This is a genomic window from Noviherbaspirillum cavernae (assembly GCF_003590875.1).
Classification (GTDB): Bacteria; Pseudomonadota; Gammaproteobacteria; order Burkholderiales; family Burkholderiaceae_D; genus Noviherbaspirillum; species Noviherbaspirillum cavernae.
On sequence record NZ_QYUN01000002.1, the window covers coordinates 3,778,647 to 3,836,317 of the forward strand.

The 57,671-nt window shown below is 61.3% G+C and carries 53 protein-coding genes (1 of these 53 only partly in view); 16 read left to right on the plus strand and 37 right to left on the minus strand.

The features are described 5' to 3' along the window. Positions 1-65: 65 nt before the first annotated feature. The 15 genes from atpD to D3870_RS17905 all read right to left on the minus strand — a co-directional run bounded on the left by atpD (position 66) and on the right by D3870_RS17905 (position 13,055). On the minus strand, positions 66-1,466 hold the full coding sequence (gene atpD / locus D3870_RS17835) for a F0F1 ATP synthase subunit beta (RefSeq protein ID WP_119741236.1): 1,401 nt from the start codon (positions 1,464-1,466) through the stop codon (positions 66-68). A 51-nt stretch (positions 1,467-1,517) separates the two neighbouring features. After that, positions 1,518-2,387: a F0F1 ATP synthase subunit gamma gene (gene atpG / locus D3870_RS17840; RefSeq protein ID WP_119741237.1), complete on the minus strand. Its 870-nt coding sequence runs from the start codon at positions 2,385-2,387 to the stop codon at positions 1,518-1,520. 26 nt (positions 2,388-2,413) lie between these two features. Further along, positions 2,414-3,949, minus strand: a complete 1,536-nt coding sequence (atpA, locus tag D3870_RS17845) for a F0F1 ATP synthase subunit alpha (RefSeq protein WP_119741239.1) — start codon at positions 3,947-3,949, stop codon at positions 2,414-2,416. A gap of 51 nt (positions 3,950-4,000) precedes the next feature. Beyond that, the gene (locus D3870_RS17850; RefSeq protein WP_119741241.1) at positions 4,001-4,534 is read right to left on the minus strand and encodes a F0F1 ATP synthase subunit delta; all 534 of its coding nucleotides are present in this window, start codon (positions 4,532-4,534) and stop codon (positions 4,001-4,003) included. A 2-nt stretch (positions 4,535-4,536) separates the two neighbouring features. Beyond that, a complete protein-coding gene (locus tag D3870_RS17855) occupies positions 4,537-5,007 on the minus strand; it encodes a F0F1 ATP synthase subunit B (RefSeq protein ID WP_119741243.1) in 471 nt (156 codons plus the stop codon). 73 nt (positions 5,008-5,080) lie between these two features. After that, positions 5,081-5,326, minus strand: coding sequence for a F0F1 ATP synthase subunit C (gene atpE / locus D3870_RS17860; protein WP_006461334.1), 246 nt, complete (start codon positions 5,324-5,326; stop codon positions 5,081-5,083). An 80-nt stretch (positions 5,327-5,406) separates the two neighbouring features. Then, the gene (gene atpB, locus D3870_RS17865; RefSeq protein ID WP_119741245.1) at positions 5,407-6,234 is read right to left on the minus strand and encodes a F0F1 ATP synthase subunit A; all 828 of its coding nucleotides are present in this window, start codon (positions 6,232-6,234) and stop codon (positions 5,407-5,409) included. A gap of 1 nt (position 6,235) precedes the next feature. After that, positions 6,236-6,574 carry an ATP synthase subunit I gene (locus D3870_RS17870; protein WP_119741247.1) on the minus strand — a complete coding sequence of 113 codons (339 nt, stop codon included), beginning with the start codon at positions 6,572-6,574 and terminating at the stop codon, positions 6,236-6,238. A 167-nt stretch (positions 6,575-6,741) separates the two neighbouring features. After that, positions 6,742-7,290: an RBBP9/YdeN family alpha/beta hydrolase gene (locus D3870_RS17875; protein WP_119741249.1), complete on the minus strand. Its 549-nt coding sequence runs from the start codon at positions 7,288-7,290 to the stop codon at positions 6,742-6,744. Positions 7,291-7,324: 34 nt separating this feature from the next. Then, entirely contained in the window at positions 7,325-8,212 is an 888-nt protein-coding gene (locus D3870_RS17880) for a ParB/RepB/Spo0J family partition protein (protein WP_119741251.1), read from the minus strand. A gap of 5 nt (positions 8,213-8,217) precedes the next feature. Continuing rightward, on the minus strand, positions 8,218-8,988 hold the full coding sequence (locus tag D3870_RS17885; protein WP_119741253.1) for a ParA family protein: 771 nt from the start codon (positions 8,986-8,988) through the stop codon (positions 8,218-8,220). 8 nt (positions 8,989-8,996) lie between these two features. Further along, entirely contained in the window at positions 8,997-9,629 is a 633-nt protein-coding gene (gene leuE, locus D3870_RS17890; protein ID WP_119741255.1) for a leucine efflux protein LeuE, read from the minus strand. A 3-nt stretch (positions 9,630-9,632) separates the two neighbouring features. After that, on the minus strand, positions 9,633-10,283 hold the full coding sequence (rsmG, locus tag D3870_RS17895; protein ID WP_119742317.1) for a 16S rRNA (guanine(527)-N(7))-methyltransferase RsmG: 651 nt from the start codon (positions 10,281-10,283) through the stop codon (positions 9,633-9,635). A 13-nt stretch (positions 10,284-10,296) separates the two neighbouring features. Then, positions 10,297-12,222 (minus strand): tRNA uridine-5-carboxymethylaminomethyl(34) synthesis enzyme MnmG, encoded by a 1,926-nt coding sequence (mnmG, locus tag D3870_RS17900; RefSeq protein WP_119741257.1) that lies wholly within the window; start codon positions 12,220-12,222, stop codon positions 10,297-10,299. Positions 12,223-12,353: 131 nt separating this feature from the next. Next, positions 12,354-13,055 carry a hypothetical protein gene (locus D3870_RS17905; RefSeq protein WP_119741259.1) on the minus strand — a complete coding sequence of 234 codons (702 nt, stop codon included), beginning with the start codon at positions 13,053-13,055 and terminating at the stop codon, positions 12,354-12,356. A 266-nt stretch (positions 13,056-13,321) separates the two neighbouring features. Between D3870_RS17905 and D3870_RS17910 the strand changes: the two genes are divergently transcribed. Continuing rightward, positions 13,322-14,494: an iron-containing alcohol dehydrogenase gene (locus D3870_RS17910; protein WP_119741261.1), complete on the plus strand. Its 1,173-nt coding sequence runs from the start codon at positions 13,322-13,324 to the stop codon at positions 14,492-14,494. Between the two features lie 59 nt (positions 14,495-14,553). Here the strand turns inward: D3870_RS17910 and D3870_RS17915 are convergent, their stop codons facing one another. The 7 genes from D3870_RS17915 to D3870_RS17945 form a co-directional block, all read right to left on the minus strand. Further along, entirely contained in the window at positions 14,554-15,537 is a 984-nt protein-coding gene (locus tag D3870_RS17915) for a branched-chain amino acid ABC transporter permease (RefSeq protein ID WP_119741263.1), read from the minus strand. Positions 15,538-15,565: 28 nt separating this feature from the next. Then, positions 15,566-16,450 carry a branched-chain amino acid ABC transporter permease gene (locus D3870_RS17920; RefSeq protein WP_119741265.1) on the minus strand — a complete coding sequence of 295 codons (885 nt, stop codon included), beginning with the start codon at positions 16,448-16,450 and terminating at the stop codon, positions 15,566-15,568. Positions 16,451-16,711: 261 nt separating this feature from the next. Beyond that, positions 16,712-17,920, minus strand: coding sequence for an ABC transporter substrate-binding protein (locus tag D3870_RS17925; protein ID WP_119742319.1), 1,209 nt, complete (start codon positions 17,918-17,920; stop codon positions 16,712-16,714). A gap of 65 nt (positions 17,921-17,985) precedes the next feature. Continuing rightward, complete coding sequence (locus D3870_RS17930; RefSeq protein WP_119741267.1) at positions 17,986-18,693, minus strand: ABC transporter ATP-binding protein; 708 nt, start codon at positions 18,691-18,693, stop codon at positions 17,986-17,988. Continuing rightward, complete coding sequence (locus D3870_RS17935) at positions 18,693-19,463, minus strand: ABC transporter ATP-binding protein (protein ID WP_119741269.1); 771 nt, start codon at positions 19,461-19,463, stop codon at positions 18,693-18,695. Before D3870_RS17935 ends, D3870_RS17930 begins: the two co-directional genes overlap by 1 nt. Before the next feature lie 173 nt (positions 19,464-19,636). Continuing rightward, the gene (locus D3870_RS17940) at positions 19,637-21,304 is read right to left on the minus strand and encodes a GMC family oxidoreductase (protein WP_119741271.1); all 1,668 of its coding nucleotides are present in this window, start codon (positions 21,302-21,304) and stop codon (positions 19,637-19,639) included. Positions 21,305-21,433: 129 nt separating this feature from the next. Then, positions 21,434-22,954: a CoA-acylating methylmalonate-semialdehyde dehydrogenase gene (locus D3870_RS17945; RefSeq protein ID WP_119741273.1), complete on the minus strand. Its 1,521-nt coding sequence runs from the start codon at positions 22,952-22,954 to the stop codon at positions 21,434-21,436. A 142-nt stretch (positions 22,955-23,096) separates the two neighbouring features. On the opposite strand from D3870_RS17945, the gene D3870_RS17950 reads away from it, so the two are divergent. Both D3870_RS17950 and D3870_RS17955 read left to right on the plus strand, forming a co-directional pair. Further along, on the plus strand, positions 23,097-23,972 hold the full coding sequence (locus tag D3870_RS17950) for a LysR family transcriptional regulator (protein WP_119741275.1): 876 nt from the start codon (positions 23,097-23,099) through the stop codon (positions 23,970-23,972). A 653-nt stretch (positions 23,973-24,625) separates the two neighbouring features. Next, positions 24,626-25,393 (plus strand): 5'-methylthioadenosine/adenosylhomocysteine nucleosidase, encoded by a 768-nt coding sequence (locus tag D3870_RS17955; RefSeq protein ID WP_119741277.1) that lies wholly within the window; start codon positions 24,626-24,628, stop codon positions 25,391-25,393. Positions 25,394-25,404: 11 nt separating this feature from the next. Here D3870_RS17955 and D3870_RS17960 read toward each other — a convergent pair whose 3' ends face one another. From D3870_RS17960 to D3870_RS17970, 3 genes are all read right to left on the minus strand, one after another. Beyond that, positions 25,405-25,611, minus strand: a complete 207-nt coding sequence (locus D3870_RS17960) for a hypothetical protein (protein WP_147375824.1) — start codon at positions 25,609-25,611, stop codon at positions 25,405-25,407. A 281-nt stretch (positions 25,612-25,892) separates the two neighbouring features. Next, on the minus strand, positions 25,893-26,735 hold the full coding sequence (locus tag D3870_RS17965; RefSeq protein WP_119741281.1) for a hypothetical protein: 843 nt from the start codon (positions 26,733-26,735) through the stop codon (positions 25,893-25,895). A 137-nt stretch (positions 26,736-26,872) separates the two neighbouring features. Further along, entirely contained in the window at positions 26,873-28,738 is a 1,866-nt protein-coding gene (locus D3870_RS17970; protein ID WP_242490023.1) for a T6SS phospholipase effector Tle1-like catalytic domain-containing protein, read from the minus strand. Here D3870_RS17970 and D3870_RS22865 point away from each other — a divergent pair. Continuing rightward, a complete protein-coding gene (locus D3870_RS22865) occupies positions 28,712-28,912 on the plus strand; it encodes a hypothetical protein (protein WP_242490098.1) in 201 nt (66 codons plus the stop codon). The genes D3870_RS17970 and D3870_RS22865 overlap by 27 nt on opposite strands. A gap of 62 nt (positions 28,913-28,974) precedes the next feature. On the opposite strand, the gene D3870_RS17975 is transcribed toward D3870_RS22865, so the two are convergent. From D3870_RS17975 to putA, 6 genes are all read right to left on the minus strand, one after another. After that, complete coding sequence (locus D3870_RS17975) at positions 28,975-29,634, minus strand: DUF3304 domain-containing protein (protein ID WP_119741285.1); 660 nt, start codon at positions 29,632-29,634, stop codon at positions 28,975-28,977. Between the two features lie 5 nt (positions 29,635-29,639). Further along, positions 29,640-30,053 (minus strand): DUF2235 domain-containing protein, encoded by a 414-nt coding sequence (locus D3870_RS17980; protein ID WP_119741287.1) that lies wholly within the window; start codon positions 30,051-30,053, stop codon positions 29,640-29,642. After that, positions 30,050-30,772: a DUF3304 domain-containing protein gene (locus D3870_RS17985; RefSeq protein ID WP_119741289.1), complete on the minus strand. Its 723-nt coding sequence runs from the start codon at positions 30,770-30,772 to the stop codon at positions 30,050-30,052. The genes D3870_RS17980 and D3870_RS17985 overlap by 4 nt, the downstream gene beginning before the upstream one ends. Continuing rightward, a complete protein-coding gene (locus tag D3870_RS17990) occupies positions 30,754-31,623 on the minus strand; it encodes a DUF4123 domain-containing protein (protein ID WP_119741291.1) in 870 nt (289 codons plus the stop codon). Before D3870_RS17990 ends, D3870_RS17985 begins: the two co-directional genes overlap by 19 nt. A gap of 21 nt (positions 31,624-31,644) precedes the next feature. Continuing rightward, positions 31,645-34,545 (minus strand): type VI secretion system Vgr family protein, encoded by a 2,901-nt coding sequence (locus tag D3870_RS17995; protein ID WP_119741293.1) that lies wholly within the window; start codon positions 34,543-34,545, stop codon positions 31,645-31,647. A 174-nt stretch (positions 34,546-34,719) separates the two neighbouring features. Then, the gene (gene putA / locus D3870_RS18000) at positions 34,720-38,406 is read right to left on the minus strand and encodes a trifunctional transcriptional regulator/proline dehydrogenase/L-glutamate gamma-semialdehyde dehydrogenase (RefSeq protein ID WP_119742321.1); all 3,687 of its coding nucleotides are present in this window, start codon (positions 38,404-38,406) and stop codon (positions 34,720-34,722) included. Positions 38,407-38,550: 144 nt separating this feature from the next. Here putA and D3870_RS18005 point away from each other — a divergent pair, with 144 nt between their 5' ends. Beyond that, positions 38,551-39,009 carry an Lrp/AsnC ligand binding domain-containing protein gene (locus D3870_RS18005; protein WP_119741295.1) on the plus strand — a complete coding sequence of 153 codons (459 nt, stop codon included), beginning with the start codon at positions 38,551-38,553 and terminating at the stop codon, positions 39,007-39,009. A gap of 45 nt (positions 39,010-39,054) precedes the next feature. On the opposite strand, the gene D3870_RS18010 is transcribed toward D3870_RS18005, so the two are convergent. Both D3870_RS18010 and D3870_RS18015 read right to left on the minus strand, forming a co-directional pair. Beyond that, a complete protein-coding gene (locus D3870_RS18010) occupies positions 39,055-41,052 on the minus strand; it encodes a hypothetical protein (RefSeq protein WP_147375825.1) in 1,998 nt (665 codons plus the stop codon). A gap of 178 nt (positions 41,053-41,230) precedes the next feature. Next, positions 41,231-42,172, minus strand: a complete 942-nt coding sequence (locus D3870_RS18015) for a LysR family transcriptional regulator (protein WP_119741299.1) — start codon at positions 42,170-42,172, stop codon at positions 41,231-41,233. 160 nt (positions 42,173-42,332) lie between these two features. On the opposite strand from D3870_RS18015, the gene gtdA reads away from it, so the two are divergent. From gtdA to D3870_RS18050, 7 genes are all read left to right on the plus strand, one after another. Further along, positions 42,333-43,382: a gentisate 1,2-dioxygenase gene (gtdA, locus tag D3870_RS18020; RefSeq protein WP_119742323.1), complete on the plus strand. Its 1,050-nt coding sequence runs from the start codon at positions 42,333-42,335 to the stop codon at positions 43,380-43,382. 204 nt (positions 43,383-43,586) lie between these two features. After that, positions 43,587-44,291 carry a fumarylacetoacetate hydrolase family protein gene (locus tag D3870_RS18025; protein ID WP_119741301.1) on the plus strand — a complete coding sequence of 235 codons (705 nt, stop codon included), beginning with the start codon at positions 43,587-43,589 and terminating at the stop codon, positions 44,289-44,291. A 22-nt stretch (positions 44,292-44,313) separates the two neighbouring features. Beyond that, entirely contained in the window at positions 44,314-44,961 is a 648-nt protein-coding gene (gene maiA, locus D3870_RS18030; protein ID WP_119741303.1) for a maleylacetoacetate isomerase, read from the plus strand. A gap of 66 nt (positions 44,962-45,027) precedes the next feature. Then, a complete protein-coding gene (locus D3870_RS18035; RefSeq protein WP_119741305.1) occupies positions 45,028-46,197 on the plus strand; it encodes an ABC transporter substrate-binding protein in 1,170 nt (389 codons plus the stop codon). A gap of 49 nt (positions 46,198-46,246) precedes the next feature. Then, complete coding sequence (locus D3870_RS18040) at positions 46,247-47,449, plus strand: 3-hydroxybenzoate 6-monooxygenase (RefSeq protein ID WP_199710696.1); 1,203 nt, start codon at positions 46,247-46,249, stop codon at positions 47,447-47,449. A gap of 589 nt (positions 47,450-48,038) precedes the next feature. Next, complete coding sequence (locus D3870_RS18045; protein WP_119741307.1) at positions 48,039-48,239, plus strand: hypothetical protein; 201 nt, start codon at positions 48,039-48,041, stop codon at positions 48,237-48,239. A 401-nt stretch (positions 48,240-48,640) separates the two neighbouring features. After that, a complete protein-coding gene (locus D3870_RS18050) occupies positions 48,641-49,195 on the plus strand; it encodes a sugar O-acetyltransferase (RefSeq protein ID WP_119741309.1) in 555 nt (184 codons plus the stop codon). A 117-nt stretch (positions 49,196-49,312) separates the two neighbouring features. Here D3870_RS18050 and D3870_RS18055 read toward each other — a convergent pair whose 3' ends face one another. Further along, the gene (locus D3870_RS18055) at positions 49,313-50,269 is read right to left on the minus strand and encodes a LysR family transcriptional regulator (protein WP_119742327.1); all 957 of its coding nucleotides are present in this window, start codon (positions 50,267-50,269) and stop codon (positions 49,313-49,315) included. A 167-nt stretch (positions 50,270-50,436) separates the two neighbouring features. On the opposite strand from D3870_RS18055, the gene D3870_RS18060 reads away from it, so the two are divergent. Next, positions 50,437-50,757, plus strand: a complete 321-nt coding sequence (locus tag D3870_RS18060) for a hypothetical protein (RefSeq protein WP_119741311.1) — start codon at positions 50,437-50,439, stop codon at positions 50,755-50,757. Between the two features lie 23 nt (positions 50,758-50,780). Further along, positions 50,781-51,209, plus strand: coding sequence for a DUF2798 domain-containing protein (locus D3870_RS18065; RefSeq protein WP_119741313.1), 429 nt, complete (start codon positions 50,781-50,783; stop codon positions 51,207-51,209). A gap of 137 nt (positions 51,210-51,346) precedes the next feature. Here D3870_RS18065 and D3870_RS18070 read toward each other — a convergent pair whose 3' ends face one another. Continuing rightward, positions 51,347-51,907, minus strand: coding sequence for a GNAT family N-acetyltransferase (locus tag D3870_RS18070; protein ID WP_119742329.1), 561 nt, complete (start codon positions 51,905-51,907; stop codon positions 51,347-51,349). Between the two features lie 12 nt (positions 51,908-51,919). Further along, positions 51,920-52,351: a hypothetical protein gene (locus D3870_RS18075; protein WP_119741315.1), complete on the minus strand. Its 432-nt coding sequence runs from the start codon at positions 52,349-52,351 to the stop codon at positions 51,920-51,922. 255 nt (positions 52,352-52,606) lie between these two features. Here D3870_RS18075 and D3870_RS18080 point away from each other — a divergent pair, with 255 nt between their 5' ends. Beyond that, positions 52,607-55,117, plus strand: coding sequence for a penicillin-binding protein 1A (locus tag D3870_RS18080; protein WP_242490024.1), 2,511 nt, complete (start codon positions 52,607-52,609; stop codon positions 55,115-55,117). Positions 55,118-55,854: 737 nt separating this feature from the next. Continuing rightward, the gene (locus D3870_RS18085; protein ID WP_158590501.1) at positions 55,855-57,477 is read left to right on the plus strand and encodes an amidoligase family protein; all 1,623 of its coding nucleotides are present in this window, start codon (positions 55,855-55,857) and stop codon (positions 57,475-57,477) included. Between the two features lie 132 nt (positions 57,478-57,609). Here D3870_RS18085 and D3870_RS18090 read toward each other — a convergent pair whose 3' ends face one another. Next, on the minus strand, positions 57,610-57,671 hold the 3' end of the coding sequence (locus tag D3870_RS18090; protein ID WP_119741321.1) for a formylglycine-generating enzyme family protein. Its footprint extends 949 nt past the window's final position; 62 of the gene's 1,011 nt are visible here — the last part of the coding sequence; its start codon lies off the right edge, out of view; the stop codon is at positions 57,610-57,612.

The window sequence follows — 57,671 nt, forward strand, 5'->3', positions numbered from 1 at the left end:
CCTGTCCGGCGCGCCGCTCCCGCCAAGCGTTGACTGCGGGGACGACTCGCCTTGGATTAGCTGAATTAGCCGATTTTTTTGGCTTTTTCGATTGCTTCCTCGATCGTGCCAACCATGTAGAACGCTTGTTCCGGCAGGTGATCAAGTTCGCCGGAAGCGATCATCTTGAAGCCCTTGATCGTGTCCTTCAGCGAAACGTATTTGCCCGGCGAGCCGGTAAACACTTCAGCAACGTGGAACGGCTGCGACAGGAAACGCTGCATTTTACGTGCGCGCGCCACCACCAGCTTGTCTTCCGGTGCCAGTTCGTCCATGCCCAGAATCGCGATGATGTCGCGCAATTCCTTGTAGCGCTGCAACGTACCCTGAACAGCGCGTGCAGTTTCATAGTGATCCTGACCGACGACATTCGGATCGAGCTGACGCGAGGTCGAATCCAGCGGGTCCACCGCAGGATAGATACCGAGCGAAGCGATGTCACGCGACAACACAACGGTGGAGTCCAAGTGCGCAAACGTGGTTGCCGGCGACGGGTCGGTCAAGTCATCCGCAGGGACGTAGACGGCCTGGATCGAGGTGATCGAACCGGTCTTGGTCGAGGTAATACGCTCTTGCAGACGGCCCATTTCCTCGGCCAGCGTCGGCTGATAACCCACCGCGGAAGGCATGCGGCCCAGCAGCGCGGACACTTCGGTACCGGCCAGCGTGTAACGGTAGATATTGTCGACGAAGAACAGAACGTCTTTACCTTCATCACGGAAGGATTCCGCAATGGTCAGACCGGTCAGCGCCACGCGCAGACGGTTGCCCGGCGGCTCGTTCATCTGGCCGTACACCATCGCGACCTTGGAGTTCGCCAGGTTGTCGAGATCGACGACCTTGGAATCGGCCATTTCGTGATAGAAGTCGTTACCCTCACGAGTACGCTCACCCACGCCGGCGAACACGGACAGACCGGAGTGCGCCTTCGCGATGTTGTTGATGAGTTCCATCATGTTCACGGTCTTGCCCACACCTGCGCCGCCGAACAGACCAACCTTGCCGCCCTTCGCGAACGGGCAAACCAGGTCGATAACCTTGATACCTGTTTCAAGCAAATCCTGCGATGGGGAAAGCTCGTCGTAAGCGGGAGCCTTGCGGTGAATTGCTGCGCGCATGTCGGTTGCAACCGGACCACGTTCATCGATCGGATTGCCCAGCACGTCCATGATGCGGCCCAGCGTTGCCGGACCGACCGGCACCGAAATCGGCGCGCCGGTGTTCTGGATCAACATGCCGCGGCGCAGACCTTCGGAAGAGCCCAGCGCAATGGTACGGACGATGCCGTCACCCAATTGCTGCTGCACTTCCAGGGTCAGCTCGGAGCCTTCCATCTTCAGGGCATCGTACACCTTGGGCATTGCGTTACGCGGAAACTCCACGTCCACCACAGCGCCGATACACTGAACGATTTTGCCATCAGCCATTTTCGTTCCTTCAAATATAAAATTTAGATTCTGTTCAACGCGCTTGCGTCATCAAACCGCAGCCGCACCGGCGACGATCTCGGAGAGTTCCTTGGTAATCGCAGCCTGACGTGTCTTGTTGTACACCAGCTTCAATTCACCAATGACGCTACCCGCGTTATCGCTTGCCGCTTTCATCGCCACCATGCGCGCCGATTGCTCGGACGCCATGTTTTCCGCGACGGCCTGGTAGATCAGCGCTTCGACATAGCGCACCAGCAGTTCGTCGATGACCGTCTGCGCATCCGGCTCGTAGATGTAATCCCAGGAATGGGATCCCTTGTCCGCCTGCATGCGATCCGACGACAATGGCAGCAACTGGTCCATCATCGGTTCCTGCTTCATCGTATTGATGAAGCGGGTGTAGCAGAGGTAGACCGCGTCGAGCTTGCCTTCCTGGTAGGCATCGAGCAGCACCTTCACCGGGCCGATCAGCTTTTCCAGATGCGGCGTGTCGCCGAGCTGGATCGCATGCGACACGACCTTCGCACCGACACGATTCAGGAAACCCAGACCCTTGTTGCCGATTGCGACAGCTTCGATCTTGACGCCCTGGCCTTCCAGCTCGCGCACCTTGGTGGTCACGGAACGCAACACGTTGGTATTCATGCCGCCGCACAAACCCTTGTCGGTCGTGACGACGATGATGCCCACGGTTTTCGCCTTGTCCTGCTTGACCAGGAACGGATGCGTGTATTCCGGATTGGCTTGCGACAAGTGAGACGCGATATTCCGAATCTTGTCACTGTAGGGACGGGCCGACCGCATCCGGTCCTGCGCCTTGCGCATTTTGGATGCGGCGACCATTTCCATCGCCTTGGTGATCTTCTTCGTATTTTCTACGCTCTTGATCTTGCCACGTATCTCTTTACCTGCAGCCATGAGAGTTGACTCCTTTAGCTAGCGGCTCAGAATGTTTTCTTGAAATCAGCAATCGCGGTGGCGAGTTGTGCTTCGCCGTCTTTATCGAGTTGCTTGGTCTCTTCAATTTTCTGCAGCAGCGCAGCGTGGCTGGTCTTCATGAAATTGTGCAGACCGGATTCAAAGGCCAGTACTTTCTTCACGTCGATATTGTCGAAGTAACCCTTGTTGACCGCAAACAGCGATACAGCCATCAGGGAAATCGGCAGCGGCGAGTATTGCGGCTGCTTCAACAGTTCGGTCACGCGTGCGCCGCGGTCCAGCTGCTTGCGGGTCGCTTCGTCGAGGTCGGATGCGAACTGCGCGAACGCGGCCAATTCACGATACTGCGCCAAGTCGGTACGGATACCGCCGGACAGGCCCTTGATGACCTTGGTCTGCGCAGCGCCACCAACGCGCGACACCGAAATACCGGCGTTGATCGCGGGGCGGATACCGGCGTTGAACAGCGAAGTTTCCAGGAAGATCTGGCCGTCGGTAATCGAAATCACGTTGGTCGGAACGAACGCGGACACGTCACCGGCTTGTGTTTCAATGATCGGCAATGCAGTCAACGAACCGGTCTTGCCCTTGACTTCACCCTTGGTGAAGGCTTCGACGTAATCCGGGTTCACGCGTGCAGCGCGCTCCAGCAAACGGCTGTGCAGGTAGAACACGTCGCCCGGATACGCTTCGCGTCCTGGCGGACGGCGCAACAGCAGCGAGACCTGACGGTAAGCAACAGCCTGCTTGGACAGATCGTCATAGACAATCAGGGCATCTTCACCGCGATCGCGGAAATATTCGCCCATGGCGCAGCCGGAGTAAGCCGAGATGTATTGCATCGCAGCCGACTCGGATGCGGACGCGGCAACGACGATGGTGTATTCCATCGCACCGTTGGCTTCCAGAGCGCGCACCATGTTCTTGATCGTTGATGCTTTTTGGCCGATGGCGACATAGATACACACCATGTCCTGGCCTTTTTGATTGATGATCGTGTCAACCGCCACGGCAGACTTGCCCGTTTGACGGTCGCCGATGATCAATTCACGCTGACCGCGGCCGATCGGCACCATCGAGTCAATCGCCTTCAGGCCGGTTTGCATCGGCTGCGACACGGATTGACGCGCGATAACGCCCGGTGCAATTTTTTCAATCGGGGACGTCAGCTTGGTGTTGACCGGGCCCTTGCCATCGATCGGCTGCCCCAGTGCATTGACCACACGGCCTTTCAGTTCGGGGCCGATCGGCACTTCCAGAACGCGGCCGGTCGTCTTGACGGTATCTCCTTCGGAAATATGCTCATATTCACCGAGAATAACGGCGCCGACGGAGTCGCGCTCGAGGTTCAGCGCGAGGCCGAAGGTGTTGCCCGGAAATTCCAGCATTTCGCCTTGCATCGCGTCGGAAAGACCGTGAATGCGAACGATGCCGTCGGTCACGGAAATGACCGTGCCTTGATTGCGAATCTCAGCGGTATCGTCAAGGCCCTGGATCCGGCTCTTGATCAGTTCGCTGATTTCAGACGGGTTGAGTTGCATACTAACTCCTAAAATTTGTTTCTCTGCTTACGCTAGGGGCTCGGACCTTGATTACGATGTCAGCGCAATCTGCATTTGTTGCAGTCTGCCGCGCACCGAGGCATCGAGCACTTCGTCACCAACCAACACACGCACACCGCCGATCAGCGAAGGGTCGACCGTCACCGAGGGGTTGATCTTGCGACCGAATTTCCGTTCCAGCGTTGCCACCAGGTCTTTCACTTGTGCGTCGGACATCTCGAAAGCGCTCGTGATTTCCGCATCCGCTGCGCCTTCCTGCGCATTCTTCAACGCATGGAATTGCTCGGCGATTTCCGGCAACAAGGTCAGGCGGTTGTTTTCGACCAGCATCGCGACGAAGTTTTTCGCTTCGGCACCGACATTGGACTTCAACAGCGACAGAAACGTTTCGGCAACCAGTTGATCCGACAGCTTCGGATTGCTGGCGAACTCCTTGACCTCGGCGAGGCCTGCGACCTGTGCCATTTCCGACACGAGGCCGGACCATGCTGCGAGGTCGCCGGACTTGGCCACGCGGAACAGGGCTTCTGCGTAAGGACGAGCGATCGTTGCGAGTTCAGCCATGATTACAGCTCAGTCTTCAGTTGGTTCAGCAGATCGGCGTGCGCCGCTGCGTTCACCTCACGCTTCAGAATCTGCTCGGCACCCTTGACCGCGATCGTGGCGACCTGGTTGCGCAGTTCTTCGCGTGCACGAGTCACCTGCTGTTCCGCGTCCGCCTGGGCGGCGGCGATGATGCGAGCCGCTTCTTCAGCAGCGGTTTTCTTGGCATCGTCGATAATCGATTGCGCGCGCTTTTCGGCATCGATAATGCGCTTTTGGCCTTCGTCACGAGCCGAAGCCAGTTCAGCCTGCGCGCGCTTTTCGGCGGCAGCCATCTCGGCTTTGCCCCGGTCGGCGGCAGCCAGACCGTTCGCGATCTTCTCGGCGCGCTCATCGAGCGCTTTCATCAGCGGCGGCCACACGAATTTCATCGTGAACAACGCGAGGATGAAGAAGACCACGAACTGTGCAAACAAGGTTGCGTTTAAGTTCACGGTGATTTCCTTCTCAGAATAACGAGTGCCGAACGCGAAGGTCCGGCAGTTGAGAATCGGCCAGGAAGCCGAATTACTTCGCGATGAACGGATTCGCGAAAGCAAACAGCATGGCGATACCAACACCGATCAGGAACGCCGCGTCGATCAGACCTGCCAGCAGGAACATCTTGGTTTGCAGGGTGTTCATCAACTCGGGTTGACGAGCAGACGCTTCCAGATATTTACCGCCCATGATTGCGATACCGATACAAGCGCCGATCGCGCCCAGACCGATGATCAAACCGCAAGCCAAAGCAACAAAAGAGACGTCAGTCATTTGAATTCCTTCAAGGTTAAGTTAAAGACAAATTTAAAAACTAAAAAACAAAACTGCTACAGCTACTATCTTTCGATTCTTTAATGGCCTTCATGCGCCTGGCCGATGTACACCAGCGTCAGCATCATGAAAATGAACGCCTGCAGGAACACGATCAGGATGTGGAAGATCGCCCACATCGAACCGGCAACCACTTGCCCGAGGAAGCCGAAGGCGGTGGCTGTCGAACCCAGCAACGCGATCAGCAGGAACAGCAACTCACCTGCGTACATGTTGCCGAACAACCGCATGCCGAGCGACACGGTTTTCGCCGCATATTCGATGATGTTCAACAGCAGATTGAACGGCGCGAGCCAGATGCCGAACGGCGCGGCAAACAGTTCATGGATCCAACCGCCGACGCCCTTGATTTTCAGGCTGTAATAAATCATCAGCGCCAGCACACCGAGCGCCATGCCGAGCGTGCCATTGAGGTCGGCGGTCGGCACCACGCGGTGATGGATATCGATGCCGATCATGCTGAAAATACTGGCAAACAAGTCGACCGGCAGGAAGTCGAGCGAGTTCATCAGGGCCACCCAGACGAACACGGTCAGGGCGAGCGGTGCGATGAAACGGCGGTCGCCGTGCACAATGGCCTTCGACTGGTCTTCCACCATTTCGACAACCATTTCGACCAAGGCCTGGAAACGGCTCGGCACGCCGGACGTGGCACGGCGCGCGGCCAGCCACATCAGCAGGCAGCCGAGCACGCCGGCAAACACGGACCAGAAAATGGTATCGACGTTGAGGATCGAAAAATCGACGATCTTGTCTTGATGCCTGGTGGAGAGATGTCCGAGATGGTGGACGATGTATTCAGACGCGGTTGGCGCGTGTGCTGCCGCTTCAGTCGTTGCAGATGACATGTCAGTGCCTAAATAATAAGATGATGTAACTTTTCAGCGCCACGATGAAGGCGGCGATCAGCGCCAGCCAGTTCAAATCGCGATACAGCCAAGCGACCGCGAACAACAGCGCGACCGTCAATGCAATCTTGATAAATTCGCCGATGAAAAACGTCATCGGGTTGGCGGTGCCGGGCTTTTGCGTGCTGACAAACAAGCGCAATGCTAACAAGCCGTTTGGCACCACACAGCACAATCCACCGAGAAGCGCCGATACCAGCGCATGCACCCCACCCAATAGACCAGCGATACCGCTAACGATGACCGTTGTAACAAGTTGCAGCAGGACTAGGCGAAGCATAACTGTCCAAGATCGTGCAACCCGTGGGCCTTTGTGGCGCCCGGTACGGGCCGTGGTGAATTCTTTGTGGTACGTTCTGTGAAGCCACGGGATTATAAGGGTTTTCCACAGATTGGGTCAATTATTTGCCCTGGCGCATTACACAGGCGGACAATCACAGGCGCAGGTCAGCCGCCTGCCAACGCCGCCAGCCAGCCGTGTCCCTGCGGCCAGTTGGCGAGACCGCTGTCGGCATTGATGTGGCCGCGCGGCCCGATGTCGTGGAATTGCGCGCGCCACTGGACCGCCCACGACTGCGCGCGCGGCAAGGCGCACCACGGATCGTTCGAGGAGGCGGCGACGATGGCGGGAAACGGTAATGGATTGCGCGGCATGGGCGCGAATCCGGTAGCGAAAGAGGGGAAGTTGTCGCGCTCCACATCCGGCGGCGCTGCCAGCAGTGCGCCCTTCACCTTTGCGGCATGCGGCGTGCCGCCTCGCTCCGCGGCCCACCATGCGGTCAAGGCGCAGCCGAGGCTGTGCGCTGCGAGCAGCACACCCGCCTCCGCTTCCTGAATGGCGGCGTCGAGCGTCGCGACCCACTCGCTGCGGTCGGGACTGTCCCAATTGCGCTGCTGCACGCGACGCGCGTTCGGCAGTTGCCGCTCCCACAGCGTCTGCCAATGGCCTTCGCCGGAATTGAACAGGCCGGGAAGAATCAGGATCGCGGTCGTCATGCTGCGGGCGCTGTTATCGGGCTCGCGCGGGACATCAGGCGCGCAGCTTCGCGATCACCGCATCGAGCAGGTCGAGGTTGGCGAAGTCGATGATGAGCTGCCCCTTGTTCTTCGCGCCGAGCTTGATGGCGACCTGGGTCGCGAGAAGGTCGGACAGCTCCTCCTCCAGCCGCGCGATGTCGCGCGATTTTTCCCGGCCCGCACGCGGTTTGCCGGCGGCGGCCTGTTCGGTGGTTGTGCGCGCCACCAGTTTTTCCGCTTCACGCACCGACATGCGCCTGGCGACGATCTGGTTGGCGAGCGTGATTTGCGTCGCGCCGTCGGTTGCCAGCAAGGCGCGTGCGTGGCCCATGTCGATGTCGCCGGCCATCAGCATGGTCTGCACCGGCTTGGCGAGATTGAGCAACCGCAGCAGGTTGGAGACCGCGCTGCGCGAACGGCCGACCGCGCCGGCGGCTTGTTCGTGCGTGAAATCGAAATCGCTGATCAGGCGGTGGATGCCTTGCGCCTCTTCCAGCGGATTGAGATCTTCGCGCTGCATGTTTTCGATCAGCGCCATCGCGGCGGCGGCCTGGTCGTCGACGTCCTTGACCAATACGGGCACTTCGGTGAGGCCGGCGATCTGCGCGGCGCGATAGCGGCGTTCGCCGGCGATGATCTCGTACCTGTCGCTGCCGTTGAGCGCGAGCGGACGCACGAGGATCGGCTGCATCAGGCCCTGCGCCTTGATCGAGGCGGCCAGTTCGTTGAGCGCGCCTTCGTCCATGCGGGTGCGCGGCTGGTATTTGCCGGCCTGCATCTGCGATACGTGCAATGCAGATGGCGAGCCGGGCACGCTCGGCACCGCTTCGGCGATGTCGGTCGAGCCGCCGAGCAGCGCATCGAGTCCGCGTCCGAGTCCCTTGGATTTCTTGATAGCCATGATGTTTACATTGATTGGATTCGTTGAACCATCTCCGCGCCGAACGCGATGTAGGCTTGCGCGCCCTTGGAAGATGGATCGAAGGTGACGCCCGGCATACCGTAGGACGGCGCTTCGGCCAGCCGCACGTTGCGCGGGATGATGGTCTTGAAAACCTTGTCGCCAAAGTGCTGTTCGAGCTGCGCGGAAACCTGCTGCGAGAGCGTCATGCGCGGATCGAACATGACGCGCAACAGGCCGATGATCTTGAGGTCGGTGTTGAGCTTGGCATGCACCTTCTTGATCGTGTTGACGAGGTCCGACAGGCCTTCGAGCGCATAGTATTCGCACTGCATCGGAATGATCACGCCATGCGCGGCGCACAGGCCGTTGAGCGTCAGCATCGAGAGCGCGGGCGGACAATCGATCAGCACGAAGTCGTATTCCGCATCGACTGCATGGAGCGCGTCCTTCAGACGCTTTTCGCGGTTCTCGAGTTCCACCATTTCGACTTCCGCACCGGCCAGTTCGCGATTCGCCGGCAGCATGTCGAAGCGGCCGGACTCAGAGCGGCGGCGCGCGGCGCTCACATCGGACATGCCAAGCAGCACTTCGTAGACCGACGCTTGCAGCTCGGCCTTGTTGATGCCGGCGCCCATTGTTGCATTGCCCTGCGGATCCAGATCGACCAGCAGTACGCGCTGATCGAGTTGCGCCAGTCCGGCGGCAAGATTGACGGCAGTGGTTGTTTTGCCGACGCCGCCTTTCTGGTTGGCGACGCAGAAGATTTTGGCCATGAATTTTTCTAGTTGGTGGTGAGTTTGATGCCGAAGCCGATCAGGAACACGCCCGCCGCCTTCGATGCGAAGGAAGCGATGCGGCGATTGCGCGCGAGGCGCTTGGCAGCGCCGTTGCCGACCAATACCAGCAGACTGCCGTAGAACAGCGTGCATGTCGCAATGACCGCGCCCATCGAGAGGAAGGTTGCGACCCCGCGATGCATGGCGGGGTCGATGAAGAGCGGGAAGAAGGCCATGTAAAACACGATGGCTTTCGGATTGATCATCGTGACCAGCAGACCGCGCCGGAAATCGGCGGCGCTCGAGAAGGGCACGACGGCGCCGCCCTCTTCCGCCTTTGCAGTCAGCAGCCTGAAGCCGAGCCAGGCGAGATAGGCTGCGCCGAGATACTGCATTCCCTTGAACAACAGCGGGTTGGCCTGCAGCAAGGCCGCAACACCTATCGCCGCGAGGAACATCAGTACCGCATCGCCGACCATCAGACCGGCCAGCGATGCGAAGCCGCCGCGCAAGCCGCGCTGGCCGGCGCAAGTCAGCACGCAAAAGGTGCCGGGGCCGGGCAGCATGAGGAACACCATGGTGGCGGCGACCAGTTGCCAGATATCGGTGATGCCGAGTGTGTGAAACAAGGTCGTCATGTGTCACTGCTCCTGCTTGTCGATGAAGATCAGATGCCGTTCCGCATTCAGCCCCGGCACGGTCAGCGGACGGACCTCGCTCGCGCGCCAGCCAGCCGGCAGCCGCGCGATTTCGTCGTGCGGCGCAACGCCCTTCATCGCGATGAAGCGGCCACCCTCCTGCAACAAGTGGCCGGACCAGTTCACGAAATCGGCCAGCTCGGCGAAGGCGCGCGAGGTGATGACGTCGAATTTCTGCGCGACCTGCAATTGTTCCACACGCGCGGTGTGCACGGTGACATTCGCAAGGCCCAGTTCGGCCTTGGCCTGGGTCAGAAAGGCGGTCTTCTTGTGCACGGTGTCGATCAGCGACACCCGCATGTCGGGACGCGCGATCGCCAGCACCATGCCGGGCAGACCGCCGCCGGCACCGACGTCGAGCACGTTGCGGGCAGCGGCGAAGGCCGGCACCACGGCCAGCGAATCCAGCAGATGCTGGGTCACCATCTGCGCCGGATCGCGCACCGCGGTCAGGTTGTAGACCGCATTCCATTTCGCCAGCAGCGCAAGGTAATCCATCAGCTGCGCCAGCTGCGCGTCGCTCAAGTCCAGCTGCAGCACGCGCGCGCCATCGGCGAGCGCAGGCAGCAAGGCGGCACGGTCAAATGCTTTCATCGGCGGGCGATCCTCAGGCAGCCGCAGGAGCAGCGGCAAATTCCTTGAATCCGCCTTTTTTCAGATGCACCAGCAGCAGCGAAATCGCCGCCGGCGTGACGCCGGAGATGCGTGATGCCTGGCCGAGCGTTTCGGGGCGATGTTTGTTCAGCTTCTGGCGCACCTCGACCGACAGGCCGCGCACTTCCATGTAATCGAGATTGGTCGGCAGCTTGAGGCTCTCGTAGTGATCGTGCCGCTCGACCTCCTTCGCCTGGCGGTCGATGTAGCCGGCGTACTTCACCTGAATTTCGACCTGCTCCCTGACCGCGCCGTCCTGCACGCCCGGGCCGCCCAGCTCCTGGCCGTCGACGCCCTTGAGCGTCATCAGGCTGTCGTAGCTCACGTTCGGGCGGCGCAGCAGATCGGTGAGTGCGTACTCTCGCTCAATCCCTTTGCCCAGAACGCGCTCCGCCTCTGCCTCGGATACCAGACGCGGATTGACCCAAGTCGACTTGAGGCGCTCCAGCTCGCGCGCGACGGCTTCGCGTTTTTTCTCGAACACTTCCCATTGCGCGTCGCCCACGCAGCCGAGTTCGCGCCCGATTTCCGTCAGGCGCAGATCGGCATTGTCTTCACGCAGGCTGAGGCGGTATTCTGCGCGGCTGGTGAACATGCGGTACGGTTCCTGCACGCCCTTGGTGATCAGGTCGTCGACCAGCACGCCGAGATAGGCTTCATCGCGGCGTGGCGTCCACGCTTCACGACCCTGTGTCAGCAATGCGGCATTCAAGCCGGCCAGCATGCCTTGCGCAGCAGCTTCCTCGTAACCGGTGGTGCCGTTGATCTGGCCGGCGAAGAACAGACCCTGGATGGCCCTCGTCTCGAGCGATGCCTTCAGGCCGCGCGGATCGAAGTAGTCGTACTCGATCGCGTAGCCGGGCCGCAGGATGTGCGCGTTCTCGAGGCCGCGCATGGAATGCACCAGTTCCAGCTGCACGTCGAAAGGCAGGCTGGTCGAGATGCCGTTCGGATAGAACTCGTTGGTGGTCAGGCCTTCCGGCTCGAGGAAGATCTGGTGCGCCGACTTGTCGGCGAAGCGATGAATCTTGTCCTCGATCGACGGGCAGTAACGCGGCCCGACGCCCTCGATCACGCCGGTATACATCGGGCTGCGGTCGAGGCCGTTGCGGATGATATCGTGCGTGCGCTCGTTGGTATGCGTGATCCAGCACGGCAGTTGGCGCGGATGCAGCGCGACGGAACCCATGACCGAGAAGACCGGAACCGGGTCGAGATCGCCCGGCTGCTCCTCCATGACCGAGAAGTCGATGCTGCGACCGTCGATACGCGGCGGCGTGCCGGTCTTCAGCCTGCCCTGCGGCAACTTCAACTCCTTCAAGCGTGCGGACAACGAGATCGCAGGCGGATCACCGGCACGGCCGGCGGAGTAGTTACTCAAGCCGACATGAATCTTCCCATCGAGAAATGTTCCTGCCGTCAATACCACCGCCCTGCTCCGGAATCGGATGCCGACTTGCGTGACAGCACCAACGACGCGATCACCTTCGACCATCAGATCATCCACCGCCTGCTGGAACAACCACAGATTGGGCTGATTCTCAAGACGATCACGGATCGCTTGCTTGTAGAGAATACGATCGGCCTGAGCGCGCGTGGCGCGGACCGCCGGACCCTTGGATGAATTCAGGATACGGAACTGGATGCCGGCCTCATCGGTGGCGATTGCCATCGCACCGCCCATGGCATCGACTTCCTTGACCAGATGACCTTTGCCGATGCCGCCAATCGACGGATTGCACGACATCTGCCCGAGGGTCTCGATATTATGGGTGAGCAAGAGCGTCTTCTGCCCCATGCGGGCGGAAGCGAGCGCGGCTTCGGTGCCGGCATGACCACCACCGACGATGATGACATCGAATTCAACAGGAAAAAGCATATTTCGCCTCGAAGAGACGTGAAAATTGGAGAGCGGCACAACGACGCGCCGGAGGCGAAATTATAAGGTGTTTTTCGTTCTTGCCGCGCCCATTACCTCAAAGCGAGCGGATTTGTTTCACGTGAAACAGATCAACTGATCATTTTCGCGAACAAGGGACTCCCGATCAGACAGAGGCCGATGGCAATCGCCCAATAACCCCAATGCAATTGCCGTATCAGAGCAAGTGAGTTGGTCAGGCTCAATCTTTCGCGGATCGGCATCGAATATGCGCCATGCAGCGCGGACTCCCAATCCATTGCGCCCGACATTCCATCACCGCAAGTCGTATTACCCCGCACGGCTTCACTACCTTGCCCCGCCTCAAGAGCGGGACTTGCCGCAATTGCCGACACCAACAACGGCGCAACCCCGCCGAAACCGGGCGACTCCTGCGGCAATGCGACATGCACGCCCCTTGGCATCGGCTGCGCCACCCCATCAGAAAAGTGACCGAAATCCTCCTCCGGATCATAGCTGATGATCGTAACCGGATCGAGCGGATCCTGCTGCAGGAATCTGTCGACCACCTGCTCATCCAATTGTTCGAGGATCAGGCTATCCAGCGGCAGCAACACCTCAAAGACCAGCCCCTTCTTCAGCAACAGCGATAACGCACGATCGATTCGCCCTTGCGCAAGACCTGACAGTTTGGCGCACAACCCGCGATAGGGAGTACTGCCGTCGACCGTGATCAAGATGCGTCTTTCGCTTTGGGTCAGTCCGTGTGCCTTGTGATAAATCTCATCGCGCCCGATCGGGGTTCGCTGGTAAATGGCTTCCATTTCAAACATGCTCTCCCCCTTGCGATGTTTCACGTGAAACACAACATTTCAGTGACTATGCCGGATGAGCCGCCACTCGCCTCGGCCAAGCGCTGAATCAGCTCGAAGTTGCTTCTTGGCTATATTCGTATTTTCATGACAAATCATCGCCAAGGGAAAAATCAATTGTTACGTGGCAACAATCGCTTGCATGAAAATGCCCGCGCAGCACTTGCAAGACAGGCGCAAGGCCTCATGTCTGCTTGCTACAATAGGCAAAAATTAAAGGAGATAACATGGCATCGGAAACGTTCAGCGCATTCACCTTCAGCACCGTCCCTCACATCTTGTCCGAGCCGGGCGCGGCGAAACGGATCGGCACGCATGTCGTTCAGCATTTCCCTAAAGCACGGCACGCACTCATCGTGACGGATGCCGGCTTTCTGAAAACCGGTCTGGTCGATGCTCCGATCGCCTGCCTGCGCGATACTGGTTTGACGGTCAGCATTTTTTCCGACGTCCTGGCCGATCCGCCGGAAGCCGTGGTCTTGCGGGCCGTGGCGGATGCGCGCAAGCATGAAATCGATCTGGTGATCGGCTTGGGTGGTGGCAGTTCGATGGATGTGGCGAAACTGATCGCCGTGCTGGCCGGCAGCGAACAGGATTTGAAGAGCATGTACGGCATCGGCAACGTCAAGGGCGGCCGCTTGCCACTGGTGCAAGTACCCACTACCGCTGGAACAGGCTCCGAAGTGACGCCGATTTCCATCGTCACAACCGGTGCGACTACCAAGATGGGCGTCGTCTCGCCGCAGTTGTACGCCGACCTCGCGATTCTCGATGCCGAATTGACTGTCGGCTTGCCGTCCAAGGTCACCGCTGCGACCGGCATCGATGCGATGGTTCACGCGATCGAAGCCTATACCACGAGACACAAGAAGAATCCCCTGTCAGACATGCTGGCGCGACAGGCGTTGATGTTGTTGGTGAACAATCTTGTCGAAGTTTGCGAAAATGGCAATAATCTTGCAGCGCGTCAGGCAATGTTGCTGGGTTCGATGCTCGCTGGACAATCCTTTGCGAATGCCCCGTGTGCTGCCGTGCACGCCCTTGCCTATCCGATCGGCGGCATATTCCACGTGCCACATGGTTTGTCGAATTCACTCGTGTTGCCGCATGTGTTGCGCTTCAACGCACCTGATGCGGCCGACCTGTATGCCGAGCTCGCTGAAATCGTCGCACCGGACGCGAGCGGCAGCGTCGAAGCACGTACACAAGTGTTGATCGAAAGAATGGAAGGAATGGCGAAACGCGTCGGCATCGAGACGCAATTGCGGCAGGTCGGCATTGCCGAATCCGATCTCGACCGCATGGCCGACGATGCGATGTTGCAGACGCGACTGCTCATCAACAACCCGCGCGAAGTGACGCGGGATGATGCACGGGCAATTTACGCCGCAGCTTGGTAGTACTTTGGCAATACTTGGGAATAACGCTGGCCATGCGCAGAGCATGGCCAGCGAGCGTGCTAGGACGCGTTTGAGGGGGCAGCTCGACGTTTGAACAGCGCCCCGATCTCGCCGACGATGCCCCTGCGGAAGGCCAGCACGCAGACGATGAAGATGGCGCCGGTGACGATGGTGACGGATTCGCCGATGGTGCGGAACCATTCGACATTGGTCGTCACCGCCAGCCAGTTGCCGAGGTCGCCCAGCTTGTTCTCCAGCGCGATGATCACGATCGCGCCGACGATCGGCCCGGTCAGGGTGCCGAGGCCGCCCACCAGCGTCATCAAGACCACCAGCCCCGACATGCTCCAGTGCACGTCGGTCAGCGTCTCGAAGCCCAGCACCACCGTCTTGGTGGCCCCCGCCAGCCCCGCCAGCGCGGCCGACAGCACGAACGCCAGCAGCTTGAAGCGGTCGACGTCGTACCCCAGGGAAACGGCGCGCGGCTCGTTCTCCTTGACCGCCTTCAGCACCTGGCCGAACGGCGAATGCACGGTGCGCACGATCAGCGCGAAGCCGGCCGCCGCGATCGCCAGCACCACGTAGTACAGCGTCAGGTCGTGCCCCAGATCGAGGATCCCCAGCAGCTTGCCGCGTGGCACGCCCTGCAGGCCGTCCTCGCCGCCGGTGGCCGGCAGCTGCAGGCACACGAAGTACAGCATCTGCGCCAAGGCCAGCGTGATCATGGTGAAGTAGATCCCCTGGCGGCGGATCGCCAGCGCCCCCATCACGAGGCCGATGGCGGCGGCCGCCGCCGTGCCGGCCAGCAGGCCCAGCTCGAACGGCACACCCCACACCTTCAGCGCATGGCCGGCGACGTAGCCGGCGCCGCCGAAGAAGGCGGCATGGCCGAACGACAGCAGGCCGGTGAAGCCGATCAGCAGGTTGAAGGCGCACGCGAACAGCGCAAAGCACAGCACCTTCATCAGGAACACCGGGTACAGGAAGAATGGCGCCGCCACGGCGGCCGCCACTGCGATTGCATATCCGACTCTCTTGTCCATCACCAACTCCCCTTGTTTCTCTCTTTGCTCATTTCTCTTTGCCGAACAGCCCGGCCGGCCGGATCATCAGCACGATCGCCATGATGATGAACACCACCGTGGCCGACAGTTCCGGGTAGAACACCCGCGTCAGGCCCTCGATCACGCCCAGTCCGAGCCCGGTCACGATCGAGCCGAGGATCGAGCCCATGCCGCCGATCACCACCACCGCGAACACCACGATGATCAGGTTGCTGCCCATCAAGGGCGAGACCTGGATCACGGGCGCCGCCAGCACCCCGGCGAAGGCCGCCAGCGCCACCCCGAAGCCGTAGGTCAGGGTCACCATCAGCGGCACGTTGATGCCGAACGCCTCCACCAGCCGCGGGTTCTCGGTGCCGGCGCGCAGGTAGGCGCCCAGTTTCGTCTTCTCGATCACGAACCAGGTGGCGAGGCACACCGCCAGCGAGGCGACCACCACCCAGGCGCGGTACTTCGGCAGGATCATGAAGCCGAGGTTGAAGGCGCCGGTCAGCGCTTCCGGCACCGAATACGGCTGGCCGGAGACGCCGTAGAAGGAGCGGAACAGGCCTTCCACCATGAGCGTGATGCCGAACGTCAGCAACAGGCCGTACAGGTGGTCCAGCTTGTACAGCCAGCGCAGCATGGTCTTCTCGATCACGATGCCGAAGGCCGCCACCACGAGAGGGGCCAGCAGCAGCATCGGCCAGTAGCCGATGCCGAGGTAGTTCAGCCCCATCCAGGCGAGGAACGCGCCCATCATGTACAGCGCGCCATGCGCGAAATTGATCACGTTGAGCAGGCCGAAGATCACCGCCAGCCCCAGCGACAGCATGGCGTAGAACGAGCCGTTGACCAGTCCCAGCAACAGCTGGCTCAACATCGCTTGCAGCGGGATGCCGAAAATTTCCATAGATGATTTGAAAGCGAGTGTAGGTTGGCTCCGTCCCCTTGCAGGGAAATCAGAGCAGGGCTTCGCAAAGCTTGCCTTGCGTCCCCCGAATCCGATCTGCGTGCAAGCGGATCGGTGGAACGGTCGGGATGGGGATAGCGTTCCGGTCAATCATTAACGATGATCGAACACCCTGCCGCCACCCCGGCCCTCCCCCAGCAAGGGAGAGGGAACTGCACACGGGTTGTATTACGGATTACGCGATGTCAAACAGCCGAACGCCTACTTCCACAACGCGCACTTCGATTCCGCCTTGGTGGTCCATGCCTGGCCGGCGGGAATGGTCTGCACCACCTTGTAGTAATCCCACGGATACTTCGACTCCGACTGCTTCTTCACTTCCATCAGGTACATGTCGTGCGCCATGCGGCCATCCGGGCGGACTTCGGCATTCGTCGCGAAGAAGTCGTTGACCTTCGTCTTCTTCATCTGCGCCATCACCTTGTCGGCATCGTCGCTGCCGATCGCCTTCACCGCATTCAGGTAATGCGCCGTCGCTGAGTAGTCCCCTGCCTGCAGCATCGACGGCATCTTCTTCATCTTCTCGAAGTAGCGCTTCGACCATTTGCGGGTCTGGTCATTCATGTCCCAGTACCAGCCGTCTGTCAGGTACATGCCCTGCGTCAGGTTCAGGCCGAGCGCATGGACGTCATTGATGAACATCAGCAGGCCGGCCAGCTTCATCGACTTGGTGATGCCGAATTCGTTGGCGGCCTTGATCGCATTGATGGTGTCGCCGCCGGCGTTGGCCAGACCGAGAATCTGCGCCTTCGACGATTGCGCCTGCAGCAGGAAGGACGAGAAGTCCGATGCCGACAGCGGATGCTTGACTGCGCCGAGCACCTTGCCGCCGTTGGCCTTCACCACGTCGCCGGTATCCTTTTCCAGCGATGCGCCGAACGCATAGTCGGCAGTCAGGAAATACCAGTCCTTGCCGCCCTGCTTCACGATCGCGCCGCCGGTGCCGCGTGCCAGCGCAACGGTGTCATAGGCATAGTGCACGGTGTACGGCGAGCACTCCTCGTTGGTCAGGCGCGAGGAGGCGGCACCGACCGAGATGAACGGTTTCTTCTTTTCCGACGCGACCTTCGCCATGGACAGGTTCGCGCCCGAGTTGGTGCCGCCGATCAGCATGTCGAGGCCCTGCTGGTCGAACCATTCGCGCGCCTTGGAGGCGGCGATGTCGGCCTTGTTCTGGTGGTCGGCATAGACGAATTCAATCTTCTTGCCATTGACGTTGCCGCCAAAATCGGCGATCGCCATCTTCACCGCCTCGACGCCGCCCGGGCCGTCGATGTCGGCATAGAGGCCGGACATGTCGGTGAGAAATCCGATGCGGATCACATCGCCGGATACCTGCGCGGACGCGGACCCAGCCACACCAAACGCCATGACGGCGGAAACAGCAAGACTCATCGCTTTCAGTTTCATCTTCATCTCCTGATTGGATAGAACAATGTCAGCCTTTGAACAGCCAAGGTCCGCACTGTCTGGTTTTACACTCCGAGCAGCGAATGCAGCACGGGCATTTTTGTATTCAGTTCCGATGCTGCGAAGGATTCCACGATCTGGCCGTGCTCCATCACGAGGAAGCGGTCGGCCAGCGGCGCGGCGAAGCGGAAGTTCTGCTCCACCATCACGATCGTGTAGCCCCTCGCCTTCAGGGTCGTGATCATGCGCGCCAGCGCCTGCACGATCACCGGCGCCAGTCCTTCCGAGATCTCGTCCAGCAGCAGCAGGCGCGCGCCGGTGCGCAGGATGCGCGCCACCGCCAGCATCTGCTGCTCGCCGCCCGACAGCCGCGTGCCCTGGCTCATGCGGCGCTCGGCCAGATTCGGGAACATGGCGTAGATTTCCTCGACCGACATGCCCTTGTCCGTGCTCGACACCGGCGGCGGCAGCAGCAGGTTTTCCTCCGCCGACAGCGAGGCGAAGATGCCGCGTTCCTCCGGGCAGTAGCCGACGCCCTGGTGGGCGATCCTGTGTGTCGGACGATCGATGACTTCGGTACCGTTGATCCGAATCGAGCCCTTGCGCGCGCCGGTCAGGCCCATGATGGCGCGCAGCGTGGTGGTGCGGCCGGCGCCGTTGCGACCCAACAGCGTGACGACCTCGCCCTGATTCACGGAAAAATTGACGTCGTGCAGGATGTGCGATTCGCCGTACCAGGCATGCAGCTTGCTGATTTCGAGTGCAGCCGTCATCAGTGCGCTCCTTCCAACTCACCGCTGGTGGTACCCATGTAGGCTTCCATCACCTGCGGGTTGCTCGACACCTGTTCATACGTACCTTCGGCCAGCACAGCACCCCGTTGCAGCACCGAAATGCGGTCGCAGATACCCGACACCACGTTCATGTTGTGCTCGACCATGAGGATGGTGCGGCCTGCGGAAACCTTTTTGATCAGTTCCGTCACGCGGTGCACGTCCTCGTGCCCCATGCCCTGGGTCGGTTCGTCCAGCAGCATCAGCTCCGGTTCCATCGCCAATGTGGTGGCGATCTCGAGTGCGCGCTTGCGGCCGTAGGGCAGATCGACCGTCAGCGTGTCGGCGAAGCTTTCCAGGTCGACTTCGGCCAGCAGCTGCATGGCGCGGCCGTTGAGCTGATCCAGCGTGCGTTCGCTCTTCCAGAAATGGAAGGAGGTACCCAAAGGACGCTGCAGGCCGATGCGCACATTCTCCAGCACGCTCAGGTGCGGGAACACGGCCGAGATCTGGAATGAGCGGATGATGCCTTCGCGCGCGATCTGCGCAGGCTGGGCGGACGTGATGTCACGCCCGTTGAAAAGAATCTGGCCCGAGGTGGGCACCAGGAATTTCGTCAGCAGATTGAAGCAGGTGGTCTTGCCCGCACCATTGGGACCGATCAATGCGTGGATGTGTCCACGTTCTATCTGCAAGTTGACATCGTTGACCGCGGTGAAGCCCTTGAACTCCTTGGTCAGGTGCCTTGTCTCCAGTATCACATCTGCCATAGTTTCTCCCTTGCAAAGATTCTAACCTCAATCCTTTCAAGCGTGAGCAACTTTTTGGACGAGGTGAATCTGCAGGCGAATGACGCGCCAGAGGTGCATTATCCGTGATCGGATGCAAGCATTCATGCGTTCACCGGCCGATGCGGATTGACCCGCATCAAGCACGATGCGCATCACACCACACACTCGGCCGCGCGCTGTGTTTGTATCGGCTGCAGGCGCTCGCCGCGGATCCACTGCGCCGCCTTTTCCGCAATCATGATGGTGGGCGAATTCGTGTTGCCCGATGTAATAGACGGCATCACCGATGCATCAACCACGCGCAGGCCGGCCACGCCTTTTACACGCAAACGACTGTCGACCACGGCGAGCGGATCGTCGCCGCGTCCCATCCTGCAGGTGCCGACCGGATGAAAAATCGTGGTGCCGATTTCACCGGCGGCGCGCGCCAGCTCTTCCTCGCTGCGATAGTGCGCGCCGGGCTTGAATTCCTCCGGCGCGTATTTCTGCAAGGCCGGTGCCGCCACGATATTGCGCGTGATGCGCAAGGCATCGACGGCGACCTTGCGGTCTTCCGGCGTGCTCAGATAATTCGGCGTGATCCTGGGCGCGGCGAACGGATCGCCCGAGGCAATGCGGATATGGCCACGTGCAGTCGGCCGCAGGTTGCACACGCTGGCGGTGAACGCAGGGAAGGCATGCAGCGCTTCACCGAAGCGTTCCAGCGACAGCGGCTGCACGTGGTATTCGAGATTGGCGCTCGTCTGCGACGAATCGGATTTGGTGAATGCGCCGAGCTGCGACGGTGCCATCGACATCGGCCCGCTGCGCGAGAACGCGTACTCCATGCCGATCATCATCTTGCCGAACCAGTTGCTCGCCATCGTGTTCAGGGTTTTCGCACCCTTGATCTTGAACGCCATGCGCAGCTGCAAATGGTCCTGCAGATTCTCGCCCACGCCCGGTGCATCGACGATCACCGGCACGCCATGCGATTGCAGCAGCGACGCCGGGCCGATGCCGGACAGCTGCAACAGTTGCGGCGAACCGACTGCGCCCGCCGTCGAGATCGTCTCGCGCGTCGATTCGGCAAACCACTCCGTGCCGCCGCCGGTAAACTCCACGCCGGTGCACTGCGGGCCATTGTCGGTCTGCCTGATGCGCAGGCGCTTGACGTGGCAGCCGGTCATGATGTCGAGCTGGCCCTTGCGACCGTTCGGCGTTTTCAGGAAAGCCTGCGCCGTATTCCAGCGCAAGCCCTTCTTCTGGTTCACCTCGAAATAACCGCAGCCTTCGTTGTCGCCGCGATTGAAATCATCGAGCTTCGGAATGCCGCTCTGTGCCGCCGCCTCGCGGAAGGCATCGAGAATCTCCCACGACAGGCGCTGCTTCTCGACGCGCCATTCGCCGCCCGCGCCGTGAAACTCGTCCCCGCCCTTGTGGTAATCCTCGCTCTTCCGGAACACCGGCAGCACCTCTTTCCAGCGCCAGCTGTCGTCGCCGGTCAGCTCTGCCCAATGCTCGTAATCGCGCGCCTGGCCGCGCATGTAGATCATGCCGTTGATCGAGGAAGAGCCGCCCATCACCTTGCCGCGCGGGTAAATCAGGCTGCGACCGTTCAGGCCGGCATCCGCTTCGGTGCGATACAGCCAGTCGGTGCGCGGATTGTCGATGCAGTACAGGTAGCCGACCGGGATATGGATCCAGATGTAATCGTCCTTGCGGCCGGCTTCGAGCAGCAGCACAGACACACCGGCGTCCTGCGCGAGGCGGTTGGCCAGCACGCAACCGGCGGAGCCGGCGCCGATGATGATGTAGTCGTATTTGCCTGCGGATTCCATTGGGCTGTTCCTTTTTCGATGCCGCGTTGAACTGTCATTGCGGGCGCAGCGGGAAATCCCGAACGTCACGCGTGGAGACACGTGACGAGATTACTCGCTTGCGTTCGGAATGACAGGGATCTGGAGATTTTATTTAGCCACCGGCATCGTGAACTCCGCGCCCTTGCCGATCGAATCCGGCCAGCGCTGCATCACCGACTTGTAGCGCGTGTAGAAACGCACGCCTTCCTCGCCGTACGCATGCGTGTCGCCGAACAGCGAACGCTTCCAGCCGCCGAACGAATGCCATGCCATCGGCACCGGAATCGGCACATTGACGCCGACCATGCCGACTTCGATGCGACGCGAGAATTCGCGCGCGGTGTTGCCGTCCGAGGTGAACAGCGACACGCCGTTGCCGAATTCATGCGCGTTGATGAGTTCCACCGCGGCGGCGAAGTCCGGCACGCGCACCACGCACAACACCGGGCCGAAGATTTCTTCCTGATAGATCCGCATTTCCGGCGTGACTCGATCGAACAGCGAACCGCCGAGGAAGAAGCCGTTTTCATGTCCCGCCACCTGCAAGCCGCGTCCATCCACCAGCAGCTTCGCACCGGCGCGCACGCCGTCCTCGATGTAGCCCTCGATCTTCGCCTTGTGCTGGGCCGTGACCACCGGTCCCATTTCGGCATCGTCTTCCATGCCATTCTTCACCTTCAAGGCCTTGACACGCGGGATCAAGGCTTCGACCAGCTTGTCGGCCACGCTGCCGACGGCGACCGCCACCGAAATCGCCATGCAGCGTTCGCCGGCCGAACCATAGGCCGCGCCGATCAGGGCATCGACCGCCTGTTCCAGATTCGCGTCCGGCATCACCACCAGATGGTTCTTCGCGCCGCCCAGCGCCTGCACCCGCAGCGGATACGGCCCCTTGCGCTTCGCGCCTTCGGTGTAGATGTATTCCGCGATCGGGGTCGAGCCGACGAAGGACACCGCCTTCACGTCGGGATGATGCAAGAGCGCATCGACCGCCACCTTGTCGCCCTGCACCACATTGAACACGCCATCCGGCAAGCCCGCCCGCTTCAACAGGTCGGCCACCATCAGCGACGGCGAGGGATCGCGCTCGGAAGGTTTCAGGATGAAGGTATTGCCGGTCGCAATCGCCATCGGCGCCATCCACATCGGCACCATGAACGGGAAGTTGAACGGCGTGATGCCGGCGGTCACGCCGAGCGGCTGGCGCAGTTGCCAGTTGTCGATGCCGCCGCCGATGTTGTCGGTGAACTGGGTCTTCAGCAATTGCGGAATGCCGGTCGCGAATTCCACCACTTCCAGCCCGCGCGTCACCTCGCCCTTCGCATCCGACAACACCTTGCCATGCTCGCGCGTGATCGCCGCGGCCAGATCGTCGTGATGCCGCTCGATCAAGTCCTTGAACTTCGACAGGATGCGGGCACGTTTCAGCGGCGCGGTATCGGCCCATGCCGGCGCGGCCGCCTTGGCGGAGGCGACCGCCGCATTGACTTCCTCCACGCTGGCCAGCGCGACTTGGCCGCTCACCTCGCCGGTGGCGGGATTGAAGACATCCTGCCGGCGGCCGCTGCTCGAGGCCACTACGCGACCGTCGATGTAATGTTCGATGGCCTGTGCTGAAAGCTTTGTCATAAGGATTCCTTTGGTAACTTGACTGTTTTTACCAGAATATAACCAGCGGATGGCGAAATCCAATGAGTTATTATCAAATGCAATATAAGGGAAACTTATAATTCAAGGGAACTCAGCAAGCGAACTCAGCAAGGGAAGCGGCATGGATTTCAATCAATTGCGCGCCTTCGTCACCGTCGCGCGCGAAGGCAATCTGACTCGCGCCGCCGAGCGCCTGCACCTGACGCAACCGGCGGTCAGCCTGCAGATCAAGTCGCTGCAAAACGAGTTGAATCTGCAGTTGTTCTCGCGCACCGCCGGCGGCATGGCCCTGAGCGACGACGGTGCCAAGCTGCTGCCCTTCGCCGAGCGCGTGATGGAAAGCCTGGGCGAATTCCGGCAAGGCGCGCAGGCACTGCACTCGACCCTGTCCGGCACGCTGGCGATCGGCACCATCCTCGACCCGGAATTCATCCGCCTCGGCGCATTCCTGAAGCGTCTGGTCGAAACCTACCCGCAGCTCTCCACCCAATTGCAGCAAGGCATGTCCGGCTGGGTGCTGCAGCAAGTCAGGAGCGGCCAGTTCGACGTCGGCTACTACCTCGGCAAGCCCGGCAAGGATTTCCATTACCAGACGCTCACCTCCTTCACCTACAACGTGGTCGCGCCGCACGGCTGGAAGACGCGCGTCGCCGGCAAGGACTGGGCCGCGCTGGCGAAACTGCCATGGATCTGGACGCCGCCGGAATCCGCGCACAACCGCCTGCTGACCAGGACCTTCGCCCAATGCAAGGTGACGCCCAACAAGGTCGCGCTGGTCGATCAGGAACCCTCCATGCTCGATCTCGTGAAATCCGGCGTCGGCCTGTCGCTGGTGCGGGAATCGATCGCCCTGCGCGAAGCCCATGCGCACGGCCTCGTCATCGCTGACGCGGTCAGCCTGCCGATGGAGCTGTCCTTCATCACGCTGGCAAAACGCAAAAACGAACCGACGATTGCCGCCGTGTTTTCACTTTTACAAGCCTTGTGGCACAGCTGACGGCGCCGGATGTGGACAAGTCTTTGCATATCCTCTGGATCGCCTGGGGAAAAGGCAGAACAAACGGCCAGACGATTTTTTTGTCCAGAAACCGTACCCTGCCCATACAGCCATTATTCAGGCCTTATCCCGCAGCCAAGTCCTTGATTACTTTCCCGTTTACCGGCTTTTCCACAGAAAAGGGCGAACGTTAACTATTACTACTATTTTTATATATTGAATACAGATTTAAAACCCCGAAGAGCTTTCCTGCCGCAGATGCCAGCCCTGACGTAACCGTTTCGGATCACTATTTCAAAAATTCCGTTTCCCTTTTTGCAATGCCTTCTTGTTTCTGAAAAGCAGTACGTCTTTCAACAATGTGGATAACTCTATGGATATCGGGAGGATGAGTCGGGGATAAGCGACGCGATATTCCCATCTTTTTTTTTGTCCAGAAACTGTACTTCTTTCATACAGGCATTATTCAAGCGCTTATGAAATCTGCAAGGCCTTGATTCCTATTGCGTTTACCGACTTATCCACAGAAGAAGGGCTGTGTTAACCATTACTACTATTTATATATATAAACATCTAATTAAAAACCTCAAACCTCTTGTTCTTGCCACCAGCCGCCGATATTCCTGCTCAGAAATAAAAAATTGATAACGAAAATGATCCCTTCCCCCATTCGACTCGGCATCATCAGTGCCATGCATCAGGAACAGGCTGGCCTGATTGACAATCTTCTTGATGCGCACACCATCCGCCGCGGCATGCGCGACTACGTGACAGGCAGTCTGTGGGATATCGATTGCGTATGCGTGCTGTCGCGCCTTGGCAAGGTGGCTGCTGCCGCTACGGCAGCCACCCTGATCGAGCGTTTCGGCGTGACGCATATCGTGTTCACCGGCGTGGCCGGCGCGGGAGACCGTGACGTGCGGGTAGGCGATATCGTGATCGCCCGGCAACTGGTGCAGCATGACCTCGACGCCTCGCCCCTTTTCCCGCGCCATGAAGTGCCGCTGACGGGACAATCACTGTTCGTCCCGGACCAGCGCCTGACCGATCAGCTGCTGCAGGCGGCCGGTGATTTTCTCGATCAGGATTTCCCGGCCGTGATCGACATCGCCGACCGCGACGCGTTCCGCTTGCACCGGCCGCGCATCCACCAGGGCCTGATTGCCAGCGGTGACGAATTCATCAGTAAGCGAACGCGGTTGGAGGAATTGAAAACGGCATTGCCGGAACTGCAGGCCGTCGAAATGGAAGGTGCGGCGGTCGCCCAGGTCTGCTTCGAATTCGGCGTGCCCTATGCGGTCATCAGAACGATCTCCGATGCCGCCAATGAAGACGCGCCGGTGGACTTCCTGAAATTCATCGAACGCGTCGCATCGCGCTACGCGTTCGGCATCGTCAGGCGGCTGTGCGCCAACGGATGAGGGGTTGCCGCCTACTCCTGCAGCAGGAGCGGCAGGCGCACGCTGTCCTTCTCCACCCGCAAGCCGTCCGCGGTACGCAGGATCATCGCCCTGCCGTGTTCCCCCTTGATATCGGCCGCCACTTCCGTCTCCATGCTCAACACGGCGACCAGGCGCAAGTAGCCATGCAGTATCCGAAAACAGTCGCCATCGCGAACCAGCAAGATATCGGAACTCATTTTCATCCTAAACGTAAGCGATTGAATTCTTGTTGTGTGTGCTTGTCATGTGCCGGTATTGCGTGTGAATGGAGGTCGAAGTTGACAATACTGTCGATACAATAGGCAGTCGGTATCCTAGGGGGAAATCAGAAAAGAACAACTGTTAGTAGTGCTAGGGCGGCACGATGCGATGCAGGCATTGAACACCAGTATCAGACATGGATCGACGCAGAACGAACGCTTGGTCGATTCCGGCGCCTTCGACTTTAGTGGCATACCGACCAGACACACAGCACAAACTACTTTGAGGTCCACTCAATAGTTGTGTCATCTTCAATCTCCGGCAACAGATCAAAATACTCGGTGCGGGTGAGCAGGCGTAGATCAGGAAATCTATCGTAAGACCACTTGATTCTTTCCAGGGTATGCCGGAATTTTTCACGCACACGCTGCATGCCTTCTATGACTTGTTCCCTGGGCAGGTCATAGCGGAAATAGTGGGTTCCCTTCGCGCACGACTGCAAAAAGTTTTCCTTCTTCATGTGCATCCATTGGTCGTTCGATGCCCGATAACGCGCCAATAGGGTTTGAAAGTCGCTAATGCTGTTCTTTTTTCCAAATTCCCACATCCGGTAAAACACGTTTGTGTCTTGAAACGACGCAGGATGACAGGCTACCCATGAATACAAAGTCAGATGTACCGACGTATCCAGATTGCTGCCAGTACCTAATGATCTGAGCAAATACTTTGCATTTCCACCCATCCCGTTCCGAATGGCGGAATCCGACCAACTCAACATATGTTCGTGATTGCCTTCAGTGACGATACTTAGAGCCTGATATGCCGGTGGATAGCCTTGTTCGGCCGCCCATATGAAGTCGTCGATAGCCTGCTTTCTGTTTGCCGTCTGCTGTGCTTTGCTGCCTTGTTTGTAAAGTAACTCGTACCCGCGTTGGACAAGCGCAAAAGGCGTTTTCTCGTCCGCCAATTTTTCTACGCACTCACTTTTGTGTTGCTGGTCGTCAAAGCAACGGATGTATCGCTCCACTTGACGCAGGTCGTCGGAATTTTCGGCGTAGGTAGAGGATGAAACAAAGGCTACACCAGCAAAACAGAGTCGAATCAGAAATTGGATTTTCATTTGGATATGAGAGTCAATGGAATAAGTTCGCTTAAAAGCAAATCACTCTTCGAGGACAGAGAATGGCGAGCTGGTTGCCGCTGCACTGCGCTTGCAACACTTGCAAACGGTATTTTTCTATCCGGAGGACATCGGACTCACACAGTTTCAGATACGGCACTCTTCGTTTCCCTTGCGCCGTTTGCCGCCAGCCGTCGGCCGCCAATTCCTTCGACAGGACGCAAACCTGCATATACCGCGCCGGAGGGCTTGTACCTGTCCGATCCCATGTAAATCTTGCGGTAACGCAGAAATCCGCCGCCGAGAAGCTCTCCCTCGCGTCCGCGCGACTCGAAATCGATTCCATCCATGGCGTTCGATTGACCCCGGTAGGGCAGATACTTCGCGACGCGCCTTTCTTCCGCATTCGATAGTGGCGGCGGTTCCTTCCCCACGGGGTTTTTCTTCCATTCGATCCGCGCTTCCTTGCGCGTCGCCAGTTCCTCCATCTGGAACAGCACCTCGGAGGCATCCTTGCCAAAGGGTTTGAACCACGCGCGCGAATCGTGCACGTATTGGTCGAACAGATCGGTCACCGATGCCGGCGGCGCGGGGGCATCCCAAAATGCGGCCACGCTTTCCCATTCCGACCATGAATATGGCTGCGATCCGCTATCCTGGTAGGGATTGCGATCGCGCCATGCATCGAATCGCGCGACTTCATCGACCAGTTCGCGGTCGGCGGCGGTGATGTCCTCGCGATCGGGCCCGTCGCTGTCCTGAACACTTTTGAGCGAGGCCATCCTGCCCAGCATCTTCTTGCGCCACTGGATGTAAAGCCTGTGCTGCTGCGCCATCAGCACGTGCAAAGGCATCGATACCGGTGCATCCTTTTCCGTCACGGGAGTGCACGATGCGATATAGGCATTGAACATTTGAATCAATCCCGGATCGACGCGGAACGAACGCCTGACCGATTCCGGCGCTTCTTCCAGCTTCAGCTGCACGCCGGCCAGGCGCGCGGCGCGATACATCGTCGCCAGTGTGATTCGCGACAGCATGTCCGCGCCTTCCTCGTCCTTGCCGCGCCCCTGCTCTCTCGGCTTGTAGCCGCCGCCGACGTCGGAATGCACACCAGGGAAGACGATCTCCGTGCAGTTGGGCTGCAGCGTCCCCTCGTACATCACCGAGTCCAGCGGAAACGAGCGCCGCACCTCGTGCGCCGACACCAGATGCAGGCACTGCGCGGGAGCGGGGTCGCAGATCTTGAGGGAATATTCGCTGTCGGCCCAGCCGTAGTGACCGTGCGAACCAGGCACAGGCGCCGAGCTGGCCAGTCCGACCGACGCCACGGTGTCGAACAGTCCCATGAAATCGAAGGTGACAGGAATCGTCCCCAGCGACAGGCCGGCCCGGCCGCTGATCTCCGCATCCAGCTTGCACAGCCACGTCAACCAGTTCGCGAACGCCCGTGCCTCTGCCGCGCCGCGCGAGAAGCCGAATACCGACAGGAAGATGTTGATGACCTTGCCGTGGTCCTTGCTCTTTCCGGCCTCGTCGACCGGCACATACATCTGCAGGGCCATGTGCAGATCCTTCAGGACCGCCGTGAAGAGAGCTGTCATCCGCTGGCAGGGGGTGGCCTGTTCATTCCATTCGTTGAAGGAAGGCGCGAAGCGGTGTGTCTCGCCGAAATCGGGCAGGGTCAGCTTGTTGAAAGAGGCCTTGAATTTGTCGGTGTCGATCAGCTTTTGCTTGCGGTAGTACCGATGCACGTTGTTGATCATCTCGACCAGGGCCCAAATGATGCGGTTCTCGCCCATGTAGGCAAAGGCCAGGCCCTGGGTGCGCATCGAGCCTTCCCCCGTGTCGCCGACTTCATCGAATGGGGTGCCGACACCGGGAACGTAGGTGCGGTAGAAGTTGTAGTACTTGCCGGGATTACTCCATGCGGTCTTTTTGGAAAGGCCGTCCGTACCATTATCAGGAAATGCGTTATGCAACCGCGCGACATTGCTGTGCACATGGTCCTTTTCATCACGTTCCAGATTGTTGTTGGTGCCGTCGAAGAAGACTCCGAAAAAAAGGTTGACGTCGCAGCTGGGCGGGAAGACGGTGTGGTCGGTGCATTCGCGAGCACGGATAAATTCTTTAATTCGGTCTCGCTCTTCTTCGGAGAAAAGAGAAATAGGGGTTAACGCACTGGTTGCTGCGGACGGATCCGTAGCTAGAGAAGGGAATATGCTTGCAAGTAAAGCGCTCATGGTTTGTTTTTCAGCAGATAGTCGAGTTCGGCTTTTGAGTATTCAAGATTTTTCCGTAATCTCTCTTTTGCTTCTTTGGTATAGGACTCAAAGGTGAGGCTATTCATTCTTTGTGTACCTTCGGTGATATATGCCCTATGTTCATCTACTTTCCGTCTCCACACCTTCAACCGATATTCCCTCGAAGGCTCTGGCCAATTTTTCATTTTTCCCGGCCAGTCCGGATGGCCGGGTTCCGTGTCCGAGATAACCGCTTCCGCTTCGCCGCCTTCATGCACCATGATCCAGATGTCGTCAGGTTTGCTGTAACGCGGCACATTGACCAGTATCCGATGGGTTTCCTTCTCCGGGTACACCCGGAACTTGACAATGACTTGCAAGTCGGGACGCCATTTGGATGGAATGCCGAAGCAGCACATGGTCGTTCTCCCACCGCCATATGGATTCAATGCCGCACCGCCACCCGCGTTGTTCGGATTTTGAGGGTCTTCCACCGCGAGGTAACTGAGTTCTTGCCCCGAATAGTTAAGTGGATGCACGCCCACGCCGGAGCGCACCTCCTTCTGCGGCCCGATGACCGAGCATGCCGCCAGCATGGTGCTCAGACTGATGACGAGCAGGACTTGGCGTGCCAAACGAATGCTTGTTTTCTTCATGACTCTCAATTGCAAAGGTGTTTGAAAGGGTTTGGGTTGCGTGTGCGATCACAGGGTTTGCGTTCCAGCTCTGGAACGTAGGTGCGGTAGAAGTTGTAGTACTTGCCTGGATCGCTCCATCCGTCTCCGCGTGGCTCATCGTTATTGCCATTGTTGGGAAATGCTCGGAACAGGCGCGCGACATTGCTGTGCACATGCTCCTTTTCATCGCGTTTCAAATTGTTGTTGGTGCCGTCGAAGAAGACGCCGAAAAACAGGTTGACGTCGCAGCTGGGCGGGAAGGCGGTGTGGTCGGAGCATTCGCGAGCATGGATAAATTCATTAATTGTCGGGATTTCTTTTTTCTCTTCAAAGAACTGTTCTTTATTGGCTGGGTCTATCGCCTTTGAAGGATATGAAGCTGCGAGGTATGCCGTCATGGTTTGACCCCTTCTAATCGTTTGATCTCGTTCTTGGAATATCCAATCGCTCGCTTTAGTCGTTCAAGCTCCCTTGGCGATAGGTCACTAACATCTCCTTGCAGTGCCTTCTCCATCGCGGTCAGTTCCGCCTTTTCTCGCCGTAATTTCTCTCCCCACACCTTCAACCGATATTCCCTCGAAGGCACCGGCCAATCTTTCATTCTTCCCGGCCAGTCCGGATGGCCGGGTTCCGTACTGGTGATCACCGCCTCCGCTTCGCCGCCTTCATGCACCATGATCCAGATGTCGTCGGGCTTGCGGTATTGCGGCACATTGACCAGTACCCGGCGGGTCTCTTTTTCCGGATACACCCGGAACTCGACAATGACTTGCAAGTCGGGATGCCATTTGTCCGGAATGCTGAAGCAGCATATGGTGGATCGCCCGCCACCGTATGGGTTCAGGGCGTCACCACCACCGCCGTTGTTCGGGTTTTTGGGATCTTCCACTGCCACATAACTAAGCTCCTTCCCTGAGTAGTTAATCGAGTGCACCCCCACGCCGGAGCGCGCCTCCTTCTGCGGCCCGATGGCCGAACATGCCGCCAGCACGGTGCTCAGACTGATGACGCGCAAGACTTGGGTTGCCAAACGAATGCTTGTTTTCTTCATGGTTCTCAATTGCAAAGTGTTCGAAAGGGTTTGGGTTGCGTGTGCGATCACGAGGTTTGCATCCATTTCATGCGCATTGTTTCAACGGTCATTGCCACGCTCGGCATGGCCAGCCATTCTGCAACACGCGGATTGCGTTCCAGCTCTGGATGAGTGAAACCGAGTTCGCACAAGCGCATGCGTTCCGAAGCCGCTTCAATCCTTGCGTGATCCGCACAGGCCAGCCAGCGAGACACGATTTCGTGCGCGCGTGCCGGCGTGTGGCAATCGACCAGATTCGCCGAATGCGCGCGCAACTGATACAGCACACCATCTGCTTCCGCCGCATCGATCAATTGCGTGCATTGCCCTTCGCTCAGAATGATTTCGTCGGCAGGTGGCAATCCTGTCTCCGGCAACGACAAGGTTTCCCATTCCGCCGTGCGCGAGACATATTGCCAGCAGTTGGCCGGACCGCATAACTGCGCTTTTTGTTGCGGAGTCACCGCCGCAAAAAGCACGGGCAGGATGCGCGTGTCGGCAAACGATAATGCGAGGTGATGTCCGCCTGCATCGACGATGCACCATGGCGTGAGTCTCGTCGCCAGCTGTGTGATTGATTCGGATGTCACGATGAGACTCAATGCCGGCACACCGCTGGTCTTCTTGAGCAGCGTGTTCCATGTGTCATGTTCATTCGCCCTGTACTCGACCAGAAGCGGCGAGATCGACAGCGTTTCTTCATCTGCGGAAGCCGTGTTGGCATAGAGCGCAACGAATGGCAATCGTGTTGATCGCTTCAGGAATGAATGGCATGAATCAGCCAGGACGCCCTCGATCAAGGCATGGATGTGTGCATCGGGGAATTGCCGCTCAATCTCCGCAAGGCGCATGGTCAATGTGCCGTACCAATCGGAGGGATATCGATTAATTGCCATGGATATGAAGGTAAAAGCGGATCACTCTTCGAGCACTGAAAACGGCGAACCGGTTGCCGCTGCACTGCGCTTGCAACGCTTGCAGATCGACCTGGGGAATTTCGGCAAAACGTAGTTCTGCTTCACCGGCCCGACGAATTTCTTGCTCCCTGCCCTGATCGAGATCGTCCCCGGGCAGGCGAACGTGATGTTGCCGTCCGCAATGGTCATGCTGGCGCCGCCCTCGGTGGCGAGCGTGATGCTCTTTGCCGCCGCCAGGTCGATGTGGCTGTTGGCCGACAGAAGCTGCAGCAGGTCCTTCGCGGCAAGCGTCATCGCATCGCTCTGCGCCTGCAGGTCGATGTCGCCCTGGCCCGCAATCAGCGCGATGCCGGCGTCGTTCTCGCCCGGCCCGACCGCGCCGGCCAAGAGGCCGAGCGCCTGGCCGCTGTGGATGCTCAGCGCATCGCCGGTGGCGAGATGGAGGTCGCGGCCGGCGGCCAGATGCGCGACTTCGCCGGCGGCGACGTGGAGGCCGTCGGCGGCCGCCACGCCGATGCCGGCCTGCGCGGCGACCACCACCAGCGGCGCGTGCATGTGCGCAATCCTCTCGCCGTGTCCATCAACGCCGCCGTCCTGCGCATCGACCAGGCCCGAGATCGCCTTGACCATCGCGGCGATCGGCGCGGCCTCGTCGTCGAGGCGGCTCTGGCGCTTGCCGCCGTTCAGCGCGCCGCCCTTGACGAGAATGAACTGCACGGTCTGATGCGTGGCGGCGGCGCGGTTGAAGGTGTCGGCGAAGCCCTGCGCCTGTTTCAGCAGCGCAATGCCGGGGCTGTTCTCGCCGGCCGGCTCCGGGCCGCCGCCGGGCGCGCTGCCGTGATAGGTCGAGATGAGCACCCCCTTGCCGGCGCGGAGCGCGCCGCGGGCATCGGTGCGCAGTTCCCAGCCGGTGCCGCGGAAGCTGCCGCGGTGGTTGTCGGCCTGGTGGATCAGGTGGCCCAGATTCAATTGTGTGGCGGCGCTGTCGCTGGCGAGCATGGTACGCAGGCGGCCGCTGGTGTCGTCGAACACGAGCTGGTTGCTCTGGCGTGCATGGCCATCGGCACCCAGCGCGACCGACTTGAAGCCGGACAGGTAGCCGGCATGGCGGTGGGCAGCGGCCGCGCCGTGCCAGGCGGGCGAGGCGCCGCCGGCCAGATTCTCTTGCGCGGCCGGGGCGTGGTCGCTTGCCTGGGCATAGGCGTCGGCGTCGTGCCGGCCGCGGCCGTTGTACAGCACGCCGGTGACGACCGGGCGGTCGATGTCGTTGTCGAGGAAGCGGACCACGACTTCCTGGCCGATGCGGGGGATGAATTGCGCGCCGTAGCCGGGGCCGGCATACAGCTGCGCCACCCGCACCCAGCAGCCGTTCTGCTCCGTGATCTGCCACGGGTAGCGGATGCGAACGCGGCCGAGGTGGTCGGTGTGCACGGTGCCGGCGGCGGCCGTGCCGCCGTCCGCGCCGACCACGATCGCGCTCTGGCTGCCCAGGGCGGTGGGTCTGGGATTCTGCAGCAGGCCGGTGCCGTCCGACAAGGCCGGCCGCCACGGGATGTCGGCGCGGATCGCGGTGAAGCGGTTGGCGTAGCCACTGCCGTCGGCTTCGCGCAGCAGTACCTCCCACGCGGCATGGTCGAGCCAGCGCTCGGCGTCGTCGAGATCCTGCGTGTGCCGATCCAGACCGGGGTGGAAGTCGTCCGCGGCCGGCGGCAGGCCGGCATCGTCATCGGCGTGCGGCACGGGAGCCGCGCCCAGTGATTGCCGCACCTCCTGTCGCAGGGCGGCCGGCAGGTTGTTGACGCCGGCATGCAGCACGCCCAGGAGCGCCAGCCGCTTCGCTTGCGCCGGGGCGTCGCGCTGCTCGAGCGGCGCGCCGATGACCTCGAACGCGGTGCCGGGACGGAAGGTGCGCACGCCCCCCGCGCCGAACCAGTCCTTGAAGCGGGCGTCGGCGCCGTCACGCGCGATGCGCGCGTAGTGCAGCGCCTCGTCCTGGGTGGCGAAGGCGTACACGCCGGCCCAGTCGCCGCTTTCGACGTGCGGCGCGTTCGGGCCGCCGAATTGATGCGCGGTCGGCAGCGACACGGCGGTGACGCGTTTCGCCTTGTAGTCCCACGAGGCGCGCGTGGTGACGGCCGCCTGCAGCGTGCGCCGCGCATGCAGTGTCTGGATGGTGTCGGCGGTTTCGACGGCGGCGGCGCGGTGGAAGCGGATGCCGCCATCGCGGGCGGCGCTGGCGTCCTCGGCGAACCGGGCCGAATCGGCGAACAGCACCAGCTGCTGACGCGACACACCCGGCCCGTCCGCGCCGGTTTCCTCGAAATGGAAGCCGATGCCTTCCTCGGCCAAGAGACGCGTGACGAAGGCGTAGTCGCTCTCGCGGTACTGGCAGCAGTAGCTGCGAGGACGCACCCGCGCCAGGAATTCGCGCGCCTCGGCGCTGACGCGCCAGTTGGCGCGCGCGGCGTCGGCGGCGAACACCTGTTCGACGATCTCGAGCACGTCCCGGTCCTGGAACACGCGCGAGCGGCGGCGCTGGGTGGCGAACCACAGCCACGGCACGAGCGTCAGCCGGTAGCGGGCGAGGTTACCGTGCGCACCGTCGGCGCCGAGCTGGAAGGCGGCGCGCACGTAGCCCGAGCGCGTGCCGATGCTGCCGTCGGCCAGCCGCGTGTGCAGAGCGAGCTGCTGCCCGAGCAGCGCCTGCAGCGGCAGCGTCGCCGTGGTCGACAGGCAGGTGAGGTGGTATTCGGACAGCGCCGACAGCGCTTCCCGGCCGACCCAGCTTTCCACCAGCAGCGGCGCGTGTCCGGTCGGCATCTCCAGCTCGTACAGGCGGGTGTCGGCGGTGAAGACGGCGCTGGCGCGCGCGAAGTCGAGGCCTTGGGACAGATCGGACATGGGAGCGGCTCCGTATTTGGATTGTTGCTGTTCTAACAACAGCAGCCGCATTGCATCACATTGTTATTGTTTTTACAATAATTTTTGCCGCAGAGAAGCGGCAATCCGCCTCGGGATGCCGCCGCAAAGGCGGCGGACAAGCCTGTTACTGCGGGCTTGTCCGCAAGTCCGTCCTCACCCCTGCAATGTCATCAGGCTCGCATTGCCGCCGGCGGCGGTGGTGTTGGTGCACACTGCGCGCTCGGCGACCAGCCGCCACAAGGGGATCGCCTCTTCCTCGCAGGTCTGGATCACGGCCACCAGCGCACCGTCGCGCGCTGCCAGCTGCGGCAGCGCTTGCGGCATCAGTGGCGCATCCAGCAGCGCGGCGTGGATATCCGCCTGCGCATGGCCGTCGATTCGCACGATCGCGTCGCGCACCGTGCGCGGCAGGCCGGCCGGCAACAGTTTCGCCGTCGTGCCCGTCAGCACCGGACGATTGCCGGTGGCGAGTACGGCGGCGAGCTGGTTGAGCAGGGTCGGCACGTCGCTCGCCGCACACAGCACCGCGCCGCGCGGCGCGAACGACAGCGTGTTGCGCTCGCCGGTCGGGCCCGGCAGCACCAGCGCGGTGTTGAGCAGGCTCGCGTGCGCATAGCGTTCGCCCAGCGCGGCGATCCGCGCATGGCCGTGGGTCTGCGCCCATGCCAGCAGCTCGGCGAAGGCCGTCGGCGGCGATGCCTGCGGCGCATGAATCGTGTGCGGGCCGGACGCGAGCACGGGATTGCGCTGCAGCCGCTTCACGTACAGCGGGCCGCCGGCCTTCGGTCCGGTGCCGGACTTGCCTTCGCCGCCGAAGGGTTGCACGCCGACCACCGCGCCGACGATGTTGCGGTTGACGTAGATGTTGCCGACATGCGCGTTGGACGTGATGAAGTCGATGGTTTCGTCGATGCGCGAATGGATGCCGAGCGTGAGGCCGTAGCCGCTCGCGTTGATCGCCTCGACCAGCGCCGGCAATTGCTCGCGCCGATAGCGCAGCACGTGCAGCACCGGGCCGAACACTTCGCGCGTCAGTTCCGACAGCGAGCCGATCTCGATCACGGTCGGCGCGACGAAGGTGCCGTGCGCGCAATCATCGGCCAGCGGCAACTGGTAGACCGGCCTGCCCTGCGCCTTCATGCGCTCGATGTGGCGCAGCAGATTCTGGCGTGCCTCCTCGTCGATCACCGGGCCGATGTCGGTGGTGAGGCGATCCGGATTGCCGATGCGCAGCTCCTGCATCGCTCCCTTCAGCATCGTCAGCGTCCTGTCGGCGATATCCTCCTGCAGGCACAGCACGCGCAGCGCCGAGCAGCGCTGGCCGGCGCTGTCGAAGGCGGAGGCGAGTGCATCCTGCACCACCTGTTCGGGCAGCGCGCTGGAATCGACGATCATCGCGTTCTGGCCGCCGGTTTCCGCCACCAGTGCGGTTTCGTGCGATTCGCTCACTGCGCGTTTTGCCAGGGTGCGGTTGATCAGTTGCGCGACCTCGGTCGAGCCGGTGAAGATCACACCGCGCACGCGCGGATCAGCCGTCAGCTTCGCGCCGACTGTCTCGCCGCGACCCGGCAGGAATTGCAGCGCGCTTCTCGGAATGCCCGCTTCGTGCAGCAACTGCACCGCGCGGTGCGCGATCAGCGGCGTCTGTTCGGCCGGCTTCGCCAGCACCACATTGCCGGCCGCCAGCGAGGCGCTCACCTCGCCGATGAAGATCGCCAGCGGAAAGTTCCACGGGCTGATGCACACCACCGGGCCAAGCGCCAGCGCATTCGTTTCGCCGCGCACTTGCATCGCGTAGTAGCGCAGAAAATCGACCGCTTCGCGCACTTCCGCAATCGCATTCAGCAGCGACTTGCCCGCTTCGCGGATCGCCAGCGCCATCAACTCGGGCGCGTGCTGTTCCAGCAGATCGGCACCGCGCATGAGCATGCTTGCGCGTTCGGAGGGCGGCGTGGTCTGCCAGTCGAGTGCACAGGCCTGGGCCGCGTCCAGCGCGCTCGCCACATGCTGTTCATCGGCCTCGATCACATGGCCGACGATGTCGCGCCGATCGGCCGGATTCGTGATCGGCTGCGGCTGGCCGCCCTCTGCGAGTGATGCGGCCAGCAGAGGCGCGGCCTGCCATTGCGTCGCGCCGAATTGCGTAAATGCGGCATCGATGTCGCGCAATACGCTTTCATTGCTCAAGTCGAAGCCGGCCGAATTCCTCCGTTCCGCGCCGTACAGATCAAGCGGCAGCGGAATGTTCGAATGCGGCTCGCCGCCCTGCTGTTTCGTCACGTCGAACGGGTCCGCGACCAGTGCATCGATCGACACGCTGTCATCGACGATCTGGTTGACGAAGGACGAGTTCGCGCCGTTCTCCAGCAGGCGACGCACGAGATACGCCAGCAGCGTTTCATGCGAACCGACCGGCGCGTAGATGCGGCACGGCTTGTTCAGCTTGTCCTTGCCCACCACCTGGTCGTAGAGCGTCTCGCCCATGCCGTGCAGGCACTGGAATTCGTAATCCGTGATGCCGCGCTCTTGCGCCCAGCTGTAGATCATCGACAGCGTCATCGCGTTGTGCGTGGCGAATTGCGGATAGATCACGTCGTTCGCCGCCAGCAGCTTCTGCGCGCACACCAGATAGGACACATCGGTATGCACCTTGCGCGTGTAGACCGGATAACCCGGCATGCCGTCGACTTGCGCGCGCTTGATCTCGGCGTCCCAGTACGCGCCCTTCACCAGCCGCACCATGAACTTGCGGCCGCTGCGGCGCGCGAGATCGGCGAGGTAGTCGATCACGAACGGGCAGCGCTTCTGGTAGCCCTGCACCACGAAGCCGATGCCGTCGAATCCCTCCAGCTCCGGATCGAAGGCCAGTGCTTCCATCAGATCGAGCGACAGCTCCAGCCGGTCGGCTTCTTCCGCGTCGATGTTCAGGCCGATGTCGTACTGCTTCGCCAGCAGCAGCAACTGTTTCAGGCGCGGCAGCAGTTCCTGCATGGAGCGCGCGTGCTGCGCGCGCGAGTAGCGCGGATGCAGCGCCGACAGCTTGACCGAAATGCCGGGGCCGTCCTTGATGCCGCGCCCGTTCGAGGCGCGGCCGATGGCGTGGATCGCGTCCTCGTAGGCGGCGTAATACTTCTGCGCATCCTCCTCGGTCAGCGCCGCCTCGCCCAGCATGTCGTAGGAATAGCGATAGCCGCGCGCTTCCTGGTCGCGGCTGTTGTCGATCGCCTCGGCGATGGTCTGGCCGGTGACGAACTGGTTGCCCAGCATGCGCATCGCCAGATCGACGCCCTTGCGGATCAGCGGCTCGCCGCCCTTCGCGATCAGCTTCGTCAAGGCGGAACCGAGGCCCTGCTCGCTGCTGGTGCCCACCAGCTTGCCTGTGATCAACAAACCCCATGTCGCCGCATTCACGAACAGCGAGGGCGACTCGCCGAGATGCCGGCTCCAGTCGCCCTTGCTGATCTTGTCGGCGATCAGGCGGTCGGCGGTCTGGTGATCGGGAATGCGCAGCAGCGCTTCGGCCAGACACATCAAGGCCACGCCCTCTTCCGACGACAGGGAGAATTCATGCATCAAGGCATCGACGCCGGAGGCGCGCGTGCGTTTTTCGCGCACGGCCGTCACCAGCTGGCGTGCCATCTTCTGCGCCGCTTCCTGCGAACGCGCATCGAGTTGCGCCTGGGTCAGCAGCCATTGCACCGCCTCGCGCTCGTCGCGCCGGTACGCTGCTGTTACTGCGGCACGCAAGGGCGACGGCGCGGGCAGCATTTCGTCATGCATGGCCGCGAATGGCACATACGCGCCGCTGGTTTCGGGAAGGTTGGCTTGGGGAATCGACATGATGTACACCGCAATCGGAAATGAATGAATGATTTGATTGTAGTGAGCTTCCACATGGATTTATTCTGGTATTGAAGGTGACTATCGAAATTTAATGTTTCGTGCAAGAATTTCGCCAAACAAAATTTTCCAAGTGAAACCATCATGCTCGACAAGATCAGCAAGAAAATCCTCGCCGAACTGCAGAACGACGGCCGCATCAGCAACGTCGAACTGGCGACGCGCGTCAACCTCTCGCCCGCCGCCTGCCTCGAGCGCGTGCGCAAGCTGCAGGAAGCCGGCTACATCCTGCGCTACACCGCGCAGCTCAATCCGGAAATGCTCGACGTCTCGCTGCTGGTGTTCATCGAAGTTGTGCTCGACCGCACCACGCCGGACGTGTTCGACGAATTCAAGCGCGGCGTGCAGATGATCCCGGAAGTGCTGGAATGCCACATGGTGGCCGGCGGCTTCGACTACCTCGTGAAGGCGCGCGTGAAGGACATGAATGCCTACCGCGAATTCCTCGGCAAGTCGCTGCTGCAGTTGAAGGGCGTGCGCGAGACGCACACCTATGCGGTGATGGAGGAAGTGAAGAATTCGACGAAGCTGCCGATCCGCTGAAAAGGAAATCCGGCCAGATCAATTGAGCGCAGTCAGCAGTCGCGCTCAGTAGTAATACCGCCAGTCGAACACAATCTTCAGTCCGAGCGACCATACGGTACGCAGATCGGGCGTCGGCGCGCCTGGCGGGTAGCTGGTCGAAGCGCCGCGCGGCACATCGGCGGCAGCGAACAATTGGAAGACGACCGATGAGCTCTGGTTGTTCGAGAAGGCCCGGTACGGGCGGAACTCCAGGATCGGAAGATCGAACGACGTCGACTTGAAGCGGACAAGGCGCCCCAGGCCGCCGGGCTGATCGCTTGGCGCGATCAACTGATCATCCCCGGCGCGGCCATAGAAGGTCACGCCGAGTTCGCGGCCGAGCACGAACTGGAAGCGGCCGATGGAAGTGGCCCACCCGGATTGCAAGCCAAGCAAGCCTCCATTGCCCGCAACCACGGCCATGTCCTTGTATGCCTTCGGCTTGAACAGAAACAGCGGCGAGGTCAGCAGCAGGTCGCCCGGGATCAGGTAGTACGGCATGCGAAAACGGAGCGCAATTCCCGAGCGGGCAGGAATGGCGGCGGTCAGGTTGCCACTGGACGTGCCCTGAAAGACATCGTTGAAGCGGTTGCTCGACGGCAGATCCGAGCGCAGGCCAAGGGATGCATAGACCAGGCCATCGCCTGCGTCGCCCATCACCCCGTCGATACCGACACCGGCGCGCACCGACAGGTCGAGTCCGCCGACAGTGCCGTTCGCACTCTGCGACGCGACGAAGCCGCGGTTGACGGCGCGTCCATCGATCGTGCCGGCGAGTCCGACAAACGGCCCGACCTCGCTGCGAAAGCGCGGCATCGACCCCAGCCCCGGACCGAGGCCGGGCACCGGTGTTTCGCCCAGCGTCGTGACGAACAAGGGGAAGTGTTCCTGCTGCGCACGCAAGGCGGGTTCGCGCCTTGGCATCGTGGTGTTGCCGCAGACGTCGAAGCCGTCAGGTTCGGCCGGTGCCATTGGCGCGGGCGGCACGTCACGGCTCCCCGCGCGGCCGGATACCGTGTCGAGTACCTGCTGCAGGCTTTCGCGCACTGCCGATGCCGCGACCATGGCGTCTTCCGAGCGCATGTGGGCGTCGCCCATCAGCACCACCGACCTGTTGCCGCCCCTCCATGTGAATGCCTCGAGGCCGTTCTGGTTGTAGAAGTCGTGCGTGCCTTTCCGCTGCGAGGTATCGCCCCAGGTGCCGGCAATATGGCCGGAGGCATAGACGTCTTGCAGGAAGTGCAGCGCGAAGGCTTCATCGGCCAATGCAGAGCGCGCCAGTGCCTTGCGCTGCGCATCGGTCAGCTGCTCATGCCGGAGACGGCTCGCCTTCTGCAGCGCGCTCAGGTGGAAGAATGCATAGACGCCGATCGCATTGAGTTCCGAGTCGGGCAGCAGCGTCAGCTGTGCGTACTCCAGCGGACTGATGTCGGTTCTCGGACGGGCCAGCAGGAAGTGCGCGTTGTTCGACCCGGCGCGGGTGGCATAGGCAGGATCTGCGCGCTGCAAGCGGATGTCTGCGGTGCGCAGCGCATTGATGCGCCTGGCGCGCACCGCCTGGCTCTCGAGGTTGCGCTGCGCATCCGTCACGAGGTTTTTGCTGCCTTCGCTTGCCTCCGGCGGCGCGGTCACCGGCAGGCTGGACAGATCCAGCTTGAGCTGCGCGGCGACATCGGCCACATTCAGGATCCAGTTCGATGCGCGTGCCGTCTCGAACATCTCGCGGCTGGAGCAGGAGTGGTCGCCTGCAATGGCTGTCAGCGCGGCCCAATCGATGCATGCCGGCGTCAGTCCTTGCTCGCTGTCCGCCCCCAGCGCGCACAGGCGTGCCTCATCGCCCGTTCGCGCGTCCTGCCAGAGTCGGTCGAATACCTGCCTGTGATCGTTGTCCAGCCCCTGCACGGCCGATAGCGCCAGTTCGCGATGCTCCGGATAGACCCAGGCCAGCGACGCGCTGCTCATGCTTGCGAGAAGCATGGTGACAATCACGTGACTCAGCGTGCAAGCGGAAATTCGCGACATGAAGCGTGCCTCCCTTTGGTTGACGCGGCCAGGCTCCGGCGATCGCGACAAATGCGGGAACGAGGTTTGCGAACGATGCCTTGGCAGGCACATTGGCTAGTGTCCTGCATCGTGGAGGCGTTTTTACTTGCAGAACTTGATTCTTGTTACAGCCCGGGTGTGCGGTACTTGATCTTGTTCAAGATCGTTTCGTCCGAGCTGGAGCGTCGGTCGCCCGCTTGCGCGTCCCCTTGGAAAACAGCTCCGCCATGGTCCGCCGCAGCCAGACATTGCCCGGATCGGCATGGAAGCGGTCGTGCCAATGCTGCTTGACCGCAAACGAAGGCAAGGCGATCGGCGGATCGAGCAGCTTGATGGCTTCCTGCGACGCCAGCGTTTCGCCCAGCAATCGGGGCACGATCACCAGCAGTTCGGTCTGCGCGACGATGCGCCCCACGCCGAGAAAACTGGGCAGGCGCAGCACCACGTCGCGCGCGATGCCGTGCTGCGCCATCATCTTGTCGACGATCGAGTGCCCGGTGCCCGAGGTGGTGACGACGATATGCCCCTCGTTGAGGAAGGCCGCCTTGCCGATTCGTTCGCCGATGCGCGGATGCGACTTCGCCGCCAGGCAGACGAAATTCTGGGTGAACAGGGTCTGCTGATAGAAGCCGGCTTCGAGATGCGGCATGAAGCCGACCGCCAGATCGACCTCGCCGGTCTCCAGCCGGCGCGGGCTGTCGAGGGAAATCTTTTCCGTCTCGATATGCACCTTCGGCGCGACGCGGCGCAGGTGGTTGAGCAAGGTCGGCAGCAGGACGATTTCACTGATGTCGGTGATCGAGATGAGAAAGTCGCGCGCGGTCGAGGCCGGCTCGAACACGTTCTGCACGCCGCGCGCCTTTTCCAGCAGCGCCATCACCTCGCGCAGCTCCGGATAGATCTTCTGCGCATGCGGCGTCGGCTCCATGCCTTTCGAGGTACGGCTGAACAGCTTGTCGCCGAAGTGCAGCCGCAGCTTGCTCAGCGCGATGCTGGCCGTGGCCTGCGCCAGACCCAGCCGTTCGGCCGCGCGCGACACGCTGCCGGTCTTGTAGATCTCGTCGAACACGGTCAGCCATTCGAGGTCGAGTTTTGCCATTTGGAAAGCGCCTTCTGCTATGCGGGAGAACCCGGGTCCGCGCATCCTACCATTATTGAAAAACGCAATGCGATGTATTGATTTAGTCGGATTGACTAAATAATGGGTGGAATCGACACTGCAGGACATCCACCGAGTACTGGGACACAAGGAAGCCAGCATGGAGACGCAGAAGCACCCGGAGCGCGAACGGTTTTACAGCCGGATCGGCGCATTGAACATGACGCCCCTGTGGGAATCCCTGCACACGCTGGTCCCGCGCGAGCCGGAGACGCCCTGCGTGCCTGCCCTCTGGCGCTACCAGGATGTGCGTCCCTGGCTCAAACAATCCGGGGAGCTGATCAGCGCCGAAGAAGCGGTGCGGCGTGTGCTGGTGCTGGAGAATCCGGCATTGCGCGGCCAGTCTGCCATCACCCAGTCGCTGTACGCCGGCCTGCAGCTGATCCTGCCGGGAGAAATCGCGCCGTCGCACCGGCATGTCCAGTCCGCCCTGCGCTTCATCGTCGACGGCAAGGGCGCGTACACCACGGTGGACGGCGAACGCACCACCATGCATCCGGGCGACTTCATCATCACGCCGTCGTGGACCTGGCATGACCACGGCAATGAAGGCATCGCAGGCGTGTCCGAGCCGGTCGTGTGGCTCGATGGCCTCGACATCCCGATGCTGCGTTTCTTCGACGCCGGCTTTGCCGAAAACGACAGCAGCCATGCGCAACAGGTGAGGCGACCCGAGGGCAACAGTTTTGCCCGCTTCGGCTACAACATGGCGCCGGTGCGGCACGCCCACAGCTCGGCGACCTCGCCGATCTTCAGCTATCCCTATGCGCGCAGCCGCGAGGCGCTCGATACGCTGCAACGTCAGGAAGCAGCGGATGCATGGCACGGCTTCAAGATGCGCTACATCAATCCGCTGACCGGCGGCTATCCGATGCCGACCATCGCCACCTATCTGCAGCTGCTGCCGAAGGGCTTCCGCGGCAAGACGCATCGCGCCACCGACGGCGCGGTGTACTGCGTGGTGGAAGGCCGCGGCACGGCGCACATCGGCGGGCAACAGTTCACCTTCGAACCGCAGGATATTTTCGTCGTGCCTTCGTGGGCACCGTTGCGCCTCGACGCGGATGACGATGCCGTGCTGTTCAGCTATTCCGACCGGCCCGTGCACGACGCGCTGGGCATTCTGCGCGAAGCATTTCTCGAAGATTGAACAGATTTACAGACAAGCCACGAACTTGGGCAACAGGGTGGTGTCTGCGTTCCCTCCCCTTCAAGGGGAGGGTTAGGGTGGGGATGGGTTAATTTCGCAGCGTAAAACCCATCCCCATCCCGACCTTCCCCTTGAAGGGGAAGGAGTTGAAGCAATGCAGCCGTTGTCCAAATTTTCGACTACTGAATAACCTGAAAGAACCTCATGTCCTACATCCTTCCTCCTCCTTCCATCGTCGGCCTGTCCGTCACCGGCTCCGACGCGCTGTTCCCGGTGCGGCGCGTGTATTGCGTGGGGCGCAACTACGCCGCGCATGCGCGCGAAATGGGATTCGATCCCGACCGCGAACCGCCGTTTTTCTTCTGCAAGCCGAATGACGACGCCTCCATCGTTCCCGTCGCGAAGGATGCCGTGGCCGAGATTCCCTATCCGTCATTGACCGGCAATTACCATCACGAGATCGAGCTGGTGGTGGCGATCGGCAAGGGCGGCAAGGACATCGCCGTCGAGGATGCATATGCGCACGTGTTCGGTTATGCGGTCGGCCTCGACATGACACGCCGCGACCTGCAGATGCGCATGCGCGAACAGGGACGACCCTGGGAAATCGGCAAGTCCTTCGATTATTCGGCGCCGATCGGCCCGATCCATCCGGCAAGTGCGATCGGCCATCCGACGCGCGGCGCGATCAGCGTTGAAGTGGATGGTGTGGTCAAGCAATCCAGCGATGTGAGCCATCTGATCTGGTCGGTGCCGGAAACTATCGCGAACCTGTCGACGCTGTTCGAACTTCAACCAGGCGATCTGATCTTCACCGGCACGCCGGAAGGCGTTGGTGCCGTGCAGCGCGGGCAGACGATGGCGGGACGCATCGACGGGCTGGAGACGATCCACGTCAAGGTCGTTTGAGGCGATTGCGAAAGAGACGCTCATGAAGCTTTACACGTTTCACCGCAGTTCGGCATCCTTCCGTGTGCGGATCGCCCTCAATCTCAAGGGCTTGCCGTATGAATCCCTGCCGGTTCACTTGTCCAGGAATGGCGGCGAGCAGAATCTTCCTGCGTTCAAGAGCGTCAATCCGCAGGGTCTGGTTCCTGTGCTGATCGATGACGAGGGACACAGCATGAACCAGTCTCTCGCGATTCTCGAATACCTTGAAGAAACCTGTCCGCAAGCTGCGCTGTTGCCGTCAAATCCTGTTGATCGCGCCCGGGTGCGCAGCCTTGCATTGATGATTGCATGCGAGATCCACCCATTGAACAACCTGCGGGTTCTGCACTATGTCACCGGAGAATTGGGCGTGACCGAAGAGCAGAAAAACACCTGGTACAAGCACTGGGTAGAGCTCGGGCTGACGCAGCTCGAACAGCGCCTGTCGCAGGAGCCGCAGACGGGGCGCTTCTGTCATGGCGATACACCGACGTTCGCCGATTGCTGCCTGGTGCCGCAGATCTTCAACGCCAAACGATTCGAGTGTGACCTGTCGAATGTGCCGACGGTCATGCGCATCTTCGATCATTGCATGGAACATGAAGCATTCATTGCGGCGCGTCCGGAAAGACAGATCGATGCAAGCTGAAAACGATTAACAAGCGATTAACAAGCACGTCGGCATCACATCAAAAACCTACCACAAGGAGACAACATGAAACGCGCTTTGACATCACTGGCCGTGGCAGCATCCCTCGGTCTCGCGGCATTTTCCGCGCAGGCCCAGCAGACCATCAAGATCGGCATGATCCTGCCGATGAGCGGTCCTTTTGCCGACTACGGCAACCAGATCAGCCGCGGCGCGAAGCTCTACATGCAGCGTCACGGCGACACGGTTGCGGGGAAGAAGATCGAACTGGTGATCAAGGACGATACCGGCATCGCGCCCGAACTGACCAAGCGCCTGGCGCAGGAACTGATCGGCAATGAAAAGGTGGACATCATCGCCGGCTTCGGCCTCAGCCCCGGCGCACTGGCCACCGCGCCGCTGGCGACGCAGGGCAAGCGGCCGATGGTCGTGATGAATGCGGCCACGTCCTCGATCACGACCAAATCGCCCAACATCGTGCGCGTGTCGCATACCCTGCCGCAACTGTCCGAGCCGATGGCGAAGTGGGCCGCGCAGAACGGCATCGACAAGGTCTACATTCTGGTTGCCGATTTTGCGCCGGGCATCGATGCCGAAACCGCGTTCAAGAAAGCCTATCAGGCAGCGGGCAAGCAGGTGATCGGCGAAGTGCGCGTGCCGGTCAACAACCTCGACTTCGGAGCCTTCGTCCAGCGCATCAAGGATGCCAAACCGAACGGCGTCTTCCTGTTCCTGCCGCCGGGCGAAGCAACCATCAACTTCATGAAGACATGGACCGAGCGCGGCCTGGACAAGCAAGGCATCAAGCTGCTGGGCACCGGCGACCTGACCGACGACAGCCTGATCGAGGCGCTCGGCAAACCCGCGATCGGCACTATCACCGCCGCGCACTATTCGGCCGCGCACAACTCGCCGCTCAACAAGGAATACGTCAGCGCCTATGCGAAGGAGTTCGGCGACAAGAGCCGTTCCAACTTCATGTCGGTCGCCGGCTATGACGGCATGGCGCTGATCTATCAGGCGCTGAAGAAGACCAACGGCGATGCCGAAGTCGGCAAGTTCATCGCGGCGGCCAAGGGCGCGAAATGGGAAAGCCCGCGCGGCATGATCGCGATCGACCCCGATACGCGGGACATCGTCCAGACGGTCTACATCCGCCGCACCGAGCTGCAGAACGGCAAGCTTTACAACGTCGAGTTCGACAGCTTCGCGGATCAGAAAGACCCGGGCAAATGAGCAGCGAAGTGGGCGGCGAACACGGCACTTCACACAGCAAGGAATTGAGATGAACATGCAAGCTGAAAAGCCGCTTTCGGTCATCGTGGTCGGCGGCGGCATCGGCGGCCTGGCGGCGGCGCTTGCGCTGTCCCGACTCGGCATCCGGATCACGGTGCTGGAGCAGAGCCCGGAAATCGGCGAGATCGGCGCGGGCATACAGCTCGCTCCGAATGCCTTTGCCGCGCTCGACGCCCTGGGCGTGGGCGAATTCGCGCGCAGCCGTGCCGTGTTCACAGAGCGGCTGGTGATGATGGATGCGGTGGACGGCGCGGAGGTCGCGACGTTTCCGGTCGATGAAAAATTCCGGCAACGCTTCGGCAATCCGTATGCCGTCATCCATCGCGCCGATATCCACACCGCGATACTCGACGGCGTGAAGCAGTCGTCGCTGATCACCTTCCATACATCGACCCGCGTCGAGGAGTTGATCGAGGAGAGGAATCGGGTCACTGTCGTCGATACGCGCGGCAACAAGTACACGGCAGATGCCGTGATCGGCTGCGATGGCGTCAAGTCGGTGATCCGGCAGAAGCTGATCGGCGACGAGGCGCGCGTCTCGGGCCATGTCGTGTACCGCGCGGTGGTGCCAGTGGAGGACATGCCGGAAGACCTGTGCTGGAACGCGCCTGCGGTGTGGGCTGGACCGAACTGCCACCTCGTGCATTACCCCTTGCGCGGCGGCAAGCAATACAACCTGGTGGTGACTTTCCACAGTCGTGAAAAGGAAAGCTGGGGCGTGCGCGAGGGCAGCAAGGAAGAAGTGCTGTCCTACTTCAGCGGCATCTGCGAGCGTCCGCGTCGCCTGCTGGACCGGCCGACGTCGTGGAAGCGCTGGAGCACGGCCGACCGCGATCCGGTCGAGTCGTGGACGCGCGGACGCACCACGCTGCTGGGCGACGCGGCACATCCGATGCTGCAGTATCTGGCGCAGGGCGCATGCATGGCGATCGAGGATGCGGTGACGCTGGGCGAGGCGGTCAGGCATTGCGATTTCGATCTCGATGCCGCGTTCAAGCTCTATCAAAAATCCCGCGTCACGCGCACCGCGCGCGTCGTGCTGTCGGCGCGCGAGATGGGGCGCATCTATCACGCCAAGGGGGCGGAGCGGCTGGTGCGCAATGCACTGTGGAAGGATCGGCAGCCTGAGCGCTATTACGATGCGCTGGAGTGGCTGTATGGATGGAATGCGGGGAGTTGTTTGGCGGTGTAGGTTGGGATGGGGGGAGTGTCTGAACAGCAGAAATGCTGATTCGAGCACGCGACCTTCGTGCTGAGGATCGGCATTCCACCACTATCACTATTGCCGCGACCTGCCTCGACAACAAACGTCATCCTTCGTGGATGCTTTGCCGGGGGCGGCCCGGCAGCCGATCACTTTTCTTGTCTCGCCAAGAAAAGTAATCAAAAGAAGGCGACCGCACCTCGCTGTCCCCTTCGGGGATTCCCGAAGAAATGGGGGATGACGCGGGAAGCGTGACAAACTCGCCTTCGGCTCAGACAAGTCACGCTTCTTTTTCCGCGTCATCCCCCATTTCTTCGGCAGCTCACAGCGGAAAAGGCATGCATAGCGGAGTGTGCCACTCTCGTTGATGCAGCCCGCAATTTTCAAGAAATGTGGGTAATCCTCCGCTGCAAGGGTGAGGCCCATGCAACGCTGCATAGACCTTCGCTTCCCTCCCCTCCCCGTCATCAAACTTTCACGCGCCTGTCACGTCCCTGTAACCGCCGCGCCGTAGCATCCCTCCCGTAACGCAAGACCGAACCGGTCGAGGTTCTCATCCCGATTTTCGGAGGCAGCCATGAACATGGACATCGTGATCATTCGCGACGGCGCGGGTTATCGCCTGCTGCACGGCCATCTGCGCCTGTCGAACGTGTTGCAGTCGTGCGGCGAGGCGATTGTCGAGGTGGCTGGCGAAGGCGAGGTGAGGATTCTCAAGACCCGCGTCGGCTACATCGTCGGCCGTGGCGATCAGCGCCTGCCGCTTCTGAGCAATTGAGCCCTCGCCGCACTGCACCGCTTCAATCCCCGGCCGGCAAGACCCTGTTCGTCAACATCCAGCATCCGGGCGAGGAAACCGCGCCGGACTTCGCCAACCCGGCCTCGTCATTTCGCGCGGGATGGCGAGGCCGCGACGCGGTATGTGTGCTGCGAGGCAATAGCGCGATGCCGATGAAGGGAACTCCACCGCGCCCAACGGAACGAAGTGGCATATGCATCGACGATGCTTGCACAGCAGTCGGAAATGCAGGCGGCAACTGCGTCACCAAGTCACCAAGTCACCAATGCTCCTTCCGCTTGAAGGGGGGATGTGGCGGATTGAATGCCGTCCGGATTTCGGACTTGTGAGAACTTGTGAGGACTTGAAAGCAAGGCCGCACATCAATCCGGGGGAAGCCAATGGATGCCGCGCGTACCGAGAAGGAGAAAATGCTGCTGGGGGAGCTGTATCTCGCCAATGACGCCGAGTTGAGCGCCGAGCGGCGCAAGGCCAAGGCCTGGTGCCATCAATACAACCAGCACGGCATCGAACGCGATGCGGCGGCGTTGCAGGCGCTGTTCGGCCAGGTGACGGATGCCTATCTGGAACCGCCCTTTCATTGCGACTACGGCTACAACATTCAACTCGGCAAGAATGTCTATGCCAATCACAATCTCGTGATTCTGGATTGCGCCCGCGTCGTGATCGGCGATAACGTGTACATCGGCCCCAATGTCGTCATCTCCACCGCCGGCCATCCGATCGATCCGCTGGTGCGCACTTCGGGAGTCGAGTTTGCCAAACCCATTGTCATCGGCGACAACGTCTGGCTCGGCGCGAACGTGGTGCTGCTGCCGGGCGTGGAGATCGCGGCCAACGTGACGGTCGGCGCGGGCAGCGTCGTGACGCGCTCGATCCCGGCCGATTGCGTTGCCGCCGGCAATCCCTGCCGCATCCTGCGGCGGCTGGCGTGAGGCGGATCATCGCGCCGGCGGTGCCGTCCTGACGCGTCGAGCCGCCCGGCAGCATCGCCTCCTCGCAGGCCTGCTTCAGCTGCGGCCTGATTGCGGTTTCGCGCAATCAGGCACGGATCAGGCCGTTTTCCGCTCCTTGCCGAAGGTTTCGCTGGTCTCGCCGCTCATGTGCGCGCGCAGCCACTTGTGGCCCGGATTGCGCGTGTCGCGCTCGTGCCACAGCATGTCGATGTGCACGTGCGGCATCGGGAACGGCAATTCCTTCGTCACCAGCGCGGCGATGCCGGTCGATGCGATCAGGTGGCGCGGCAGCACCATGATCAGGTCGGAGCTCGACACCACCCGTCCCGCCGTGAAGAACTGGTTCACCGTCAGCAGGATGCGGCGTTCGCGGCCGAGTTTCGCCAGCTGCTCGTCCACCAACCCGTGCGCCCGTCCGGAGAAGCTCACGATCAGGTGTTTCGCCGCGCAGTACGCATCCAGCGTCAGCTCTTCCTTCGCCAGCGGATGGTTCTTGCGCATCACGCACACGTATTGACCCGAATACAGCTGCTCGTGCCGGATCGGCGACACCGATACCTGCCCGCCCGCCAGTTGCGACACCACGCCCGGGAAAAAGCCGATCGCCAGATCGATGTCGCCGCGCAGGAGCATCGGACGCGGCTCGCGCGTGGTCAGCGGCACCATCCGCACATTGATGCCGGGCGCCTCGCGCTCGATCTTGCGCACCAGCGACGGCAGCCACAGCGCCGCCGTGGCATCGGCCATCGCCATGCGGAAGGTGTTCTGCGCGCTCGCCGGATCGAAGCTCTGGTCCGGCACCACCGCCTCCTCCAGCGTCGCCAGGGCGCTGCGCACCGATGGCCACAGCTGTTCGGCGCGCGGCGTCGGCTTCACGCCATGCGCGGTACGGATCAGCAGTTCGTCCCCCAGCGCATCGCGCAGGCGGCGCAGCGCATTCGACACCGCCGGTTGCGTCATCGCCAGCCGCTGCGCGGCGCGCGTCAGGTTCTGCTCGATCATCACGGCGTCGAATACGCGCAGCAAATTCAAATCCAGTGTCAGAAAGCTCATGGTCTCCGTGAATCCTGTTGTTTTGTTGCCCTGCGGCATTGAAAATCGGCCAATGCTATTCACAAACATTATAAGTGATATGTGGAAATCAAATTGGCTTTATAACTGGTGTGTATCTATACTGCAATGCAGCATAACAGAGAAAACATATTGAATAGGAGTTAGCCATGTCCCTGCTCGCGATCGCCGCCATCCCCGTACAAGCCGTTCTGCCCGCCGCCGAAGTGTTCGCCGGCACCGCCGTCAATGTTGCCCGTCCGCTGCTCGGACTGAGCGCCCTCGTCGCCTTCCTGATGGTTTTCAAGCCGCTCCTGCGCGGCCTCTTGCGCGCCGCCGTGCTGACCGTCGCGCCGCGACTGTCGGTCGAAGAGCGCAATGCCCGCAGCAAGGTGCGCGGCGCATTGATGCTGAACCGTCTGGCCAACGCCTACGACGAATTCCAACCCGGTCAGGCTGCGGAACTGCGCGCACTGGCAGGGCGGGGCTGAACGGAAACAGGTCTCGCCTCGTCATGACCCGCCTGCTGCACACCCATCCGGCCATCCCCGCTGTTGCGGCGCACAACACGCCGGCCGACGCCGCGAAATTGTTGTGCCGCTCGCGCAGCCTCGCCGCGATGCTGCCGTGGCTGCTGCTGACCGGCGTCATCACGCTGGTCGTCAGCGCCGTGATGCAAGCGACGCAGGCCGGTGTCGACGCGCATTTCCTCGGCCGCTGGGTCGAAGCCTGGCTGACCGGCTGGCCCATCGCCTTCCCGATCGCCTACCTGCTCGGCCCCTCGTTGCTGAAACTCGCGGCCCGCATGTCTGCGCCGGCACCGAGGAAACCCGTGGTCGCCGGTCTGTCCTTCGACGACATCGCCGACGCATCGGCGCGCGTCACCGCACGACACGGACTTCCCGTGCGACGCAAGCTGAAGGATGCCCGCACGATCGCGTAGTCCCCGCAAAAGTTGTCTCCTCCTCCCTCCCTGGGTGGTTCAGCCCCGCCGGCAATTGCCTGGCGGGGCTTTTTTATGGTGGCCGTGCCGCCGGCGTTGGCGCTGCGTGCTCCGCGCATCGCGCAAAGCGGACAGCATCAATCGCAAGACCACGTCGCACGCGATATCCGGTACACCACATGCAAGCGCAACGGATGCCCCTCCGGCAATCGAGGGTGCTCGAAATACTCGTCGCGGCATTGCATCCCGATGCGTTCCATCACCGCGCGCGAGCGCGTGTTCCGCAACGCGGTAAACGATACGATCTCCGCCAGTCCGAGCATTTCGAAGCCGACACGCAATGCGCCGCGCGCCGCTTCGCTCGCATAGCCCTTTCCCCAATGCGCATGCGCGAGGCGCCAGCCGATTTCGACGCAGGGGGCGAGCGGGATATCGTCTGCCGGAACCGACAGACCGACGAAGCCGATGAAGGGGCATGCCTGCGGTATCTCCACCGCCCACAAGCCCCAGCCGCGTTGCGCAAGCTGCGTGCCGATGCGTTCGGCCAGCGCATCACTGGTGTTTCCATCCAATGTGCCCGGGAAGTATTCCATCACGCGTGAATCGGCGTTCAGTGCGGCGAAGGGCGCGCGGTCCGACATCCGCCATGGCCGCAGGCGCAGCCGTTCGGTGTTGAACTCGATGAGGCGATTCGTCATCGACATGCGTCGCTACATGAGTCCGCGCAGCAGCATCTGCGTGTCGATCACGCGCAAGGCGCATCGCACCGGCACGCCGTCCTGCACAGACCAGCGCTGCGCGACGAATGGCGCGTGGCCGGTTTCCGTGCGAATGGCGAACTGGAAGATGGCGTCCCACTCGGCGTCGCGCGGCGTCACCCACACTACCTGCCGGCCGCAGTCGGTCCGAATGCCGGCGTGGCGCAGGTTGTTGCGGATGCGGTCCGCACGGTACTCGCGATCGTGTCCGTATGCGCCGTCGGCATCGGGCGCGGGCAGGACCAGCGGTACGCGTTTCTGCTGCAGGGAGGTCGCGCCGGTCTTGAAGCGCGCCCACGGTCCGAGCAGCGTCTGCGCGACGAACTGCAACTCCTCTTCATCGAGTGCATCGTCGATGTAATAGCAGGAAAGAATTGTCTTCATGGATCGGCTATCCCTTGCATGTGCATTGCTTGCAATGTCCTCACCGCAATCTGCGCGCACGCATGGTGCGTGCAAATTCATCTTACTGTCGCATCGGCATCGTGTCCATGCAGACATGCTTGTGACAGCTCAGCTGGAATAACGTCGCATGCAGCGTGCGCGCAGCGTGTTCATGAAGTCGCGCAACACGCTGCGAAAACCAAAATCATTCGCCTCTGTCCAATCTGACAATCAAAATCGGAAAAGGCGTTGATAGTGAAAGAACAGAACCTGCGCGACAGGCAACAGCCGCCGCCCGACAACAAGAAGAAACCGCGCCGGACCCTGTGGCGTATTGCCGGCGCGACATTCGCGGTCTTGCTGCTGATCATCGCCGGTGCCGTCGTCGGGGTCCGTGCCTGGATCGAGCCGATCGCTGCCAGCACGCCAAACATCGATGATCTGCTCGACGCGCGCATCGCCGAGCCGAGCCTGTTGTATTCGGCGGATGGAACGCTGCTCGCCACCTACAGCCAGGGACGGCAGGAACGCGTCGCCCTCTCGCAAGTGTCGCCATACGTGCTCCAGGCCTTGATCGCAACCGAGGATCACCGTTTCTACGAGCATCGCGGCATCGATATCGGGCGCACGGCGGCGGCGATATTGCATACCGTCAACGGCGACGCGCAAGGCGGCTCGACGCTCACGCAGCAACTGGCGCGCAACATGTTTCCCGACGAGATAGGCCGCGCGCGCACGATCGACCGCAAGGTGAGGGAGATGATGACCGCGCTCAAGATCGAGGACGTTTACAGCAAGCAGCAGATTCTCGAAACCTATCTGAACACCGTGCCCTTCCTCTACAACGTGGTCGGCATCGAGATGGCGGCGCGCACGTATTACGACAAATCCGCCGCCGACCTCAACGTGATGGAAAGCGCGACGCTGATCGGCATGCTCAAGGGCACCAGCTACTACAACCCGGTCATCAATCCGGGCCGCGCCATGAAGCGGCGCAATGTCGTGCTGCAACAGATGATCAAGCACGGCGTGATCTCGGATGCCGATTACGAGGCGATGCGCGACCAGCCGCTGCAGGTGAAGCTGAACCTGCAGGCCGACCCGATCGGCATCGCGCCGCACTTTGCCGCGCACTTGCGCAAGTGGCTGGCGGAGTGGAGCGGCAAGCACGGCTACAACCTCCACACCGACGGCCTGATCGTCCACAGCACCATCGACGACCGCCTGCAACAGGCGGCGACCGAAGCCGTCGCGCGCCAGACCCAGGTGCTGCAGGACATTGCCGATGTCGAATGGGCGCAGAGCAGTGCGCGCGTCGCGTCGCATTCGCCGGCCGCCTATGCCGCGCTGCGCAAGCGGGTCGAACCGTTCCGTCATTTCTGGAGCGAGCGGCGCGAGCTGCTCGAGGTGTTCGTGCGCGACACGCCGGAGTTCCGCAAGGCCGTTGCCGCCGGCCAGCGCGAGGCCGATGTGCTGGCGCGCCTGAAATCGAATGCGGCCTTCATGGAACGCGTGCGCACCGCCAAGAGCCGCCTCGAAGCCGGCTTCGTCGCGATCGATCCCGGCAGCGGCGAGATCAAGGCATGGGTCGGCAGCCGCGATTTCGAGCGCGACCAGTTCGATCACGTGGGACAGGCGATGCGCCAGCCCGGCTCCACCTTCAAGCCGATCGTCTACGGCGCCGCGCTCGAGTTCGGCCTCTCGCCCGAGCGCGCCTACGAGGACGGCCCGGTGCAGATCCGCGCGGGCGACGGCAGCGTCTGGCGGCCGACCGACATGTCGGGCTGGAGCGGACGCATGATGAGCCTGCGCGAAGGCCTGATCCATTCGCGCAACGGCATCACCGCGCAAGTGATGCGCGACATCGGCGTGCCGAACATCGTCGACTTCGCGCGGGCGGCCGGCGTGCGGCAAAGCAGGCTCGATCCCGTGCCTTCGCTCGCGCTGGGGACCAGTTCCGTCACGCTGCTGGAAATGGTGTCCGCCTACACCACCATCGCGCGCGTCGGCGAATACCGCACACCGCTGATGATCAGGCGCATCACCGATCGGCACGGCAGGGTGCTGGCGGAATTCCGTCCGCCGGGCCAGCGCGCGATGTCCGAACAGACCGCGCTCGAACTGATCGACATGCTGCGCGGCGCGGTCAGCAGCGGCACCGGCCAGGCAATCAGGAACCAGTTCGGCATCAGCGCTGACGTCGCTGGCAAGACCGGCACCACGCAGAACAACACCGACGGCTGGTTCATCCTGATGCATCCCGGGCTCGTCGCCGGCGCATGGGTCGGCTTCAACGACTCGCGCGTGACCATGCGCAGCGACTACTGGGGCCAGGGCGGACACAACGCGGTGCTGCTGGTCGGCGACTTCTTCCGCGGCACGCTGAAGGACAAGCTGATCGACGCGAAGGCGCGGTTCCCGATGCCGGACCGAACACCCCAGTTCGTGCATGGATCGGACGCGTGGATGGAACAGTTCGCCGTCAATGGCGGACCGCTGCAGGCGGGCTACGGCGTGATCACCGGACCGGGCGGCGAGACGGTCGTCACCGTCGGCCCGGACGGTGTGGAATCGATCGGCCGGCAGGCAGCGCCGGCCGATATCGACGATCTCGGCCGTCTCACCATCACCGGCATCGCGCGCGGTGTGCCGGAGAACTGGCGCGGCGACACCAGCGGTGGCTCGGGCGACGAGTCGCATGACGCCGAACCGGAACCGCCCGGGCGCGGGCGGGTGGCGACGCAGGCGGATGTGAATGTGTGGTGAGGGCGACCGCCAATCGGTGCATCGCGACGCACCCTACGATCCCCGCGATGCGGGACCGTAGGGCCGTAGAGCGGGCCTGACGCAGCCGTACCCGCCGACTTCGGGCATCGCGCGCGGAGGTGCGTGATCATCCCGAATGGAACCGGCTGCCCTGCATTCCCCACTCATCCGGGCAAGCGGCAGGAATCCTCATGGCGATGCAAGCCGGACGCAGCGAGCATCAGCGAACGCGCGAGTGTTGTTCCGACTACTGCGCAATTATTGATTTGCGTGGCGGAACGCCGCAGGCAAAGGGGCAGAGCATGGAAAGGCGAATTCATTCGTCATCATCCGGATGGACCTGTGATGGGCGCAATGTTCAAACCGAACCGGAGGCGCCTGTAACTCCAGTGACAGGACAAACCGGAAGCACCGGCAGGAGCTCGCCAGAGCTCGTCTCGATCGCACGTACTGAAGCGAACCGGAGACGTTCGCGCATCTTGGAAGCGGCTTCCGGAAATGCAGGCACGACCGGCGGATCAGCGAGCGGACAAAAGGAAAAATCAGGCGAGAGTTGTCCATCCAACGAAACGCTTTTCCCCCATTTCAAGAAAATGGAGTTTCCGGAATGGAACAACCTGCAGAATCTGTATGCACGCGACCCTAAATGGGTGACGTGCAATGTTTCCAGTCTGGAGAGGATGGGAATGCAGACCGTATACAGGATATGCGAGCATCTTCGGGAGCCGAACACGCGATTGGATGATCTGACCGCGGAAGTCCTTCAGACGCTGCTGAATATCCAGAACAGGAGCGGCGACAATCCCGAGATGACCGTCAAGATGCATTTCGCATTGAAACGCACATGGCTCCCGGAGACGAATCGCGTTGCGAATCCGTTTCTGACCGATCGACTGGTCAAAGAGCCCGCATTGACCCCGGCCGCCGATTTGTCCCTTGTGGCGGGGATATCGCGGTCGACCATGGATTGCAACCAGCGCATCAGTTCCGAATTGACGCGACGATTCGAAAAGAACCACCTGCTGTTGCCGGACGCGACGTTTGGCGTGGAAAACGAAATGTTCGTGCCGGGGCTTCCATTCATCGGTGCAGAAGATGTTCCTGGTTCGAATGAATCGATGCAAAGGGAGTTTGAATCCGTACAAGGGATTTTCGAAGGAGGCAGAGAGAATCACTATCTATCCGAAGAGCTTCGCGCAAAGCTGAATGCGGCGCTGGGTTCCCGAGCCGATAGCTACGTCCGGGATGGATCGGTGCAAACGGATGAAGCATTGCTCACGCCCGTAGAACAGGTGACTGCCGTTCTCCAGTCGCCGCGGGATATCGAACAACTGCAAAACGCATTATCGAAACTCAACGATTGGGGTGCCATCACCAACGGCACGAGTGGCGTGCATATCCATACCGGCGTGAAGCAATGGACATCTTCTTCGATCTTGAAAACTGCCGACGAGGAGGCGTGGGACAAATCCGTCGCGATATCCATGCCGGGCGAACCGGCCGGAAAGACGATCACGCCGCTCCAGCTGTTGTTCATGAAGCAGTTCGTCATCAACATGGCTTCGGTGCGTGGCGCCTACTCTCGTGCGGCGGCGAACAACGAGTTTGCGTTGCCCAATATGGAACCGGGAAAGGAAGACACTTTCAACGAGGAGGTGTCGAAGGCCGGGGGCATGGAAGCGCTGATCAACGTGGTGCAGCCTGGGAATATCCCATGGCGGCGTCGCTATCGCTGCGTCAACTTGCTTGCCTATCTCCAGCATGGAACGATCGAAGTGCGCGGCTTCACCAAGAAGAACGGCGCATCCATGGAGATCGATCCCAACATCCCCATCCGCGACATCGTGTTCCTGCAGGAGATGCTGATCAAGACGATCGACACGATGAAGCGGCTGGTGCCGCACACGACGCCGGAAACCGATTTCGAACTTGCTCCCGACGAAGGCTTGCAGGACATGGTGGACGAGTACGTGCAGGATGTCTTCGTGCTGCAGATCATCCACGCCGTGGGGCAGCGCGACAGCAAGCGGCGCCTGGAAACGATGACGGCGATTGCGAACGATGCGAAGCAGGGCCACATCAAACTTGAAACGCTGGAGAAGGCGGAAGCGAGCCTTGCCGACGTTTTGAAGGATGATCCTCTGGCGCGGGAATTCATCAAGGATGCATCCATCGACGCAGTCTTGGCCAGTCTGCTTGCCGACAGGGGGACGGCTGACCCATTCATCGACCAGGCCCTGAAGGACAGTTCCTGGATGCCGGATGCCACGGATTCGGTTGAGGTGCGTCGCCGAAAGTCTCTGCGAAGCATGGCTGACGAGCTTTTTAAAACGCCGCAGCAACGGCAGGAGGCGTCGTGACGCCTCTTGCATCCTGAAACCGGTGATCGGCGTGCTGCGGATGGGGTAGGGGCACTGTGCGCACCGATTGCCTGTATGCGCAGGCGAACGGCATTGCAGGCGCGGCGGCATGTCCGGTGCGCATGGAGCACCCTACCGCGTCTTCACTCCCGCCTCGCGCACCAGCCGGAAACCCACCAGCGTATAGCGCGTGT

Bases quoted from the DNA above. Each gene is read 5' to 3' on its own strand.
- atpD (WP_119741236.1), bottom strand. From the start codon at position 1,466: ATGGCTGATGGCAAAATCGTTCAGTGTATCGGCGCTGTGGTGGACGTG.
- D3870_RS17920 (WP_119741265.1), bottom strand. From the start codon at position 16,450: ATGGAAATTTTCGGCATCCCGCTGCAAGCGATGTTGAGCCAGCTGTTG.
- D3870_RS17955 (WP_119741277.1), top strand. From the start codon at position 24,626: ATGATCCCTTCCCCCATTCGACTCGGCATCATCAGTGCCATGCATCAG.
- D3870_RS17930 (WP_119741267.1), bottom strand. From the start codon at position 18,693: ATGACGGCTGCACTCGAAATCAGCAAGCTGCATGCCTGGTACGGCGAA.
- gtdA (WP_119742323.1), top strand. From the start codon at position 42,333: ATGGAGACGCAGAAGCACCCGGAGCGCGAACGGTTTTACAGCCGGATC.
- D3870_RS17995 (WP_119741293.1), bottom strand. From the start codon at position 34,545: ATGTCCGATCTGTCCCAAGGCCTCGACTTCGCGCGCGCCAGCGCCGTC.
- D3870_RS22865 (WP_242490098.1), top strand. From the start codon at position 28,712: ATGCAACCGCGCGACATTGCTGTGCACATGGTCCTTTTCATCACGTTC.
- D3870_RS18065 (WP_119741313.1), top strand. From the start codon at position 50,781: ATGACCCGCCTGCTGCACACCCATCCGGCCATCCCCGCTGTTGCGGCG.
- D3870_RS18025 (WP_119741301.1), top strand. From the start codon at position 43,587: ATGTCCTACATCCTTCCTCCTCCTTCCATCGTCGGCCTGTCCGTCACC.
- D3870_RS17875 (WP_119741249.1), bottom strand. From the start codon at position 7,290: ATGACGACCGCGATCCTGATTCTTCCCGGCCTGTTCAATTCCGGCGAA.
- D3870_RS18060 (WP_119741311.1), top strand. From the start codon at position 50,437: ATGTCCCTGCTCGCGATCGCCGCCATCCCCGTACAAGCCGTTCTGCCC.
- rsmG (WP_119742317.1), bottom strand. From the start codon at position 10,283: ATGAAAGCATTTGACCGTGCCGCCTTGCTGCCTGCGCTCGCCGATGGC.
- D3870_RS17945 (WP_119741273.1), bottom strand. From the start codon at position 22,954: ATGACAAAGCTTTCAGCACAGGCCATCGAACATTACATCGACGGTCGC.
- atpG (WP_119741237.1), bottom strand. From the start codon at position 2,387: ATGGCTGCAGGTAAAGAGATACGTGGCAAGATCAAGAGCGTAGAAAAT.
- D3870_RS17975 (WP_119741285.1), bottom strand. From the start codon at position 29,634: ATGAAGAAAACAAGCATTCGTTTGGCACGCCAAGTCCTGCTCGTCATC.
- D3870_RS17990 (WP_119741291.1), bottom strand. From the start codon at position 31,623: ATGGCAATTAATCGATATCCCTCCGATTGGTACGGCACATTGACCATG.
- D3870_RS18015 (WP_119741299.1), bottom strand. From the start codon at position 42,172: ATGGCAAAACTCGACCTCGAATGGCTGACCGTGTTCGACGAGATCTAC.
- D3870_RS17935 (WP_119741269.1), bottom strand. From the start codon at position 19,463: ATGGCAGATGTGATACTGGAGACAAGGCACCTGACCAAGGAGTTCAAG.
- D3870_RS17910 (WP_119741261.1), top strand. From the start codon at position 13,322: ATGGCATCGGAAACGTTCAGCGCATTCACCTTCAGCACCGTCCCTCAC.
- D3870_RS17940 (WP_119741271.1), bottom strand. From the start codon at position 21,304: ATGGAATCCGCAGGCAAATACGACTACATCATCATCGGCGCCGGCTCC.
- D3870_RS18035 (WP_119741305.1), top strand. From the start codon at position 45,028: ATGAAACGCGCTTTGACATCACTGGCCGTGGCAGCATCCCTCGGTCTC.
- D3870_RS17960 (WP_147375824.1), bottom strand. From the start codon at position 25,611: ATGAGTTCCGATATCTTGCTGGTTCGCGATGGCGACTGTTTTCGGATA.
- D3870_RS17925 (WP_119742319.1), bottom strand. From the start codon at position 17,920: ATGAAACTGAAAGCGATGAGTCTTGCTGTTTCCGCCGTCATGGCGTTT.
- maiA (WP_119741303.1), top strand. From the start codon at position 44,314: ATGAAGCTTTACACGTTTCACCGCAGTTCGGCATCCTTCCGTGTGCGG.
- D3870_RS17965 (WP_119741281.1), bottom strand. From the start codon at position 26,735: ATGAAAATCCAATTTCTGATTCGACTCTGTTTTGCTGGTGTAGCCTTT.
- atpE (WP_006461334.1), bottom strand. From the start codon at position 5,326: ATGACTGACGTCTCTTTTGTTGCTTTGGCTTGCGGTTTGATCATCGGT.
- D3870_RS18045 (WP_119741307.1), top strand. From the start codon at position 48,039: ATGAACATGGACATCGTGATCATTCGCGACGGCGCGGGTTATCGCCTG.
- D3870_RS17885 (WP_119741253.1), bottom strand. From the start codon at position 8,988: ATGGCCAAAATCTTCTGCGTCGCCAACCAGAAAGGCGGCGTCGGCAAA.
- atpB (WP_119741245.1), bottom strand. From the start codon at position 6,234: ATGTCATCTGCAACGACTGAAGCGGCAGCACACGCGCCAACCGCGTCT.
- mnmG (WP_119741257.1), bottom strand. From the start codon at position 12,222: ATGCTTTTTCCTGTTGAATTCGATGTCATCATCGTCGGTGGTGGTCAT.
- putA (WP_119742321.1), bottom strand. From the start codon at position 38,406: ATGTCGATTCCCCAAGCCAACCTTCCCGAAACCAGCGGCGCGTATGTG.
- D3870_RS17980 (WP_119741287.1), bottom strand. From the start codon at position 30,053: ATGACGGCATACCTCGCAGCTTCATATCCTTCAAAGGCGATAGACCCA.
- D3870_RS18070 (WP_119742329.1), bottom strand. From the start codon at position 51,907: ATGACGAATCGCCTCATCGAGTTCAACACCGAACGGCTGCGCCTGCGG.
- D3870_RS17850 (WP_119741241.1), bottom strand. From the start codon at position 4,534: ATGGCTGAACTCGCAACGATCGCTCGTCCTTACGCAGAAGCCCTGTTC.
- D3870_RS18055 (WP_119742327.1), bottom strand. From the start codon at position 50,269: ATGAGCTTTCTGACACTGGATTTGAATTTGCTGCGCGTATTCGACGCC.
- D3870_RS17985 (WP_119741289.1), bottom strand. From the start codon at position 30,772: ATGGATGCAAACCTCGTGATCGCACACGCAACCCAAACCCTTTCGAAC.
- D3870_RS17950 (WP_119741275.1), top strand. From the start codon at position 23,097: ATGGATTTCAATCAATTGCGCGCCTTCGTCACCGTCGCGCGCGAAGGC.
- D3870_RS17915 (WP_119741263.1), bottom strand. From the start codon at position 15,537: ATGGACAAGAGAGTCGGATATGCAATCGCAGTGGCGGCCGCCGTGGCG.
- D3870_RS18040 (WP_199710696.1), top strand. From the start codon at position 46,247: ATGAACATGCAAGCTGAAAAGCCGCTTTCGGTCATCGTGGTCGGCGGC.
- D3870_RS18005 (WP_119741295.1), top strand. From the start codon at position 38,551: ATGCTCGACAAGATCAGCAAGAAAATCCTCGCCGAACTGCAGAACGAC.
- D3870_RS17870 (WP_119741247.1), bottom strand. From the start codon at position 6,574: ATGCTTCGCCTAGTCCTGCTGCAACTTGTTACAACGGTCATCGTTAGC.
- leuE (WP_119741255.1), bottom strand. From the start codon at position 9,629: ATGACGACCTTGTTTCACACACTCGGCATCACCGATATCTGGCAACTG.
- D3870_RS18010 (WP_147375825.1), bottom strand. From the start codon at position 41,052: ATGTCGCGAATTTCCGCTTGCACGCTGAGTCACGTGATTGTCACCATG.
- D3870_RS18075 (WP_119741315.1), bottom strand. From the start codon at position 52,351: ATGAAGACAATTCTTTCCTGCTATTACATCGACGATGCACTCGATGAA.
- D3870_RS17905 (WP_119741259.1), bottom strand. From the start codon at position 13,055: ATGTTTGAAATGGAAGCCATTTACCAGCGAACCCCGATCGGGCGCGAT.
- atpA (WP_119741239.1), bottom strand. From the start codon at position 3,949: ATGCAACTCAACCCGTCTGAAATCAGCGAACTGATCAAGAGCCGGATC.
- D3870_RS17880 (WP_119741251.1), bottom strand. From the start codon at position 8,212: ATGGCTATCAAGAAATCCAAGGGACTCGGACGCGGACTCGATGCGCTG.
- D3870_RS18050 (WP_119741309.1), top strand. From the start codon at position 48,641: ATGGATGCCGCGCGTACCGAGAAGGAGAAAATGCTGCTGGGGGAGCTG.